This window comes from Streptomyces corallincola (assembly GCF_019104725.1).
GTDB lineage: Bacteria > Actinomycetota > Actinomycetes > Streptomycetales > Streptomycetaceae > Streptomyces > Streptomyces corallincola.
Map to the genome: position 1 here is coordinate 1 of NZ_JAHRXF010000007.1, position 57,671 is coordinate 57,671.

At 68.0% G+C, this 57,671-nt stretch carries 29 protein-coding genes and 1 pseudogene (1 of these 30 running past the window's edge); 17 read left to right on the forward strand and 13 right to left on the reverse strand.

Annotation, left to right across the window (positions count from 1 at the left end):
* Positions 1-45: 45 nt before the first annotated feature.
* The 6 genes from KUM39_RS07360 to KUM39_RS07385 all read left to right on the forward strand — a co-directional run bounded on the left by KUM39_RS07360 (position 46) and on the right by KUM39_RS07385 (position 20,204).
* Positions 46-1,134 (forward strand): TIGR02679 family protein, encoded by a 1,089-nt coding sequence (locus KUM39_RS07360; protein WP_281425654.1) that lies wholly within the window; start codon positions 46-48, stop codon positions 1,132-1,134.
* A gap of 183 nt (positions 1,135-1,317) precedes the next feature.
* Complete coding sequence (locus KUM39_RS07365; RefSeq protein ID WP_217784610.1) at positions 1,318-2,487, forward strand: serine/threonine-protein kinase; 1,170 nt, start codon at positions 1,318-1,320, stop codon at positions 2,485-2,487.
* A gap of 128 nt (positions 2,488-2,615) precedes the next feature.
* Positions 2,616-5,672 carry an SNF2-related protein gene (locus KUM39_RS07370; protein WP_308288071.1) on the forward strand — a complete coding sequence of 1,019 codons (3,057 nt, stop codon included), beginning with the start codon at positions 2,616-2,618 and terminating at the stop codon, positions 5,670-5,672.
* Positions 5,669-11,164, forward strand: coding sequence for a hypothetical protein (locus KUM39_RS07375; protein ID WP_217784611.1), 5,496 nt, complete (start codon positions 5,669-5,671; stop codon positions 11,162-11,164). Before KUM39_RS07370 ends, KUM39_RS07375 begins: the two co-directional genes overlap by 4 nt.
* A complete protein-coding gene (locus KUM39_RS07380) occupies positions 11,161-17,901 on the forward strand; it encodes a DEAD/DEAH box helicase family protein (RefSeq protein ID WP_217784612.1) in 6,741 nt (2,246 codons plus the stop codon). The genes KUM39_RS07375 and KUM39_RS07380 overlap by 4 nt, the downstream gene beginning before the upstream one ends.
* Complete coding sequence (locus tag KUM39_RS07385; RefSeq protein WP_217784613.1) at positions 17,898-20,204, forward strand: UvrD-helicase domain-containing protein; 2,307 nt, start codon at positions 17,898-17,900, stop codon at positions 20,202-20,204. The genes KUM39_RS07380 and KUM39_RS07385 overlap by 4 nt, the downstream gene beginning before the upstream one ends.
* A gap of 32 nt (positions 20,205-20,236) precedes the next feature.
* Here the strand turns inward: KUM39_RS07385 and KUM39_RS07390 are convergent, their stop codons facing one another.
* Complete coding sequence (locus tag KUM39_RS07390; protein ID WP_217784614.1) at positions 20,237-21,295, reverse strand: PDDEXK family nuclease; 1,059 nt, start codon at positions 21,293-21,295, stop codon at positions 20,237-20,239.
* A 738-nt stretch (positions 21,296-22,033) separates the two neighbouring features.
* On the opposite strand from KUM39_RS07390, the gene KUM39_RS28685 reads away from it, so the two are divergent.
* On the forward strand, positions 22,034-22,792 hold the full coding sequence (locus KUM39_RS28685; RefSeq protein WP_308288072.1) for a spore germination protein GerW family protein: 759 nt from the start codon (positions 22,034-22,036) through the stop codon (positions 22,790-22,792).
* Positions 22,793-22,969: 177 nt separating this feature from the next.
* Here KUM39_RS28685 and KUM39_RS28755 read toward each other — a convergent pair.
* The 11 genes and pseudogenes from KUM39_RS28755 to KUM39_RS07450 form a co-directional block, all read right to left on the reverse strand.
* Positions 22,970-23,182: pseudogene (locus tag KUM39_RS28755) on the reverse strand (hypothetical protein); the annotation flags it as partial.
* Complete coding sequence (locus KUM39_RS07405) at positions 23,089-26,262, reverse strand: DEAD/DEAH box helicase (protein ID WP_308288073.1); 3,174 nt, start codon at positions 26,260-26,262, stop codon at positions 23,089-23,091. The gene KUM39_RS07405 and the pseudogene KUM39_RS28755, both read right to left, overlap by 94 nt.
* A 235-nt stretch (positions 26,263-26,497) precedes the next feature.
* Positions 26,498-26,884 (reverse strand): ATP-binding protein, encoded by a 387-nt coding sequence (locus KUM39_RS28760; RefSeq protein WP_372455720.1) that lies wholly within the window; start codon positions 26,882-26,884, stop codon positions 26,498-26,500.
* A gap of 118 nt (positions 26,885-27,002) precedes the next feature.
* Positions 27,003-28,490, reverse strand: a complete 1,488-nt coding sequence (locus KUM39_RS07415; protein ID WP_308288074.1) for a CBS domain-containing anti-phage protein — start codon at positions 28,488-28,490, stop codon at positions 27,003-27,005.
* A complete protein-coding gene (locus KUM39_RS07420) occupies positions 28,487-30,556 on the reverse strand; it encodes an Hsp70 family protein (RefSeq protein ID WP_217784615.1) in 2,070 nt (689 codons plus the stop codon). The genes KUM39_RS07415 and KUM39_RS07420 overlap by 4 nt, the downstream gene beginning before the upstream one ends.
* Positions 30,553-30,975, reverse strand: coding sequence for a hypothetical protein (locus KUM39_RS07425; RefSeq protein WP_246619768.1), 423 nt, complete (start codon positions 30,973-30,975; stop codon positions 30,553-30,555). The genes KUM39_RS07420 and KUM39_RS07425 overlap by 4 nt, the downstream gene beginning before the upstream one ends.
* Before the next feature lie 263 nt (positions 30,976-31,238).
* Entirely contained in the window at positions 31,239-32,933 is a 1,695-nt protein-coding gene (locus KUM39_RS07430; RefSeq protein ID WP_246619779.1) for a hypothetical protein, read from the reverse strand.
* A 438-nt stretch (positions 32,934-33,371) separates the two neighbouring features.
* Entirely contained in the window at positions 33,372-33,824 is a 453-nt protein-coding gene (locus KUM39_RS07435) for a DUF3293 domain-containing protein (protein WP_217784616.1), read from the reverse strand.
* A 207-nt stretch (positions 33,825-34,031) separates the two neighbouring features.
* Complete coding sequence (locus tag KUM39_RS07440) at positions 34,032-35,561, reverse strand: helix-turn-helix domain-containing protein (protein ID WP_217784617.1); 1,530 nt, start codon at positions 35,559-35,561, stop codon at positions 34,032-34,034.
* A 65-nt stretch (positions 35,562-35,626) separates the two neighbouring features.
* On the reverse strand, positions 35,627-35,827 hold the full coding sequence (locus tag KUM39_RS07445; protein ID WP_217784618.1) for a DUF4236 domain-containing protein: 201 nt from the start codon (positions 35,825-35,827) through the stop codon (positions 35,627-35,629).
* Positions 35,828-35,972: 145 nt separating this feature from the next.
* Complete coding sequence (locus KUM39_RS07450) at positions 35,973-37,043, reverse strand: hypothetical protein (protein WP_217784619.1); 1,071 nt, start codon at positions 37,041-37,043, stop codon at positions 35,973-35,975.
* A 649-nt stretch (positions 37,044-37,692) separates the two neighbouring features.
* Between KUM39_RS07450 and acnA the strand changes: the two genes are divergently transcribed.
* Positions 37,693-40,407, forward strand: a complete 2,715-nt coding sequence (gene acnA / locus KUM39_RS07455) for an aconitate hydratase AcnA (protein WP_308288075.1) — start codon at positions 37,693-37,695, stop codon at positions 40,405-40,407.
* 441 nt (positions 40,408-40,848) lie between these two features.
* Positions 40,849-44,115 (forward strand): GH92 family glycosyl hydrolase, encoded by a 3,267-nt coding sequence (locus tag KUM39_RS07460; RefSeq protein WP_217784621.1) that lies wholly within the window; start codon positions 40,849-40,851, stop codon positions 44,113-44,115.
* An 84-nt stretch (positions 44,116-44,199) separates the two neighbouring features.
* On the opposite strand, the gene KUM39_RS07465 is transcribed toward KUM39_RS07460, so the two are convergent.
* Entirely contained in the window at positions 44,200-48,003 is a 3,804-nt protein-coding gene (locus KUM39_RS07465) for a GH92 family glycosyl hydrolase (RefSeq protein WP_217784622.1), read from the reverse strand.
* A 343-nt stretch (positions 48,004-48,346) separates the two neighbouring features.
* Between KUM39_RS07465 and ngcE the strand changes: the two genes are divergently transcribed.
* From ngcE to dxs, 8 genes are all read left to right on the forward strand, one after another.
* Positions 48,347-49,798, forward strand: coding sequence for an N-acetylglucosamine/diacetylchitobiose ABC transporter substrate-binding protein (gene ngcE, locus KUM39_RS07470; RefSeq protein WP_217784623.1), 1,452 nt, complete (start codon positions 48,347-48,349; stop codon positions 49,796-49,798).
* A 29-nt stretch (positions 49,799-49,827) separates the two neighbouring features.
* Positions 49,828-50,754 carry a carbohydrate ABC transporter permease gene (locus tag KUM39_RS07475; RefSeq protein WP_217784624.1) on the forward strand — a complete coding sequence of 309 codons (927 nt, stop codon included), beginning with the start codon at positions 49,828-49,830 and terminating at the stop codon, positions 50,752-50,754.
* 5 nt (positions 50,755-50,759) lie between these two features.
* Positions 50,760-51,683: a carbohydrate ABC transporter permease gene (locus KUM39_RS07480; RefSeq protein ID WP_217784625.1), complete on the forward strand. Its 924-nt coding sequence runs from the start codon at positions 50,760-50,762 to the stop codon at positions 51,681-51,683.
* Between the two features lie 422 nt (positions 51,684-52,105).
* Entirely contained in the window at positions 52,106-53,317 is a 1,212-nt protein-coding gene (locus tag KUM39_RS07485) for an ROK family transcriptional regulator (protein WP_217784626.1), read from the forward strand.
* 122 nt (positions 53,318-53,439) lie between these two features.
* On the forward strand, positions 53,440-54,564 hold the full coding sequence (locus KUM39_RS07490; protein ID WP_217784627.1) for a sugar ABC transporter substrate-binding protein: 1,125 nt from the start codon (positions 53,440-53,442) through the stop codon (positions 54,562-54,564).
* A 202-nt stretch (positions 54,565-54,766) separates the two neighbouring features.
* Positions 54,767-55,558 carry an ATP-binding cassette domain-containing protein gene (locus KUM39_RS07495; RefSeq protein WP_217784628.1) on the forward strand — a complete coding sequence of 264 codons (792 nt, stop codon included), beginning with the start codon at positions 54,767-54,769 and terminating at the stop codon, positions 55,556-55,558.
* Positions 55,555-56,847 (forward strand): sugar ABC transporter permease, encoded by a 1,293-nt coding sequence (locus KUM39_RS07500; protein ID WP_217784629.1) that lies wholly within the window; start codon positions 55,555-55,557, stop codon positions 56,845-56,847. Before KUM39_RS07495 ends, KUM39_RS07500 begins: the two co-directional genes overlap by 4 nt.
* Before the next feature lie 145 nt (positions 56,848-56,992).
* A protein-coding gene (gene dxs, locus KUM39_RS07505; RefSeq protein ID WP_217784630.1) for a 1-deoxy-D-xylulose-5-phosphate synthase crosses the window boundary here: on the forward strand, positions 56,993-57,671 show its 5' portion. Its footprint extends 1,241 nt past the window's final position; 679 of the gene's 1,920 nt are visible here — the first part of the coding sequence; the start codon lies at positions 56,993-56,995; the stop codon falls past the right edge of the window.

Below are 57,671 nucleotides of genomic sequence, written 5' to 3' on the forward strand. Positions count from 1 at the left end.
AACTCCTAGTTTTCAATGGGTCTTTGAGTCTATTTGTGGACTCTCTTGAATCAGGGGCATCGTCGACGGCGAGATCGTGTGCGGCTCGAGGCGCTGGACCAGAACGTCCGCAACGTCACCGGAGCCTCACTCCGCAACGTCTTGGAACGAATTGGTCCTCCGCTGCGGTTTCGAGTCGACGAACGCAGCGCCATCGATCAGGCCCGCCAGCAGTTGCTGGCCGAGGGGGAGGCCAGCGCGCTCCACGCCGAGAATCCCTGGTACAAGGAGTGGCTGAGCGGCCTAGCCTCTGACGGGACGATCACTGGGCTGATCAATAAGAAGGACGAACGCCTCCTCAGCCAGGCCATCCGCGTTCTGGAGTACCTCGATGCCCGTGCCAGCGGTTCGCCTCCAGTCATGCTGGCCGCCTTGGCCGACGCCACCACGGGAAACACCAAGGCCCTCAACCCTGGCCAAGGCTCGTTGCCGACCCTCGTACTCCGTGTGCTGGCAACAGCACGGGGAGTTCCGCTCGCGGCAGGAGCCGAGGCCCGGCGCGAGCTCTGGGACGCGTTCGACGTCATCGTCGACGACCTGGCCAGCCTCGTCCTCGTTCTCAATCTGTCGGCGGCTGGTCGAGGGCTGGGGGAGTGGCTCACCGACGCGGCTCGATACGGCACCCCCTTCCACGTCACACTTCACCAACTGGTCACCCTGCCTGTCACCGTTCACGTGCCGCGTGTGTACGTGTGTGAGAACCCAGTCGTCCTCCGCCGCGCCGCTGGAGAAATCGGCGCGAGCAGCCCGCCGTTGATCTGCGCCGAAGGCCGACCGTCAACGGCCTTCCACCGACTGGCCCGCTTGATCGTCAACGGAGGGTGTCGGCTCCTCTACCACGGGGACTTCGACTGGCCGGGAATCGACATGACCAATCAGCTCATCGGCCGCTACGGAGCCGAGCCCTGGAAGATGAGCGCTGAGGATTACATGGAGGGGCTCCGGACCGAAGACGACCACGTTGCCTTGTCCGGGAAGGCCCTTAGCACTTCATGGGACCCGCGTTTGAGCAATGCGATGCAGGAGCATCAGGCGGCTGTCTACGAGGAAGGCGTCGCTGACGCCCTCCTGGCGGATTGGGGTGACCAACTCTGATCATGGGCGGGTGATGACCTGCTGAGCGGGCAGCCGACAGCCGCTGGGGCGGGATACCCACGGTAGAGCGGCAGAGACGACAGAGCCCTGCATGCCCCGTACAACGAGCGACTAGGCTTGATCGGCGCCCACGAATCTGGACCGGATGGCGCAGGGGTGCGTGTAAGGAGTGCTGAGCAACAGATGACGGGGACGCCCGAGCGGATCGGCCGGTACACCGTGGCCAAGGAGCTGGGCTCGGGCGGCATGGGGGAGGTGTACCTCGCCTACACCCCGGGTGGTCAGCCGGTGGCGGTGAAGCTGATCCGGAGCGACAAGCTGGACCCCGTCACGCGGGCCCGCTTCGAAAAGGAAGCGCTGATAGCGCGCACCGTGATCGGTACCAACAGGGTGGCGCGGTTCCTGGAGGCCGACCCCTTCGCGGACCGCCCCTGGCTGGCGATGGAGTACGTGGCCGGACGCACCTTGCTGGCCTGCGTGGACCAGGACGGCGTTCTCCCCTTGCCGCTGGTCGCCAGTCTGGGCGCGTTGCTCGCCGAGGGGCTGAGCGCCGTGCACGCCGCGGAGCTGCTCCACCGGGATCTGAAGCCCCAGAACGTCATTATGGGCACAGAAGGTCCCATAATCATTGACTTCGGGCTCGGTGCGTTCATGGATGCCGCGAAGGAGTCCCTGTCCCACAGCGGGATGATCATTGGGACGGTGCGCTGCATGCCGCCGGAGCAGGCAAGCGGACATCCGAAGGTGACGCCAGCCGCGGACGTGTACGCGCTGGGCACGGTTCTGCTGTATGCGGCGGCCCGCCACTACCCGTACGACGGTGCGGTGTGGGAAGCCGTCGCCATGCAGGTGGCGAATCCTGACATCGGCCCGGATCTGAGCGGTGTGCCCGAGGGACTCAAGCAACTGATCGCCTGCATGCTCGCCCACGTTCCCGAGGACAGGCCGACGCTGGATGACGTTTCAAAGGCATGCTCGAAGCTTCTGAAGGCCGCTGGAAAGGCGCCGGCCGACGCACGACTTGCTCTGATCGCGCATACGGCCTCGGGCGGTACGCCGGATGCGGCCAAAGAGCCGTTGTCCCCATCGTTCGAGAAGCTGCTTGAGGACCAGGCCGAGATCACTGACGACGCGGGTCTCGACTCGCCGCTCGACAGTCCGCGAGGAGCTGCTGAGGCGGAAGAGCCGGAACCGGAGGAGGTGGCGCAGTACGAGCCGCACCCCGACGCCGCCGAGAAGGCCGTGAAGCCAAAGGCGGAGCCGAAGGCCAGGCCCAAGGCCGTAAGGCCGCCGGCATCGAAACGGGTCGCGGATGAGCTGAGGGCGGAGTACGCGGCGGATACCGCGCTTTGATGGCCAAGCTGTCAGTGCCTGGTGGGAAGCTAGGCGGACGGGCGTATAGGTCGGCTTGGACGCTGTCCATACGATTCGTGAATGGTGAGCGGTGCGAAACGCGCCGTGGGTGAGGAATCGGAGCGGACGTGAGCGTCGAGGCGGAAGCCGTGGGCGGGCAGAGCGATACGGCGAGGAACGCCCGGGAGCCGGACGAAGCCTCGTCGGCGAAGCGGCCGACTGACACTGGCGGATACGCGGCGGGCGCACAGGTCCTGATCCGAGACGAGCTGTGGCTGGTGCGCAACTGCAGGGACACCGACCGTGACGGATGGATGGTCGAGGTCACCGGCATCTCGTCGTTCGTCCGCGGGATCGACGCCACTTTCTACGACCGGCTGGATGTCGTCCAGGAGCTGGACCCGCGCGAGACCGAGCTGGTGGCAGACGACTCTCCGAACCACCGCAGGTCCCGTCTGTTCCTTGAGGCGATCATGCGGAAGACGTTCCTGCCGCAGACCGAGCACGGCCTGGCGCTGGCGGACAACTTCCTCATGGACCAGCAGGTCCACCAGCTGCGCCCGGCGGAGCTGGCGCTGTCGATGAAGAACCCGCAGCCGCGGATCCTGATCGCGGACGTCGTGGGTCTTGGTAAGACCCTGGAGATCGGGGTGCTGCTGGCGGAGCTGATCCGGCGGGGGCGCGGCGAGCGGATCCTGGTGGTGACGCCGCAGCACGTGCTGGAGCAGTTCCAGCGCGAGCTGTGGACCCGATTCGCGATCCCGCTGGTGCGGCTGGACTCGACCGGCATTCAGCGGGTGCAGCAGGACATCCCCGCGGGGCGGAACCCGTTCGCGTACTTCAAGCGCGCGATCATCTCCGTGGACACCCTGAAGAGCGACGTGTACGCCCACCACCTGGACAACACCGACTGGGACGCCGTCGTCATCGACGAGTCCCACAACCTCGTCAACCGCGGCACGAAGAACAACGCGCTCGCCCGTCTACTGGCACGCAAGACCGACGCGCTGGTGCTGGCCTCGGCCACCCCGCACAACGGCGACGCCACCTCCTTCGCCGAGCTTGTCAGGATGCTGGACGAGGCTGCGATCGCCAATCCGTCCCAGTACGAGGTGAAGGACCTCGCGCACCTCTACATCCGGCGCACCAAGACCGCGTCCGAAGTCCGCGAGTCCCTCAAGGGGACCTGGGCGGACCGCGGCCCGTCCCTGCCCCTCCACGCTCCGGCCACCGAGAAGGAACGCGCGGTCCTCCAGGAACTGGCCACACGCTGGATCCCGGCCGACCCGGCGACTCCGTCGGTGAGCCGGCATCAGCTCGTCCCGTACCGGTTGCTGAAGTCGTTCCTCTCCTCGCACAAGGCGCTGTTGGCGACCATCAAGACCCGCATCGGAAACCTCGACAACCCGCCGCCCGACAAGCCCGACAACGGTTCGAAGACGCGGAAGCGGCCGGAGGACCCGGCGGTACGCGAAGCGGCACGGAAGGTCGAGCGGGCGGCCCTGACCGACCTGCAGCACCTCGCCGAGCAGATCGAGGACCAGGACTCGGCGAAGCGGGCAGCGCTGCTGGACGCGCTGCGGGAGCTGGGCGTCGGCCCAGGCTCGGACACCCGAGTGGTCGTGTTCTCCGAGAGCATCCCCACCCTGAAGTGGCTGGCGGAGACCGTCCCGGCCGCACTCGGCTTCCGGCACACCACCAGCCCGGACGAGAAGAAGCCCTGGCTGGGATACGGCGGAGCCGTACAGGTCATGCACGGCGAGGCCAGCACGGATCAGGAACAGCAGGACATCGTCGAGAAGTTCGGGCTGCGCGACGACCCGGTGCGCATCCTGTTCACCGGCGACGTCGCTTCCGAGGGCGTCAACCTGCATCAGCAGTGCCATCTGCTGATCCACTACGACCTGCCGTGGTCCCTGATCCGCATCGAGCAGCGCAACGGCCGTATCGACCGGTACGGGCAGGAACACCGGCCCGAGTTCCGCGCGCTGATCCTCACCAGTGACATCCCGTGGCGCACGGACGAGACGACCGGACAGCCGCGAACCCTGGACGACCGGCTGGTGGGCGAGAAGCTCCTCAGGCGTGAGGAGGAGGCTCACAAGATCGAAGGCTCGGCCGAGGCGGTCACCGGCCTGTACCGGGCCAAGGAAGAAGAGAACCGCCTCACCCAGGACCTGATCGCGGGCCGCACCGTCGAGGAGTCCATCAAGCAGTCCCAGCAGGGCGGCGCCGCCTTCCTCACCGGGCTTCTCGGCCAGGTGGGCGCAGTACACGAACACCCCGAAGTGGCCCGTGCCGTGGTACCGAAACTCTTCCGGTCCACCGCCGACTACTTCGACGAGGCACTGCGGCAGATCTCCCGTCCCAACCCCGAGGACATGCTGTCGCTGCGGCGCGACGACGACGGCACCATTGCCTTCGAGCCACCGCGGGACTTGCTGTACCGGCTCAAGGCACTGCCCAAGTCGTACCTGGACGAGCAGCAGATCCTGCCGCGCAAGACCGAGCCGGGACGCATGCGCATCACCTTTTCCAAGGACCTCGCCGCGGCGCGCCTGAAGGCGGCCCGGGAGACCACCGCGTCCCAATGGCCGAACGTCTCGTACGTCACCGACGTCCACCCCGTCCTGGACTGGCTCACAGACAAGGTGCTCGTCGAGATCGGCCGCCACAAGGCCCCGGTGCTCGCCGCCACCGTGGACAGTCCGACTTTCCTGGTCCAGGGCATCTACTCCAACGCGTTGGGCAAGCCCACCATCGTCGAGTGGATGGCCGTCTCCGGCCTTCCCGACAGCCCGCACGTCACAGCGCTGACCGCCGACGTACTGGAGAGCTACGGCGTAGGCCCGAACATGCCCGGCCGCGCCACACCGCGCGACCTGCCGGGCCTCAGCGCGCTTGTGCCCGACGCCATCGACGCCGCACAGCGACAACTCGCCCTCCTTGAAGGCGCGTACCGCGAGCAGATCGAAGAGACCCTTGCTCCCTATCGCAAGAAGGTCACCGACTGGCGGCAGGACGCCCTCTTCGCCAGTGCACGCCCGAAGGAAGCGGAGCTCGACCGCACGGCCAAGCGACAGCTGAAGCTGGTCAAGTCCCTGGAGACGGCGGGCGAACCGATGCTGCGCCTGCTGGCCGTCCTCGAACCGCACACCGCCACTGAAGGAGGCACCGAACGATGAGCACCGACTTCGACTCCTTCGCCAACCGTGGCGAGTACCTGTCCGCGCACTACTTCGCCGACCAGCTCGGCACTGACCTCAAGAAGGGCCTGTTCGCCACCTGGGCGCAGCGCGAGGGTGACGAGAACGACCCGCGCAAGACCCCGCGCGAGCTGCTGCGCACCCTGCGCACCCCCTACCTTGTCGAGGAACTGCGCGGCTACTTCGTCAAGACCACCCAGGCCGACGCCGAGGACGAAGCCCGCCTGAACACACACAACAACCCCGAGTGGACCAAGCGCCTCGCGGAGTGGCACCAGATGGTCCTGCGGGCCCTCGGCTACGACACCTCCCCGGCCGAGCTCACTGTGCACCGCGCCGGCCGCGACCACACCCTGCCCGTCGCCTACCACGGCCATGGCATCGTCGCCCTGGACTGCGGCTGGACCGCGGCCAACGACGACGCCCTCGACCCCGACCGTGCCGGACGGCTCCTGTCGTCCGTGCGGGTCAGCGCGAGCGAGTCGTACGAGACGGGCGCGGCCCTGGCCTCTTGGCTCTTCCAGAGCGAACTCGGCGAAGTCGGTGGCCCGCACCCCCGCTTCGTCCTGCTGCTGTGCGGCGGCGTCATCCTGCTCGCCGATCGTCAGGCCTGGAACGAGGGCCGATACCTCGCGGTGAACCTCGACGCCGCCCTGGAACGCAATGACCGCGCCCAGCAGGGCGAACTCGCCACCATTGCCGCCCTGTTCAGCCTGGACATGCTCCGCCCCGGTGAGAATGACACCAGCCGCGGGATCGACGCTCTGCTCAAGTCCTCCGGTGACAATGCGGCCGGCGTCTCCGGCGAACTGCGCTACGGGTTGCAGCGCTCGGTCGAGATCATCGCCAACGAAGTGCTGCACCGGATGGCGGATCCGAAGAACAATGTCACCCCGGCCGACATCGAAAGCCCCAAGATCCCCTTCGCGCGCGAACTCACCCGCGAAGCGCTGCGCTACCTCTACCGCGTCCTGTTCCTGCTGTACGCGGAGGCCCGCCCCGAACTCGGCATCCTCCCTGCCGACGACGGGTCGTACGAGGCCGGCTACTCCATGGCCCGTCTGCGTGAACTCGTCGAGCGCGACGAGGAACTCGTCGAGGAGGAAGCCAAGAACGGCTTCCACCTCTTCCAGTCTCTCGACGTCCTGTTTAACAAGGTCAACTTCGGCCACCGTGCGTACGGCACCGAACCTGATGACGACCAGCCCGGCGACGATGAGGAGACCCGCAAGGCCAAGGAAGCCCGCCGCAGCGAGAACCGCGGCTTGCGCTTCGAGGCCCTGCGCAGCGAACTCTTCGAGCCGACCGCCATCCGCTTCATCGGCACAGGCGTCCTCGACCCGCGCAGCGACGAGGACAACGACCCCCGCTGGCTCGATCTGCGTCTGCGTAACGAAGCCCTCCACGAGGTGCTGCGGCTGCTGACGATGAAGAAGGGTAAGCGCGGCGAACGCGGTGGCTTCATCTCCTACCGCAACCTCGGCATCAACCAACTCGGCGCTGTCTACGAGGGGTTGATGTCCTACACCGGCATCATCGCCAAGGAGGAACTGTGCGAGGTGGCCCGAGGCGGTGACCCGGAGCAGGGTTCCTGGCTCATCCCCTCACACAAGCAGGACCAGTACCCCGACAAGACCCTCGTCCAGTACGGCGAGGACGACGCCCGTAAGGGCCTCCGCGGTCCGAAGAAGTACGAGAAGGGCTCGTTCGTCTACCGACTCGCTGGCCGTGACCGAGAGACTTCCGCCTCGTACTACACCCCTGAATCGCTGACCAAGGTCACCGTCGAGCTCACCCTCAAGAACCGCCTCGACCAGGAACGGGATGAGAATGGCGGCGTCATCAAGACGCGGGCGTCCGAGCTGCTGAAGTACAAGATCTGCGAGCCGGCGCTCGGCTCGGGCGCGTTCCTCAACGAGGCCATCAACCACGTCGCCGACGAATACCTGCGCCGCCGCCAGGACGAACTCGGCATCACCATCCCCGCGGCCGATGCGATCACCGAGAAGCAGAAGGTCAAGGCGTACATCGCCCTGCACAACGCCTACGGGGTCGACCTCAACGCCACCGGCGTCGAGCTGGCCGAGGTGTCGCTGTGGCTCAACACGATGCACCCAGGCATGCGCGCGCCGTGGTTCGGGTTGCACCTGCGTCGGGGCAACTCGCTCATCGGCGGTCGCCGCGCGGTGTACGCAGGCGATGACGTGGCGGGCAAGGACAGGGCCTGGCTGAAGGCGAAGGGTGCCTTGGCACCAACACCGCTGCCTTTCATCAAGGACGGTGAGCTGCAGCCACTGCCCGACGACGCGGTGCACCAGTTCCTGCTGCCGAGCCCGGGCTGGGCCGCGGTTGCTGGCTCGAAAGAAGCCAAGGAACTCGCCAAGGAAGGCGTCGAGAAACTCGCTGCCTGGAAGAAGGGGATCCTTCAGCGCCCCAAGCGCAGCACCGCGCACCTCAATACGGACGGGAGCCCGAAGCTCAACCCCAAGAGCAAGGTACCGAAGCCGGAAACATCCTCCCAGTTCACGAAGCTGCGGGACGCTGCACGTCGGGTCGAGTTCCTGTGGGCGGCCGTCGTCAAGCGCATGGAACTCTCCGAGAAGGAGATCGCGCGTCGGATCGACCTTTGGCAGGCCGATCCAACGGATCCCGAGTACGCCTTCCTCCAGCACCCCGATCAGGCGGTGCCGAAGGAGAAGGTCCTGGAGGACCTCTTCAATGCCGTCGACACTCCATACTGGCGGCTGAAGAAGGTCATGGACGCCTGGTGCGCCCTTTGGTTCTGGCCGGTTGACAAGGCTGGGCTGCTGGACGGCAGTGACGGTGAGTACGCGGCACGGACGGTCGTCAGTGACGCGGACGGCCTCAGTAAGGTGCTCGGAGGGGTGCCGCTGACCGGGGAGCGGCTTGAGCCCCAGGCCGCTCCCGAGCCGATGGCCCTTACTGCACCGACGCCCGCGCCGCGGTTCGTCGAGGCTACAGCTCTGTTCGCACTCGGCCCCGAGCAGACCTCCTTCGAGGACCTCGAACTGACCGCGGACGACGACGTGGTCGTGGAAGTGAGCCAGGTTGGACTGAAGGGGGCCAAGAAGGGGCCGGCCAAGCCGAAGGGGCCGGAACGGCGGTCCATCATCCCTCTCAAGGGACTCGACGATTGGCTGGAGTTCCTGGAAGCGATGCTGGGCACGGCCGATGTGCCTGAAGGCACCCTCATCGACAGTTTCAAGAGCCTTGACGAACTGAAGAGCTTCGAAGAGACACTTCCCGGCTTTATGGGAATGGACATCGACAACCCGGAAGACCGGTTCCCCTGGCTCCGGACGGTGCGCGATATCGCGGATGAACAGGGCTTCCTGCACTGGGAGTTGGAGTTCGCCCTAGTCTTTGCCCGTGGTGGCGGCTTCGACCTTCAGGTGGGTAACCCGCCGTGGGTACGGCCCCGTTGGAACGAATCGGCCGTTCTCGCGGAGCACGAGCCGTGGTTCGAGCTGGCGGACAAAGCGTCTGCGAGCGAAAGGGACCGTCGAAGCCGGGAGCTTTTGGAGTCCCCTGCGGCTCGCCGGTATGTGCTCGGCGAGCTGACGAACACGAGCGCGCAGGTCGCGGTGTTCGGTTCCCTGCAGATGTACCCGCTGCTGACGGGGACCCAGCCGGACCTATATCGGGCGTTCATGTCTCAAGTCTGGGCGCACACTTCGGCGTCCGGGACCGCTGGGATGGTTCACCCAGATACGCACTTCACGGGAGACAAGGAGGGTAGCCTCCGGGAGGCTGCGTATCGTCGGCTTCGTATTCACGGCGACTTCGTCAACTCCGGCCAGCGGTTCTTCCCGCGACCGGTGGGTGATACCGCGCACTTCGGGGTGCACGTTTACGGTCGGCCTACCGAGATCGGCTTCGACCATCTCTCCTGGTTGGTCTCTGTGGACGCGCTGCGGCACTCTACCCAGCACGACGGCTCGGGCGAGGTACCAGGCGTCCGGTACCGAAACGGTGAGTTCGACGAGCGTCCGCACCGGGCCCGTGTTATCCGGGTGGACAGATACCTGCTGTCTGTCTGGCAGCGTCTCTTGGGCGAAGCCGACCAGCCTGTCGAGCAGGGCCGCCTATTGTTCCCGGTCAGCACGGCGGAAGCCTCAGCGATCGAGGCTCTGGCGGACTATCCGCTGCGACTTGGCCCGCATCCGCGGATCTCGTCGGGATATCACGAGAGTGGGGCGAAAAAGGAAAATCTGATCGATTACAACCGTCCTGATCCCACCACGGGCCAGGAGTTCCAGCCGAACCATTGGCGCCGGGTGATTCTCAAGGGTACCCAACTGAGTGTCGCCACCCCGGTGTTCAAACGCCATGACGCCAACAGCAATGATCCGTATGGCGCGGATCTCGTCGCCCTCCCGCCGGACTTCGTACCCGATACGGCATACGTAAGAGCACACGGCAGAAGCCAGGCATACCTAGCCGAGCAGGAACGGTGGATCGACCACCGGGCTCTTGGGCGATTGAGGGCGTGTGATAAATCCGTTGCTCGTGCGCGGCAACAGATTGCACGCGTTGAACGTATCTCTGAGGACCTGGTCAATCCGACCAAGATCGATGACGTACTGGTGCAGAGAGCTCAACGACGGTACGTCACCTTCTACCGACTCGCGTGGCGATGCATGATCGCGCCGAATACTGAGAGGGCTCTTTATGCGGCCCTGGTTCCTCCGGGCACGGCATACGTCGACAACGTCCATAGCCTCGCAATGCCGAGCCGCCTCTCGACCGCTTTGGTCGGAGGTTTCTGGGCGTCGCTACCTCTGGATTACTTCTTGCGGGCCACAGGGCGAGGACACCTGCGGGGTACTGGCGTAAAAGCCATGCCCGCCCCTGCCCTCGAACACCCGCTCGCCTCTGCCCTCCTCCTCCGCACCCTCCGCTTGAATTGTCTGACCCAGGCCTATGTCGATCTCTGGGCCGATCTCTTCGACCCCGCCTGGCCCGATCGCGAGCGCTGGGCCCGCGACTGGCCCGGCCTCCAGCCCCTGGATGACGTGTCCCCGGACTGGCGCCCAGAAACGCCCCTCCGCAGTGAGCGCGCCCGCCGGTCCGCCCTGGTCGAGATCGACGCCCTAGTCGCGGTTTGGCTTGGAATGGACGCCGATGCCCTACTTGCCGCGTACCGGGGCCGTTTCCCCGTACTCCAGAAGTACGAGGCTGTGACCTGGTTCGATGCCGACGGTTGGAAGCTTGCGGGCAACGCGCGCACGATCGGGCAACGGCAGACGAAGGAGACGTGGGCGCAGTTCGAGGCGTATCGAGCCGCCCCGGACAGTGCCCCCGTCCCCGACGGTTACACGGTCCCCTTCTACAAGGCGGACCGCGAGGCGGAGATGCGTGAGGCGCACGCCGTCTTTCAGAAGCGGCTCGATGAAGCGATCGCGCGCGGTGAGTGGGACCCGGTCAAGCAGGAGGTGCCGAAGCCGTGAGGCCGACGCTGGAAGCGCGCGGGCTCAAGGAGAGCCTGCTGCAGTATCTGTCGACGACGTATGCGTTGACGGACGAGGGCGCGCGGGAGGCGCTGCATCGGTTCCTCGGGGATGAGACGACGGGGATGTTCCGCGGGCCGTACCTGCGGATCCGCACCCCGTTCACGGCGGCCAGCGAAGGGTGGCGTAAGCACCTGGAGTGGCAGCGTGAAGGATTCACCCCGTACGCGCATCAGGCGGTCGCGTTCGAGCGGCTGACGTCGGCGAACGGGCACACGCCGCAGCCGACCCTCGTGACCACGGGGACGGGTTCGGGCAAGACGGAATCGTTCCTCTACCCGGTTCTCGATCACTGCCGCCGGGAGCGGGAGGCGGGGAAGACCGGCGTCAAAGCAGTGTTCCTGTACCCGATGAATGCGCTCGCGACCGACCAGGCGCAGCGCATCAACGACCTGCTCACGCAGAACGACGAGGCTCTCGGCAAGCTCTGGGCGGGGCTGTACATCGGGGACCGGGCGGCGACCCAGTACGAGAAGGTGCGTACGCGGCGTTCGGACATGCAGCTATCACCGCCGGACATCCTGATCACCAACTACAAGATGCTGGATCTGCTGCTGCAGCGTGAGGACGACGCCTCCCTGTGGCGGGACGCGGACATCCGGTACGTGGTGGTGGACGAGTTCCACACGTACGACGGCGCGCAGGGCACCGACGTGGCAATGCTGCTGCGACGGCTCGCGTCCGCGGTCGGCATGTCCGAGAAGGGACGCCCGCTGGGACGCATCTGTCCGGTTGCGACCTCCGCGACGCTCGCATCTGGAACAGACGAAGACGGGGTGACGCGCCTGCTGGAGGTGGCGAGCGACGTCTTCGGTACGGAGTTCACGGCGGAATCCATCGTCGGAGAGAACCGGCTGTCGGTCGAGGAGTTCATCCCGCTGACCGACGTGAAGATGCAGGGACTGCCGACGCCCGACGAGCTGCTGGCTCTGCCCGATCCCGCTTCCGGCGAGGAGGCGATGCTCGACCTCATCAAAGCGGTGACCACGGTCCGGGATCCGGACCCGTTCCTGCTGGGTGAGAACCTGAAACGGCATCTGTTCACCCGCGCGGTGATGCAGGCGCTGGACGGCGAAGTGAAGACCAGCTCGGAAGTGCTGGACGTTATGTGGCGGGCCGGCGCTGCTGGTTGGGCGGAGGCGGTGGCCCGTCAGCCGGAGAAGGCGGCCGAGGCGCTTGCCCGGTTCGTGGCGCTGATGTCGTACGCGCGTGACCCCAAGTCACCTCCGGGGGAGCCGCGTCCGTTCGTACACGTCGAGGTGCACCAGTGGGCCCGGTCCGTGTCCCGGCTGCTGCGTGGCGTACTGCCGTGGCCGAAGGCCGAGTTCCGCTGGGACGCGGCCGGCATGGCGGACGCCAGTGCGACCGACGGCGGCCGAACGGCGCCGGTGACGACCGCGACGTCGGGGCAGAGCGCCAACCTTTTCCTGCCGGCCATCTACTGCCGGGACTGCGGGCGGTCGGGCTGGGCGGTGTTCTCGCCGGAGAGCGATGACCACGACGTCCAGTTCGACACTTTCAAGATCCGTCGCGCCTCGCTCGGCCAGGACAAGGCCCGGGTACGGAACCTGATCGCAGCGACCGAGCGGGAGGCGCGAGAGGGCTCCGGAGCGGCGCCGATGGCGGCTGGCGGCAGGGGTACGAGCGCTGCATCGCAGGGCTCGGGCGGTTTGCTGATGGTGCTGGACGGCGCGCGCAAGCGGCTGCGGTTGCCCGATCCGCTCAACGACTACGACAAGGACACCAAGGAGCCGCGGCTGACCGCCCGCGACTCGGCGTTCGTGCTGGTCAACTTCGGTGGCACGGTGGCGAACACCGCGGCCAGGGAAGACTGGTGTGCAGCGTGTGGCGAGCGCAACGCCATCCGCTACCTGGGCACCGGTTCGGCCGCGATGGCCGCGGCGTCGATCACGCAGCTGTTCACGGGTGGGGAGCTCGACAAGAAGCTGCACGAGGACAAGACGCTGATGTTCAACGACTCGGTGCAGGATGCCGCGCACCGGGCCGGGTTCGTCTCGAACCGTTCGTACACTTTCTCGCTGCGCGCCCTGCTGGCCAAGCACCTAAGGCACGACCAGCCGACGCCGCTCAACGACCTGATCGCAGGCGTGGTCGAGGCCACTACGGACAAGGACACGCTGGCTGCGGTGGTGCCGCCGGATCTGCACGGCTACAAGGGAGTTGATCGGCTGCTGTCCGGTGAGGGGCGCGGCGGAAGTCTGCCGACGTGGCGTCTCATCGGGCAGCGTCTCGCGTTCGAGGCGTTGATGGAGTTCGGCTTCCGCTCGCGCAACGGCCGCACCCTGGAGCTGACCAGGACCGCTTCCGCGCAGGTTCGTATCGACGATGCGGTGGCCGTCGTAGCCCTCGTCAAACGGATCCACGAGGAGTGTGTGCGCGACGGTGTCCCGCTGATCGCTCAGGACGACGCACGCTATCTGGCGTTCGTACGGATCTTCTTGGAACGGCTGCGCACCCGGGGTGCGGTGGCGCACAAGTGGTTGAGCAAGTACGTGGACGAGGCGGGTACCAGCCGGTACTTCATCTGGGGCAAGCGGGCGCCTGGCATGCGGGCTTTCCCGAAACGCGTCGCGGCCCCGGTGTTCCTGCTCAGCCAGCCCAAGAACGGCAGCGAGTTCGACTTCGCGACCGGGCGGTTGTCCTGGTACGAGCGGTGGGCAGGGCGCTGCCTCGGTCTCCCGCGCGAGATGGCGCCGGAGTTCTGGAGTGGACTGCTACCAGAGCTGGCCTCGCTCGGCCTGCTGTCGGTCCGTACCCCGGCTGACACCTCGGTGCGGGTGTACGGGCTGAAGCCGGGCAACATCGAGGCCCAGCTGCTGGACGACGAGCAGGTACGTCACGCCTACGTGCGCTGCCCGGTGTGTTTCTGGGAGCAGACGGTCCACCCGTCCCTGCTTGACCAGTGGCACGAGCAGCCGTGCCCCTCTTACCGCTGCCGCAACGGCCGCCTGGTGGCCGGCGACCGGCCCGAGGGCCTGGGCGCGCACCACCGCGACCGCGACTACACCGACGACTACTACCGTCGTCTGTACCGCAAGGCGGGCACCTATCAGGTGGTCACCGCTGAGCACACCGGGATGCTCTCCCGTCCGGAGCGGGAGAATGTGGAGAAGGCCTTCAAGCGCCGCGAGGGCTTCAAGGACCCCAACGTCCTGTCGTGCACCCCGACACTGGAGATGGGCATCGACATCGGTGACCTCTCGGCGGTCGTGCTTGCCGCTCTGCCGCGTCGCCCTGCCAGCTACGCCCAACAGGTTGGGCGAGCGGGACGCCGTACGGGCAATGCGTTCTTGCTGACCATCCCCGACCGACGGCGCCGCGACCTGTACTTCCTGGAGCGGCCAAAGGATCTGATCGCGGGCACGATCGTGCCCCCGGGCTGCCATCTGTCAGCCATCGAGATCCTGCGCCGCCAATATCTGGCGCACTTGCTGGACCTCGCGGCCGCCGGACGGCTGGTGCGTGCGGACGGCATCGTGCTGCGTGCGCTGCCGCACAAGGCGCCTCGTCTGTTCGGGCCTTCGGGCTACCTGGTTGACCTGGTGGAGCTGGCCATCGCCCAGGGCGAGGAACTGGCGAAGGGGTTCTTGGAGTTGTTCCCCTCCGGTGTCAACGACCAGGCCAAGGCCGACCTGCGTACTTACGCCACCCACGACCTGCGCGCCAAGGTCGAGGAGGCCGAACGGGAGTGGTTCCGCGGCCAGCGAGCACTGCGGTCTCGGCTGCGTGAGATCGATGATGCCCACGAGGAACTGCACGACTCCGATCCGGACCAGGCGCGGCAGAAGGCCGAACTGGACGCCGAACGACGTGGAGTTGGCCGCCGCCTGATGAACCTGGGCGAGACGTCGGCCCAGAGCGCTCTGTGCGACCTGGGGCTGCTGCCCAACTACGCGCTGATCGATTCCACGACCGTTCTGTCGGCGACGCTGTACGGCGAGGACGGGGTGGACGCCAAGACGGGGCAGGTGAAGTACACCTCCACCACCGATTCCTACGAGAGGCCGCGGCGTATCGCGCTGGAAGAGATGGCCCCGGGCAACACCTTCTACGTCAACGGCCACAAGCATCAGATCACCGGTCTGGAGATTGCAACCGGCGGCCGGCAGGAGTGGCGCACTTGGCGCGTATGCCCGGGCTGCGGATACGTGCGTACCGAGGACGCCGCCGAGGACCGGTCGCCATGCCCGCGCTGCAAGACCAGTCACATCGCAGACGACGGCTCCTGCCTGTTCCAGATCGTCGAACCGGCGACCGTGACCTCGCGGGACAAACGGGAAGACGCCCAGATCCGCGATGACAAGGACGACCGGGACCGCCGTTTCTACACGGTCGTGGACGCGGTCGACATCCCGGTGGAGGCCATTGAGCCGGGCTCGTGGCGGCACGACAGCCAGACGTTCGGCGTCGACTACTGCCGTAAGGCGATGATTCGCCGGATCAACGTCGGACCGGTCCGTTACGACGCTCCGAACCGCGACGACTTCGCCGGCCACCGGGTGCGCCTGAACCCGTTCCACGTGTGCACGGCCTGCGGCGCGGCCACCGCGGACGGCCAGCCGGTCTTCGACCACGACACTGACGCGCTCGACTCCCTCGCCGCTCGCAGCGGAGCACTCAAGCACCACCGTCCATGGTGCCCGTTGCGGCGCGGAAAGAAGGACGGCGTACGTCAAGAACCCGTCTTGCTCGCCCACAAGTTGGAGACCGAAGCCCTGCGGGTCCTCATCCCCGCCGCCACCGCAGACGTCGATTCCAAGGTGCACTCGTTCAGGGCCGCACTTCGCCTCGGCGTGGACCTTCACTTCGGCGGCGACCCTCAGCACCTGGCCACCACCGTCGCCTCCATGCCGGACAACGAGAGCGGCGAGCGCCGCTGGTTCCTCGTGCTCTTCGACTCGCTGCCCGGTGGCACCGGCTACCTGGACCGGCTCACCGATCCGATCGCGTTCCGCGACACCCTGGCCAAGGCGTACGAGATGCTCAAGGAGTGCCCGTGCGCCGAGGAGCAGCGCCGGGCCTGCCACCGCTGCCTGCATCGCTACACCCCTGAGCCGTTCCAGGACATCGTCTCGCGCCAAGCCGCGCTGACGATGCTGGAATCCCTGCTGTTCAAGCAGGACGGCTCGGACGGCTGGGAGTGGAGCGAGGTCGACCACACCGGACTGGTCGGCTTGGACGCCCAGGTCGAATCCGACCTTGAGGCGCGCTTCCTGGCGGCCCTGCGCGACTGGGTGAAGGTCACCGACGACGCCTCCCTCGACGAAGACGGCCATGCGAGCGGGCATCTGCGCTTCACCGACGGTCCCGGCGTCATGCACTGGCGCCTGACCGCGCAGCAGCAACTCCGGGGCACCGTCACCGACTTCACCTTCACGCGCATCGACGGGCCGACCCAGAGCGTCAAGGTCTACCTCGAAGGCTTTCGCTTCCACGCCAGCCGCGAGCACAACCAGATCGCCACCGACGCGGCGAAGCGCACCCTCCTGCGCGCCGAAGGAGAGACCGTCTTCCAGATCACCTGGGCGGACATCGATCTCTTCGAGAAGCGGCCCACCCGTACGCAGCCCGTATGGCCGCCGTACCGGGGCACGGCTCAGGAACAGGCCAAGACCGCGTACGAGCAGTACGGCGGCCAGCGCGCCCACTTCGCCGATGCTGTCTTCGCCAACCCCATCGACACCTTGATCGCCTACCTGCGTGATCCGGATGCCGACCGCTGGGCCCGCCGGGCCCGCGCTCTGGTCACCGGGCTGACGGCCCAGCCAGGCACGGCCCCGGTTGCCGCGGCCGGACGCCGCAGCGAACTGGTGGCAGCCCTGCGCGGCCAACTGGCCACCTTCTCCGCCACCGAGCGCCACGACAAGCCGGTCGTAGCGGATGCCGCCGGCATCGGACCCGTCCATGTCTTCCGCACGCAGGACGAGACCGGGCTGCCGATCGTGTTCGCCCTGGACGCCGCCGACCCCGAGGCCCTGAAATGGACCGCCCTCGCCGTGCTCGACGACTCCGAAGCCGTGCTGGACACGGACGAGCACAAGGAACGCTGGCGGTCCTGGCTGTACTGGACCAACCTCACCCAGTTCCTGTCTCTGGCCGGCGGTGACGGCGTCCAGCTCGCCACCAGCAAGGCCGCGGACTTCGAGGTCGAGGTTCTCGCGGTCTGCGGCGGGCTCGGCGAACTCGACTCGCTGATCGGCGCCCTCGCACCCGTCGTGCCCGAGGCGCCTGTGACCGTGGTCAAGCCCGTCGACCCAGACCCCGGGCACGACTCGGCCGCCGAGGCCGCCGTTGTCCAGGCGCTTCGCGACGCCGTCTGGGACGAGGACATCCTGGAGATCCTGCGCGAAGACGTGGATGAGGCACCGGACTTGCTCCGTCTCGCCGAGACACTTGCCGACCGCGGCAAGCAGGCACCCGTCTTTGGCTACGAATTGGGCACCAGCCGCTGGCAGGCCGACTTCGCCTGGCACACCTCCGCTCTCAAGATCGCCGTTGTCTCCGCCCACCAGGGCGACGACGACCCCGAGGCCCAGCGACGCGACGCCGCGTACGCCGAGGACGGCTGGACTGTGCGTACTGCCGCCGAATGGCTCGACCATCTCGACGAACTGCTCGACCAGCTCCCCGACACGGAAGAAGGCACGCTCCGATGACCGCCCGGCTCAGCCTGTACCGCAAAGCCGAACAGGAGCTGTACAAGCTCGACCGCTCGGTCAAGGCCCAGTTCTACGACTTCTGCCACAACTTCCGGAACAACCCTGATCTCCCGGGTCTCAGGAAGAAGAAGCTCAAGGGCGATTCCCGCATCTGGTCGGCTCGAGTCAACCAGGACTATCGGGCCCTGCTCACCCCCACCGGTGTCAACGCGGACGGTGCCGAGAGCTGGCTGGTCATCGCCGTCCGGCACCGCAAGGACGTCTACGAAGAGCTTCAGGTCGCCGTCAACCGCGTCACCGGCGAGATCGAGTTCGTCGACCTCGCCGTCGTCGGCGACAGCGCTCTGCGCAGGGTCGGCATCACGCTCACTCCGGCCGAGCCGGAGGAGCAGGCGCCCAAGCCCGAGGCTGTCCCTGAACCCGAGCCTGCGGCGCCGGCGCTGCTCTCCGCGTACGACGCAGGACAACTGCGGTGGCTCGGCGTCGCCGAGCAGCTGATCGACCTGGCGCTTACGGTGACCACCAGCGCCGAACTCGACCAACTTGTCGAGAGCGCCCCGCTGCTGTCGAAGGACATCCTGTACGGTCTCGCCGCCGGGATGGACATCGACGATGTCCGTAATGAGATCACCGCACCGGTCAAACTCGACCAGCAGCCCGACCCCGACGACTTCGCTACAGCGTTCTCCCGCACCAAGGTCACCACAGTTGACGACGCAGTACGCGCAGTCATCGAGGAAGGCGACTTCCGTGCCTGGAAGGTCTTCCTGCACCCCACGCAAGAGCGCATCGTCCACCGCCACTACAAGGGCCCCGCCCGCGTCTCCGGCGGCCCCGGCACCGGCAAGACGATCGTCGCCCTACACCGGGTCAAGCAGCTCGCTGAACAGCTGCCCCCTGGGCACAACAAGCCGATCCTGCTGACCACCTTCACCAAGAACCTCACCACTGACCTGCGCCTGCGGCTCGCCTCCCTCGTCGAACCGGAGTTGCTGGCCCGCGTCGACATCGCCCACATCGACCAGCTCGCCGCTCGCGTCCTAGGCGAAAACACTGCCCCCGGACGTGGCAAGCAGCGCGTCTACGACCACGTGGCCCTGAACGAGATGCGCCAACTGCTGGCCGAACTCGACGACCGACGCTGGGAGCCGGAGTTCCTCCTTGAGGAGTGGGAGCAGGTCATCCTCGGCCAGTCGGTCCCCACCCGCTCCGACTACTTCAAGGCCCGCCGCGCTGGCCGGGGGCGCGCGCTCACTCGCCCCGAGCGCAACCACATCTGGAAACTCATCGAGCAGTTCACCGCCCGCCTCGACAAGCTCGGCGTCGAAACCTGGGGCCAGGCCGCCGAACGCGCCGCCCGCTTCGAGATCGAGCGCGCCGCGAAGATCAGGGCCCGCCGCGAGTACAAGGAAAAGATCGGTGGCAAGGACCTCATCCACCGCGATGACAGCTCCGGCATGCGCTACATCGGATACCGCTACCGGCACATTGTCGTCGACGAGGCCCAGGACCTGCGCCCCGCGCATTGGAAGATGCTGCGGGCCATGGCCGACCCCGACCAGCCCAACGACATGTTCGTCGCGGGCGACACCCACCAGCGCATCTACGACCACCAGGTCGCTCTCGGCGCCCTCGGCGTCAACATCCGAGGCCGTGCCTCACGGCTGACCCTGAGCTACCGCACGACGAAGGAGATCCTCGCCGAGGCCCTCCGCGTCGTTGACCCCAAGAGCAAGAACGAGAAGGTCACGTACGACGACCTCGACGACGGCACCGACACGCTCGCCGGATACCGTTCCGTCCTCCACGGTCCCAAGCCCGACTTCAACCGGTACGACACCTGGGACGACGAACTCGCAGGACTCGCCACGACGTTGAGCACGTGGCGCGAGGAACTCTCCACCGACGAAAAGGGCGCCTCCCTCGACCCCAGCGGCCGCATCGCCGTGTGCGTGGCCGACCGCGACATGGTCAGCCAGACCATGTATTACCTGGCTACCAAGGCGGGCATCACCTGCGCCGAACTAACGAAGGACGGCCCCAAGGGCGACGGCGAAGTCCACGTCGGCACGATGCACCGCTTCAAGGGACTCGAATATCAACGGCTTGCCATCGTCGGCGCCAGCGATGGCATCATCCCGCGCACCAGCGTCATCGAGCGCTACCGCACCGAAGACCCGCCCCGCTACGAACGCGAGCAGCGTAAGGCTCGCTCCTTGCTTTTCGTCGCCACGACCCGGGCCCGCGATGCCCTGAACATCAGCTGGCACGGCAAGCCCAGTCCCTACCTGCCGATCTGATGTGCCGTACGGCACTCCCGGGCCGGAATTGCCTACGGGGCCCCAGCCCGGGACAGGGAACTCGCCTCATAGCGCAGCTGGTAGGCGCGTACGCCGGTGCCGTTCATGCGGTAGAGCGTGATCGCTGACAGGAACTGCTCTTTGACCTCTGCGGTGCGGTAGCGCTCCTTCTCTCCGATGCCGCTGATCCACTCCTCGATGTGCTCTGGGAGCTTGAAGGTGAGTTCGTAGGCGCCGACCGCGTCTGCCGGTGAGAGCGTCCATTCCGCCGCGGCTCCTACGCCCCGTCGTTTGATCCGCACTGCATGGTCGGGCTTCGCCTCGGCGTACTCCAGGAACCCTCGGTGGTCATCGGCGGCGAGCGGCAGGATGAATGGCGCGGCAGGGAAACCGAGGAGCAGCTCTGCGTCGCTGTGCTGCCGGAGCACCGTGGCGAAGTCCTCAATCACGGTGCCGCCGGCCTGTTTGAACTTTCCCTCGGGGATGGAAACGGGTGGCAGCTCCAGCGGGGATGTCCCCAGCGCCTTCCGCAGCTCGGAGCGCATCCAATTCAGCGGAAACGGGGCCGACTTCGGCAGATGCTGCTGCGCCGTGCACAGACTCGTCGCCGTAGCTCCGATGTGGCCAAGCAGCCAGGCGAAGGAGGCACCCGACAGATCCACGAGAGAGATCTGGTGGGCAAGCGCGTACTTCTGGGCGTCGGCGGTGAACCCACTCGCGGAGAACAACGCGTACGAGTATTTGTACCGCTGCCGGGGCCGCGTCCCGGTGCCCGTCATGAAGTTCTGGTTCACGTCGTGCACAACACCGTGGGCGTTCCGGACGACCTCCAACTCGCAGCGTGTCTGGTAGTACTTGGCTTCCAGAAACAGCCGCACCGGCATGGAGAACGCCGGGGTGAAGGCGAACTCTCCGAGAACGTCCACCTGGTGGAGCGCGCCCCGCCCTCGGACCCGTAGAGTCTGGCCCTCCGTCACCAATTCGACCGGATCTTGATTTTCGTGGACGAGAAGCCGGTAGCCGCTGAAGCGCAGCAGCCAGGCCAGCGACTCTTCCAGTAAGTACCCCCGCAACGATGAGTCCTTGAGCACCCTTGCACTCCCTCCCTCTGAGTCGATCAGGCGTAGACAAACGTGATCATCTCATCTGGTCGGCGGCAGGAGACGGTCGCGTTATGAGGGGCCTGGTCGGATATACCCCATCGCCCGGCTCCAACGGCCGATGGTGGATCTGCTGGGCCGGCCGAGTCTCCCTGCACGGCGATGACGCGGCTTGCCGAACCCGTACGGCCATCTTGGTGGGCCGAAGTGCTGCTCGTCGGCCTGGCAGATTGCCTGGGCCTGTACGGGATCCCTGCTTCTCTGAGCGTCCGGAGTTCCTCAAGTGGTTCGAGGCGATGCGCGGGGGCAGCCGCTTGGCCTTGCCCAGGTAGAGCAGCCGCTGTCCGCCATCGCTGGAGTTGGCGGGCCCTTGGAAGGCGGTCAGTACCTTCGGTGGTGCCCACCAGGCGTACAGACCGCCGTGACGGGCAGGACGGCGACTGCAGTGGCCAGGACGTGCGGCGCGGAGAACAGGTCCGCAGTGGCTTGCTGGACGGTCACGTCATCGGGCACGTGCGCACGCTAGGCCAAGTGGACTGGATCTGTCAGGACTTCAGCTGTTGGCGGCGGCTGCCGGTCGAATGGCGATCATCGAGCCGTCTGCGGCGCACTGGAGGCCCTGGAACGGGCCTGGTTCAGTCGTCCGACTTTCCTCCCTTCCCCTTGCCGTGCTTGCCCTCTCCTTCGCGGCCCTCCTCGTTTCCATGGTCCTGTGGCGACGGTGGCGCTGTGGACCGAGCCGCAGCCGACGGCGTGGCGTCGGTGGGAGCGGAGATGATGGCCGTCGGCGAACTCCACCGCGTTCTGTGGGCGGGCGGCCAACTGCGGTTCTTTGAGCACGTCCAGGCCGACTCACTGATGATGCGGCGCGTCCAGCGTGTGCTCGACGCCACCGTCTGGCCCCGGCTGATGGGCGGCTGTTACGCCGGGCGCGACACCCAGAAAGCCATTCCGGCCGCAGGCTTCACCGCCACCACCGTCGACCGGTTCCCCTTCCCTGCCACCCGCGTCCCCTCGCCGGCCGCCACTCACATCCTCGGCACTGCCGAACGCCTCGATATGGGAGGCCAAATGAGCACGGGTGAAGACGCACCTCAACTCGTCCCACTGGCGGACATGACGACCGCCCATGCCTCGGTCAGCCTCCTGGAACGCCTAGCCGACAAGCTCGGCAACCGGGCCTCGGTGACCGCCGTCTACGGCGAGCCCGTGGTCGCCGAAGGCATCACCGTCATCCCGGTCGCCGAGGTCGGCTTCGGCTTCGGCGGCGGGGCGGGTCGCGAAGTCGGCAAGGACAAGACCGGCGAGGGCGGAGGCGGTGGTGGGGGAGCCGGCGCCCGGCGCGTGGGCTTAATCGAGATCCAGGACGGCACGGCCACCTACAAGCCCCTCCGTGACCCCTGGGTGGACGGCATCGTCCCGCTGGCCGTCGCTCTCGGGGGCCGGCATTCCCACGCCTCGCCTGCTGCCTCGCCAAGCGCCGCATGAGCTGACCAGGCAGGTCGGCCCTGTGATGCGTCGCCGAGCTGGTGGGTGCGGCCGTGCAGGTGCATAGGGAGCCACATGTCGAGGTAGATGCGCGGCCGAGTCGTACTTGTTTAAGTAGCGCGCGACCTGGTGGTTTTTGACGGGGAAGGTGTCGGTGTGGGTGATGGTCAGCTGATGGCCGCCGAGCTCTATGCGGTAGGCGGTGTCGCCGCCGACGTTGATGATGTGCAGGCGTACGGGCCGGTCCCAGTCACGCTCGTGCGGATGCGGCACGGGTGTCGGCTCGTCGAATGCGTTCAGGTGCTGCAGTACACGGTGAACGTGCCCCGGGTGAGGGCGTGGACGTACGTCTCGGCGCCGGCCAGTAGCCGCAGGTGTTCCTCGGTGCACGCAGATGCGGACAGCCCGGGCTGGGCGAGCACGGTGTGGAGGCGAGGACGCAACTGCGGGGCGAGTTCACGGATCCGGTAGAGCTCCTCGATACTGCCGACCTCGAAGGGCGAGACGCCGGTGCGGGCCCGGAAGCTTCTGGCGCGTCGGTCCAGATGGTTCAGGAGCGGAACCAGGTGGTTCTGCCGCCACTTCGCGCCACGGACGGCCTGGCCGCACAGTTCATACAGGTCGGCCACCCGGCCGCCAGGGGTTGGTTCTGAGGAGTACTTGCAGTGGACCAGGGTGATGACGAGTTCGTCACCGTCGATCTTCATTCCGACCAGGTCGGCTGCCTCGCGAGCGCGGTCGTCGTCGATAAGGACGTCGAACTCCTGCGACTGCTGCAGGTGGGCGGATATGTAGGCCTGGATGGAGTCAGGTTCACGCGTGGCGGTCTGAGACTCTTTCTGGATGTCCACCCCGGCCCAGCTCAGGACGGTCAATCGTCTGCGGTCGAAGGGATCGAGATCTTTGCGAGGGGCGAGCAGCCTGTCCTCGGCGGTGATCATCTTGTCGCCCGCCAGGAACAGGATGGGCTTGTTCCGATTGATCCATTCCTCAAGCGAATACTCGTGGATTCCGGAGCGGACACGCCCGTCCAACTCGTCGGGGGCGTAGGTCAGACCGGCGTCGGTGAAGGTGGCGCCGTAGGCGATCTGCCAGGCAGGAGTGGTTAGGCGGATCCGGAAGGGGCCGGTAGGGGAGTGGTCTGCCACTTCCAGGGCGACGTCGACGGCGGGGTAGGCGGTGCCGGCGTGGGAGATCTGTGGGCCGGGTCCGTTGCCGGTGAACAGCGGCCAGGGCCATTCGGCCGCGATGAGTACGCCCTCCGGGCGTTCGGTGAGGTCTTCGGGGAAGATGAACCCGTCCATGACGGTGGCCAGGTCGATGGTGGCGTCGGTGAGCTTGGCTCCCTGCTCGTCACACCAGTCGGTCCAGGCCTTGAGGCTGGGGGCGGTCTGCATCGACCAGAACCGTCCCGACAAGGCGGCGCTGATGGTGGTCTTCTCTCCGTTGCGGAATCCGGAGGCGGCGATGTGGGTCTGGCTCTTGCCCTGCCGGTCGGCGATGGTCAGCGCCTCGTAGACGTCGCTTCCCACATGCATGGAGAACCGGTTGAAGTGGTCCCGTGAATCCAGCAGGCCCACGTTGGTGGGGATCAGGCGCTCCATGTGGCCCAGCACCCTGAAGGTCGGCATACCGGTGACCGGCCGGGAGTTCACGCCCAGGACGGCCTGGGCGAGTTCGCGGTAGTCACCGGTGTTGTTCGAGCCATGGATGTAGAGCAGGCCTCGGTCACGACTGAAGTACATGACGATCAGCTCGTAGGTGACCTGCTCCAGGGCCTGGGGGGCTCCCCAGCGGACTTCGCTGCGGTTCTCCACCACGAACCAGGCAACGCTGGAAGCCGTGTTGACCGCGATGGTGCTGTCCAGGACCCGTCCTTCGCCGTAGACGTCCAAGGCCCGTTCAGGAGTCCAGTTGTGACCAAGAACTCGGTGAGCGATGGCGCTCATTTTGGGTTCCAGCACCGCGACCGACACCTCTTCCGGGGTATCGGTGAAGGAGGCCTCGAAGTCGCTGATCTCCTCTACGCTGGCTGTGGCCCGTTCGGTGATGTCATGCAGGATCGTGTCCCAGTCAGCATCCTCGCGCAGCAGTTCACGCAGGGGCGACAGCGCCACCGACGGATCACGGGCCACGAACACGGAGGCCGTTCCGATCGCAGAGTCCGCGGAAGTGGACCGGGTGAACCGTCCGATGAACTGGATCATCGGGCTGAGGCTCTTCTTCACGTCGTGCAGTGCGGCGATTTTCAGGGCCGGCAGGTCGAAGCCCTCACCGAGCATGTCGACGCAGACCACGATCCGGCATGACCGATCTTCCAGGGCGGCCAACGCTGCACGACGCGCCTTGGCCGCCACCCTCTCGTGCAGAACGGTCGCATTCAGGTCCGGCGCGAGCGCCTGATAGAGCTCGCCGAGCTGTTTGGCCCGAGTGATGCTTCTCGCTCGCGCCATCACGATGTGATCCAGCCCTGCAGCCCGGTCCTCGCGCAGCTGTCTTACCGCCAGGTTCGCGAGCTCTCGGTCAGTGTCCTCCAGACTGAGCACGGCCCGGTAGTTGATGGGGGTGAAGTATCCATCCCGTTGGGCCTCCCGTAGCGGGAACCGAAAGATCGTCCGGCCGGGCACGGGCCGCCCGTCCTCTCTGAACGGGGTGGCGGTGAACAGCAGGACACGCCGGTCGGCGAAGGCGTCGACAATGCGTGACCAGCTGGGCGCCGGTGCGTGATGGGCCTCATCGACCACCAGGTGACTGAACGCGGCCAGTAGGGCGTTGCGAGCCCCCGGCTCGCAGGCCTGAAGTGCGTGCGGGGTTGCGACCACCACGTTGCAGGCAGAGGCGAACGCTGCAGCGTCGGCGGCGTCGTGGAGGCCGTGCTGGAGTTTTCCCACCACGGGGCGCATCACGCTCGGAGTGACAATCTGGTGCGTGTGCAAGATGCCGAGCGACTCGAACTTCGCCGCAATTTGATCACGCAGCGCCGCGGTCGGCACCAGCACCAGCAGACGCTCAGGACGGGCGGCCACAAGCAGCGCGAGCATCGTCTCAGTTTTGCCCGTTCCGGTCGGCATCACCACGATTCCCGGAGCCGTCACCCCAGAGGCCCAGTAGCCGATCACCGAGTGCAGGGCACCGATCTGGGGACGTCGCAGTGCGTGCGGTTCGGCGTGGTCGCGGAATCCGATGCCGTCAACGAACGAGGCCAGCACCATCTGCGGCGAGCGAAGTACCGTGTCGCCGACCCAGCCCACGCGTCCGCCCGTTCTGACGGTGGGTATCACAGCCGTCAGTTCCTCGGGCTCCCCGCCTCCGGCGCCTATCGCCGGCCATCTGCCCTGGACGCTGGTCACCGCCAGCCCGGTGGGTGCCTCCACCACGCCCAGGGTGCCCGACGGCACCAGTAGCTGGCGCACCGCATTGCGACCGAACACGATCTGCTGAGCCCACACCTTGCTGGTCGTGACGTGCACACGTGCTCCTGTTCTCACCAGTCGGGACTGGCAGCACAGTCGCCCCAGGCCCCCACCCAACCACCGCGCCCCTCACAACACGCCAGTAGGGATTCAACCGATATACCCCAAGAGTCGGCCACTGCACCCCAATATGGCGAGTGACCTGCTCCGGCCCATGCGCGGCTCGGCCCTCGCCGGGGGGTGTCGCGGACACCGCCGAGTCCGCGCAGACGATAGAAGGCGCCCTTGCTGGCTACACGTAGTAGGCGTAGCGGGTGGCGATTCGTGCCTCAGGCGGGACGTGTTTGAGGATGGAGCCGACTCGGTAGGCGGTGCGCAGGGTGAGCGGGTCGCGTTCGTCGAGCGTGAGCCGCACCTCGAGGTCCCGTCCGGGCACACGGCCGTGACGTACGGGATTGGCAGCCAGCTCGGCGGTGAGGAGGGTCAGTGTCTCGTTTGCGGTGGACATGTAGGGGTGCCCCCACGCGTCGAGCCGGTCCGAGACCAGGCGGCGAGCGAGGTGGGCATCCCGGGGAGTCGAGCTGAAGCGCATGGTGAACTCATCTGTCAGGGTGTCCGCTTCTGCCGCGCCACGCGTTGCGGTCGCGCCAGTGGAGGTGGGTGAGTGCTCGCTGTTCATGGCGCTTACGCTGCCGGGTACAACCTGATGTGCCCAGGGTCGGCGCGCACACAGCGAGCCGCCGTGGGCGACGGCGCGTGGCGTGTAAGCGCCGGTGTGCGGGCGGGCGTTCCCCGATTTACTCCCCGTATTCCCTCAGCAGCTTGTTGAGGTTGCGGATCTTGTCCACGTCGCCCTTCGGCAGGGGATCGCTGCTGTTGAAGTGCATGACGTTGTTGCGGATTCGGCGGATCTCCTCAAGCCGCTCGATGAACACCTTGCGGTCGAGTGGCCATCCGAGTTGCTGCCACAGTTCGGGATGCTCCAGTACACGTTTGTAGTCGCCGATGCTCATGTCGCCGAAGGAAGTGATGCGTTCGCCCTTCGGGTCGCAGAGCTTCGTGACCTCGGGCAGGGTGAAGGCGCCCGCGATGACCTGCCGCAGCCTGCGGTCCATCTCCCCGATCAGGAGAAAGTGTCCGGCCAGATCACCGTAGGCCTGGGCCACGTCGGCGGCGGTGACGATGCCGGCGATGGCGTTCCGCTGGTCCCTGACGAGGACGAAGTCATGCTCGGCCAGTGTGGGCAGGACGTCGATCAGGTCGTGGTCGTAGCGGACGTCCCGAGCGTCCACGATGGCCTGGGAGAGGCGGGCGCCGGGATCGGCGTGCCGGGCACGGGCTATCGACTTCCACGAGACGGACCCCCGCAGGTTGTGCGGACCGGCAAGGACCGGCAGCTGGGAGAAGTCGTGGAGCACCATCAACGTGATGACCTCCTCGAACGTGGCCGTCGGTTTGACGCTGATGACGCCGCCGAGCGCGGACGGCAGGGTGCCCACGGTCAGCCCGGTCTCGCGGGATTCCTGTTCCTCGGACGTGCCGGCCGGAACTGTGACGGCCGACGGCAACCCGGCGAGAGGAATGTTCTCGGCGTCTTCTTCCGCGGCCTTGACCAGGTGGACCGTCGCGGTCAGAGGGACCTTGTCGAATTCGGGCGACGTGATGAGGCTGTGGTTGGCGAGCTCGGCTTCGATCTGCTCGTTGACAAGTCCTCGGCCTGTCGCACCCCACCAGCCCAGCAACTCGTGCACGGACAGGGCGAACGGGCTTCCTGCCGCGGCCGACTCGCGGGCCTTCTTCAGCCGGGCGTGCCGCTCGCTGGGCGAGAGCGACGTCTGTTGTTGTTCCTCCGGTTCCGGGGGGTCGGCTTCCTCGGCGGCCCGGTCCAGCAGTTCCTGGCGCAACTGCGTCAGGAATCGGCCGTCGTCCACCTGCCACGCCTCCCACCCGTCGAATGTCCCATACCCGACAGCGACCATGGCCGCTTTGGATGGTGAACGGAACTCCTCCCCGTCCGCCAGCCGGATCCATCCCCGGGACGTGACCGTGGCCTCGTGCGTCTCGCCCATCCGGGGCCGTACGAACGTCAGATGTTCGCCCTCCGCGAGCAGCCCGGCGCTGAGCAGGTCGGTGGGTGTCACCCGCCGCCCGTCCAGGAGATAGCGGGCTCGGGACTGCGTCTCTGCGGGGCTGGCGGTGGAATCACTCATGTCAGCTGTGCCTTTGTCGGTGGAGAGGGTGCCGAGAAGTGTCTGCTTCAGGATGGTGCCCGATGTGGGCGTCACCTTCGCTGGACAGGCGTCGCCGGATTGGGTACGCGCCGGTTGAAGACCCACACCCCCTGCGAGTGAGTGGCCCCCATGACCCTTCCCGCGTCCCGCAGCCACGGATTCGCCCGCTGGAACGGTGCGAAGTTGTCGTTGGAGACGATGACTCCGCCGACCTCGTGGGCGATGCTGATCACGAGTGCGTCGCCACGGCCCTCGGTTCCGGCCGGGGGCTGGACGACGGTGCCGTCGGCGATGGCCGCCTCCACGCGGGGCCGTTCCTCGGCGGACACGTCGTGGCGAAGGGTGGCGTCGACCACCACGTGGATGTCGCGATCGGCGTGCTTGAACCGCAGCGACCGTACGGCGGCTTCCAGCGCCGCGAAGCTCGGCTTGCCGCCCGCCGTACGCGGTGGCCGCCCGTTCCACGCGAGGTTGGATCCGTCGATGACGAGCGGCGGCGCGGCCGTGGGCGGGCCGGCCGTCGGTGGCGCGGAACGGGGAGGAGCGGGCTTGGCCACGCCGTTGCTCCGGGAGTTGGCGTTCGCCTGCTGGGGATGGGTCGGCGTGGTCGCGGCCCGGGCGGCCGGGGTGAGGGAGAGCAGCCGGTCGAGTTCCTTCTTCACCTCCGGCAGCACGTTCCCGTCCCCGAACACCTTCACCTCGCCGTCGAGAACCACCTCGCCGGTCTTCTGCAGGGTGGCCCTGACGGTCAGCAGGCCTTCCTTGCTGTATGTGTACTCCAGGTCGAAGACACCGTCCTCGGCTGTGCAGCGCCGCGGGTAGGTCAGGACGAGGTCGGTCAGTTTGACGTTGTCCGGGTGGTCGACCTCGCGGTCCGGGTCTCCCTCCCAGACCTCGACGGTCAGCTGGGAGACGTTGTCCTTCGTCGGCTCGTACGACTTCACGCGCTGCTGCGGCAGGCGCTGGTTCCGGTCGATGAGGGCGCTGAAGCTCCGTCTGCCCTCGCGGTCTTTGGTGATCGTGCCCAGGGCATGCGTGTTGACCACCCGGATGATGCTTTTCAGCTCGCCGTCCATGGCCGCGGCACTGATGGCCGCCCCCTCGGCGACCGCGGTCATCGGGTCGCACAGCGAGGTGTCCACGAGCTCGCAGTCGAGCGCCTCCGAGACCGCGACGCGCACGGCCGGGATCTGGCTGCTGCCACCGATCATCAGCACCGCGGTGAGGTCCTGCGGGGCGATCCGAGCCTGCTCCAAGCATTCCTCCACCGGGTCGAGGGCCTGGTTGATGAGGTCCTGGATGGCCTCGGAGAACTCGTCCTGCCCGATCTCGACGGTGACATCATCGGGAGTTCGGACGCGGACCGATTCCTGATGGGAGAGGAGGATCTTGGCCCGCTCGATCTCCAGGCTGAACATCCGCTTCTCGGAATCGCTCCACCGCCCACGCGCGGGCGCCCGGTCGAGAACCATACGGCGCAGCCGGGCGTCGATCTCCAGGCCGCCGAGGCGGTTGACGCCCCGGCTCGCCTTCTCGTCGAAGAACCCGTCGTCGTGCAGGAGGAGGGTGGCGTCCATCGTGCCGCCACCCCAGTCGAAGACCAGGAACTCGCCGTCGACCTCCATCTCGTGCGCGTACGCGATCGCCGCGGCCGTCGGCTCGTTCAGCAGAGTGCGGACCGTGAGGCCCGCGGCACGGGCGGCCTCGCGGGTTCGGAAGCGGGCCGCGCCGGTCGCGTTGGCGGGCACGGTGATGACGGCCTCGCGGATCTCGGTGGCGGCCTCCTCCTCAGCCGCGCCTGCGATGGCGTGGAAGACGCCGGCGGCGGCCGTGGTCGTGGCGAACCGCTGACCGCCGAGCGTGACGAAGGGCTCCTCGCGCAGCATCCGCTTGCACGCCTCGACGGCCTGCTCGGAACGGAGTTTCGCCTCCCAGCCGAACAGGGTGCCCGGCCGCAGGGAACTCGTGCCGACGACCGAGGGGTAGAGCAGCTCGAACCCCCGGCGCCCCCAGTTCGCGTCCAGGCCCTGCCCGCCGATCTCCAGGACCTCGACGTACTCGCCGTTCCACTGGGCCGCGACCGAATTGGTGGTCCCGAAGTCGATTCCCGCTGCCGTCATGCTTCCTTCCCCGCCTTCACATCCGCCGGCCGGGCGATACGCCGCAGTTGGCCCGCGAGGATGACCTTTCCTGTCAACTCGTCCACATACGCCGGACTCAGCAGTTCGAAGGCGTCTCCCTCGCCCTCCGTCACCACGAACCGGTCGCTCTCCTCGGGCTCCGTCACCCGCAGCAGCCGCAGTTCCCGCAGGTGCGCCCTCATCGCGCCCTCGACGGTTTCGCGGCTGTCTCCCGCCCGGGACCAGAGCAGCGCGTCGATCTCGGCGAGACGACCGGCGAACTGGGCGCGCGTGCGGAACTCGTCCAGGACCGCCCTGCGCACCGCTGCGGTGAGCGCGCCGGCCGGGGGCACCTCGTCGGCTCCGGCGGCCTGCAGTGCCTCCGGTACGCGGGCCGCCACCCCTTTGATGACCGTCATCGCGTCGATCGGATCAGGACGAGGAGGAGCTTCGGCGACACCAGTCTCCGTGGGATTGTCCCCGGCATCCGTGTGCCGTCCCCGGCGGCGCTTGAGGCCTCCGGGTTTGTGCGGTGGCGGTGCGCCCTGCGCTCCGGGTTGCGTCTGGCCGCACGCGGGGCACGGGCGGTGTGCTCGCACCCTCTTGGGAGTCTTCTTCTTCGGAGGCATCAGGGCTGCTCTACTTCATTCGGCTCGGACGGTTGGTCAGGACTACGACGCGGTCATCCCGTGGAACTGTGGCGGTCCAGGCGCGGCGAGGTGGTCCGGAAATCATCGAGCAGTTCGACGGCGGCACGGGCACGGACAGCCTCCAGCTCGCCGCCACTGGTGACCGGAGTCCGGCGGGGCAGGGCCGCCACCGGGGGCACCAGATGCTCGGGCACCTGGGAGGGCATGACGTATCGCGACCGGTCGAGCGGCAGCTGGTAGAAGACGTCCCAGCCCGCCTCGCCGCGCAGCGCGCCACGGATGCGTTCCTCGGCCATGTTCAGTTCCGACTGGGCCCTGGCGTCGCCCTCGCGCTCCCGGAATATCTCCCGGCAGCGCTCCTCCCACCCGCCGCCCCCGTGATCGAAGCCGATGTCGAGGAACGGATTGTTGAACGGACCGCGGTCGTTTTTTCTCGTCCCCCTCCAGGCGCGAAGGAGCCGGAGGTTGCGTTCGGCGACGTCCCCTCCCTGCGCGGCGGCCTTACCGGCCTGCTCCTCAGCGGAGTCGAGAAGCCTGTCCCGCCCCCCGGGCGAATCGAGCCGTTCGCTCTGGACCACGGCCACGTACGCCCCAAGGGCGTGGGCCTCCTGCACCAGGTCCGCCGGAACCTTGCGGTTGCCAGTGCTGTCCCGGGTGAGGGAGCGAGCCTGCTCGGCCGCCGCCTCCAGGTCACCGGCCTTCACGAGGTCGTAGGCGCGGTTCAGGGCGACGAGGGCGTAGAACGGACTGCGTCCGGCGTCGACAAGGTCCCTTGGGTGCCACAGGGTGGCCATCAGCAGCCAGAGTCCTCGGTCCTCGGTCATGCTCAGCGGCCACTGCCCGGACAGCGCACCCGACTTGAGGTCGCGAAGCTCGATCTGCTGGGGCCGGGGCAGTGCCGCGTCGAGTGCGCTGATGGCTGTTACGTCGCCGTCCATGACGACGTCGTACAGCAGGTCCCACACGTCGTCCGGTTCCTGCCGTACGAGGGTCTCACCGAAGAGGAAGGACTGCCGGCGCAGGTACGCCTGCCATGCGAGGCGCTCGGCCTGCTCGCCGGTGACCCCCGCTGGTGCGAGACGCGCGCGCAGGTAGAGGCCTTCCTCGGCGTCCCGTCTCGTCCAGGGGGCGTCCTCGGGCATGAGGCCACCGTGGTCGATCAGATCGTCGATGACGGACAGGGGCGCCCACGGGAGAAGCTCGTCGAGAAACCGGTTCGGCACGGGTATCGCCCCGCGAGTGGCCGCGGTCGCGAAGAGACTGAAGGCGGGTCCGCCCGAGACGGCGTGGGAACGCTTGCTGACCAGGTCCAGGCTGGGCGCCGTCGAACACAACACCCTGCACCGCTCCAGGCCTGCCTCGTTGAGCCATCGCACGCCGTTGGCCCAGAGGTTCCGCAGATGGCCGAGAATCGACTCCGCCGACAGGAGACTCAGCCCCGCGTGCACAGCGGGCAACAGGCTCTCGCGGTCCGGATCGCCTTCGAGGGCCTGCGTGAGGACAGCCCGTTCCGCCTCGGGTATTCCGGCGGCGGCCGCTGTCTCCGTGAGCATGGCCAGCACGGTTTCGACCGCCTCGCCGCCCCCGACCCCGAGCCAACGCCACTTGCGCTGAACGAAACCGCTCACGCCCGAGGAACCCTGGCTCTCCCTGCGTTCACGCGCACGTCTCAGGCGCTCTTGTTCAGCGGCTTTCGCCGCCTGGCGAGCGACTACCGGGTCCGTCATGTCGTACACGTCGTCAGGTTATCTGCGCGGTCTGACAATCCATACGGCCTCGTACATATCGTGACCTTGGGCGATGGGTGTTTCAGTGTCACCGGTCGAGTTCCGGCGATCCAGTATCCGCTGGTGGTGGCGGGCTTCATTCCCGCCGCGGCCGGTGTTGCCGTCGGCGCCGCCCGCGGAGCATCGCGACGTCAGTCCGTGCCATCCACACAGGGGCGAGCCAGGCGGCGCAGCGGAGACGTCTTGTCCCACACGTGCCAGCGTGCACCGCACAGGGGGTCGGTCTCGTACGTCACCTCCGCCGGGAAGCCGTCGACCCTGACCCGCTCGGCCGGTGGGCCGGTGAGGGGCCTGCCGCAGCGGGGACAGCGGTCCGGGGTCCGCATGGGGTGCATGCCCATCGTCATCGCTCCTGCCGTACGCCGGCGCTCATGTACATCAGCGGTCGTCGAAGCGGCGGTCTGACGGGGCGCTCCAAAGGCCGTCGCCGGTGCCGTCGGCCGGAGGAAGCCGTGACGTTCGGCCGCTCCTGGCGAACACCGCCCATCCACTCACGGCGGAGGTGTCGCTGTCGCACGCCGATACACGCCATGCGTCGGGAGTCCAGACGAAAATCGCATCCTGACCGAAGCGCCGCCCCAGTTCGCGCGCCGCGCCGTCGCTAATGCCGACGACGGCGACGCTCTCCTCGACGTGCGTGCCGTACGCGTCGCCTCCTGCTGCGGGCCACCAGGTGAGCGGCCGTCGGTCAAGCTCATCGAGCAACAAGCCCTGGGCACGGGCGTTGAACTCGGCGGAGGCGGTACGGCCGCGAGGATTCCAGGCCGTGATCACATGAAGGGTGGCGCTGCCGGCCAGTTCCGGGAAGGATCCCTCGGCCGTGCTGGCCACTTAGGGGGCACCCCTCCGTGAAGGCTGACGGATACTCAGGTTCCCTGACGTGTCGTCAACCATTCAAGATCATCTTGCACGTGCGTTGCACAAGGTACTGAAAAACAACAGTGATCAATGGAGAGCTGTGAAGGTGAGTACTCGCAGGTCAGCTGGCATGTTGAAGTGTCGTGCCCCTTGCCTCCAAGGGGCACGACACCCCACCCCTCAAATGTCCCGGAAGATCTCGATCTGCGCCCCGATCGAGTTCAACCGCTCCGCCAGATCCTCGTACCCCCGGTTGATGACGTAGACGTTGCGGAGGACGGAGGTGCCCTCGGCGGCCATCATGGCGAGGAGGACGACGACGGCGGGGCGGAGGGCCGGGGGGCACATCATCTCGGCGGCGCGCCAGCGGGTGGGGCCCTCGACCAGGACGCGGTGGGGGTCGAGGAGTTGGAGGCGGGCGCCGAGGCGGTTGAGGTCCGTGAGGTAGATGGCGCGGTTGTCGTAGACCCAGTCGTGGATGAGGGTCTGGCCCTGGGCGACGGCCGCGATGGCGGCGAAGAAGGGCACGTTGTCAATGTTGAGGCCGGGGAACGGCATCGGGTGGATCTTGTCGATCGGCGCCTCCAGCTTGGAGGGGCGGACCGTCAGGTCAACCAGCCGGGTACGGCCGTTGTCGGCGTAGTACTCGGGGCCGCGGTCGTGGTCGAGGCCCATCTCCTCCAGCACGGCCAGCTCGATCTCCAGGAACTCGATGGGCACCCGGCGGACCGTCAGCTCGGACTCGGTGACCACGGCCGCCGCGACCAGGCTCATCGCCTCGACCGGGTCCTCCGAGGGGGAGTAGTCCACGTCCACGTCGATGTCCGGCACGCCGTGCACGGTGAGCGTGGTGGTGCCGATGCCCTCGACCCGGACGCCCAGCGCCTCCAGGAAGAAACACAGGTCCTGGACCATGTAGTTGGAGGAGGCGTTGCGGATGACGGTGACTCCGTCGTGCCGTGCGGCGGCCAGCAGCGCGTTCTCGGTCACGGTGTCGCCGCGCTCGGTCAGCACGATCGGGCGGTCCGGGCGAACGGTGCGGTCCACGCGGGCGTGGTACTGGTTCTCGGTCGCCGCGATGTCCAGGCCGAACCGGCGCAGCGCGATCATGTGCGGCTCGATGGTGCGGGTGCCCAGGTCGCAGCCGCCCGCGTACGGCAGCTTGAACTGGTCCATGCGGTGCAGCAGCGGGCCGAGGAACATGATGATGGAGCGGGTGCGGACGGCCGCCTCCGCGTCGATGGCCGTCATGTCCAGCTCGGCCGGGGGGACCAGCTCCAGGTCCACCCCGCCGTTGATCCAACGGCTGCGCACACCGATGGAGTTGAGGACCTCCAGCAGACGGTAGACCTCCTCGATGCGCGCCACCCGGCGCAGCACCGTACGGCCCTTGTTCAGCAGCGAGCCGCACAGCAGCGCGACGCAGGCGTTCTTGCTGGTCTTGACGTCGATGGCGCCGGAGAGCCGACGCCCGCCGACGACACGCAGGTGCATCGGACCCGCGTAGCCCAGCGACACGATCTCGCTGTCCAGGGCTTCCCCGATGCGGGCGATCATCTCAAGGCTGATGTTCTGGTTGCCGCGCTCGATACGGTTCACCGCGCTCTGGCTGGTGCCGAGCGCCTCCGCGAGCTGCGTCTGGGTCCAGCCCCGGTGCTGCCGGGCGTCGCGGATGAGCTTGCCGATGCGTACGAGGTAGTCGTCTGCCATGAGGCTGAGGTTATCTCAGATATGAGATGTCGCCGCGCAGGGGGGTCCGTTCGGGTGACGCCTCGTCAATGGTGCTTACGGGTACGGGTGCGCCGCCACCCGAAAGGCCCCGGCAAATCTACCGATGTCGTACTACGGCCCGTGCTGCTGTGGGTCTGACGCGGGCCGTGCTTGCCGCCCCCGGTCGTGATGGACCAGGAATGCCGGTTGATGTTCAGCCGCACTCCGGGCAATATCCGGAAGCTCTTGCGAAATGTCAGCGGCATGATTCCCCTCCTCCATTCGGTGCCGGGCGGCCCGGTCGGACCTCCGGCTCTCCTTCGCTCCGGTCGGATACCCCGAACTCGGCCGGGAATCCGCGGCAGGAAAAGAACGGGTGCCGGGAGAAACGGGGCAACCGGGAAGAACGGGTCAGTTGGTGCTCGCGTTGGTCAGGTGTTCGCCGAAGAACCCGATGACGACCAGACCGCTCCGATCGGTGTCGTCCAGATAGTGCAGGCGTGGGGCGGGTGGGGCGCCGTCGCCGATACGGATGTGTTCCACCATCACCGCGTATCCCGAGGGAATGATCTCCACGGGGACCCGGAATTTCCTGTCCGCCTTGCCCCGCGGGCTGCTGCTGGCGAACTTTCCCTCGCTCAGGATCACCTTGGCCGGGGAGAGCGTCGGGAAGGAACGGCTGTCGCAATACGCCTTGAGATTGGCGAGACCGGGGCCCGCTCCACGGCCGTGCGCCCTGGCCAGGCTCTTGGCCTCGGCGTAGGCGTGCAGGGTCGCCAGAGCTGCCGCCAGGCGCCTCCTCCAGTGCGGTGCCTTCCGGTGGTGCTCAAGCCGCTCGGCCGCGTCCGGGTCGGCGGTGACGACCAGCAGGGAGCAGTGCCGTCCGGCCCGTTCCAGAACGCCGCGGAGCGTCGGTGCCTCCAACTCCCCTTGCAGAGAACCGGATTCGCCCGGCGGAGTGCCGTCGCTCCGGCGCGGTCGCAGCCGGGCCATCGTGGAGTCGCGGGCGCGCAGAGCGGCGTCCCGGGCGCGCAGGGCGGCGTCGCGCTCCTCCTCGGCGGTCCTCAGCAGCTCGGCGATCCCGTCCCGCTCCCTCTCCGCCGCGTCCAGCCGGGCCCTCAGTTCGTCGGTCTCCGCCGGGTCCGGCCGGGGTGCCGGTTCGCCCCTCTCCGGGTCCGCGGCCGGGTGTCCCATTTCCCGCGCCGGGCCGGGGGCCGTATGCCGATCGGCCGATTCGGCACAGGACTTCGCCCGCGCCTCGGCCGCACGGCGCGCGGTCCGTTCCCTTTCCGCGAGGTCCCGATTTCTCGCGGCCTCCTTGCGGTACCTCGCGGCCTCCTCCTTGTACTTCTCCGCGAGTCTGTCCTTCTCCGCGAGCGTCTTCGACAGTTCCGCGCCCCGCCTGCCGAGCGGCATCAGCTCCGCGTGGGCGGTGACGTCGCAGCGCTGCTCCGCGGCAGGACCGAACGGGCTTCGCGGCATCCTGTGCATTCCGTCCCCCCTGGATCGGGTGCGTTCGATCGTAGGGGCCGGGGTGACGCCGGGCGACGGCCTGACAGAAGCTGAGGAATTACCGACGCATACGAGCTCCTGCCCGACGAATACGGGCCCCTGTCTGCTCATTGGTGTCCGAGCCGGGAATCCGGACCGACCTCTGCCAGGAATCCGGACCGACCCCTGCCGCGAATCCGGACCGACCCCGACCTGGGAAATCTCGACCGACCCCGAGCCGCGAATCCGGACCGCCCCCGAACCGGAATCCGGAACGCGCGGACCTGAACGTCACCCCGCCCCCCTACGTGCGACGGGAGGTCCCCGCCCCGCCCCGCCGCCCGCTTCGGGCCGGAGGACTGCCACGGCGCCGGCCGGACGCCGACCCGGCGCGGACGCCGATCCGGCGCGTCGAAACGGCCCCCGGAGCCGCCGCCCCGCGCGGGACACCCCCGTCCGGGCATGACCAGCCGCGCCCCATGTACTAGAGTTATCTCGACATCGAGATATCTGCCGAGGCGCACCGCAGCCGTCACTCCGGTAAGGCAAGCCTAACTTAGCCTGACCTCACTGGACGGGCCAAGACCCGGTGACGGCAGGATCGTGGTGAGGTACGCGCACATCAATGAAGGAGACTGTCGTGTCGGCGAACAGCTTCGACGCCCGCAGCACGCTGCAGGTGGGCGACGAGTCGTACGAGATCTTCCGGCTGGACAAGGTCGAGGGCTCGGCCAGGCTGCCGTACAGCCTGAAGGTGCTGCTGGAGAACCTGCTCCGCACGGAGGACGGCGCGAACATCACCGCCGACCACATCCGCGCCCTCGGCACCTGGGACTCCCAGGCCCAGCCGAGCCAGGAGATCCAGTTCACGCCGGCCCGCGTGATCATGCAGGACTTCACCGGCGTCCCCTGCGTGGTGGACCTCGCCACCATGCGTGAGGCCGTGAAGGAGCTGGGCGGCGACCCGGCGAAGATCAACCCGCTGGCCCCGGCCGAGCTGGTCATCGACCACTCCGTCATCGCCGACAAGTTCGGCACCCACGACGCGTTCAAGCAGAACGTGGAGCTGGAGTACGGCCGCAACAAGGAGCGTTACCAGTTCCTGCGCTGGGGCCAGACCGCGTTCGACGAGTTCAAGGTCGTCCCGCCGGGCACCGGCATCGTCCACCAGGTGAACATCGAGCACCTGGCCCGTGTCGTCATGGTCCGCGACGGCAAGGCGTACCCCGACACCCTGGTCGGCACCGACTCGCACACCACGATGGTCAACGGCCTGGGCGTCCTCGGCTGGGGCGTCGGCGGCATCGAGGCCGAGGCCGCGATGCTCGGCCAGCCGGTCTCCATGCTGATCCCGCGCGTCGTCGGCTTCAAGCTGACCGGCGAGCTGAAGCCCGGCACCACCGCCACCGACCTCGTGCTCACCATCACCGAGATGCTGCGCAAGCACGGCGTCGTCGGCAAGTTCGTCGAGTTCTACGGCGAGGGCGTCGCCGCGACCAGCCTCGCCAACCGCGCCACCATCGGCAACATGTCCCCGGAGTTCGGCTCCACGGCGGCCATCTTCCCGATCGACGACGAGACGCTGAACTACCTGCGCCTCACCGGCCGCAGCGAGCAGCAGGTCGCGCTGGTCGAGTCGTACGCGAAGACCCAGGGCCTGTGGCTGGACCCGAAGGCCGAGCCGGACTTCTCCGAGAAGCTGGAACTGGACCTCGCCACGGTCGTCCCCTCCATCGCCGGTCCGAAGCGCCCGCAGGACCGCATCGTCCTCGCCAACGCCGCCGAGCAGTTCAAGACGGACGTCCTGAACTACGTGGACACCGCCGACGAGGCGGGCAAGGAGTCCTTCCCGGCCTCCGACGCCCCCGCCGCCACCAACGGCGTCCCGTCGAACCCGGTCACCGTGACCGCCCCCGACGGCACCACCTACGAGCTGGACCACGGTGCGGTGACGGTCGCGGCCATCACCTCCTGCACCAACACCTCCAACCCGTACGTCATGATCGGCGCCGCGCTGGTCGCCAAGAAGGCCGTCGAGAAGGGCCTGACCCGCAAGCCGTGGGTCAAGTCCACCCTCGCCCCCGGCTCCAAGGTCGTCACCGACTACTTCGAGCGCGCCGGTCTCACGCCGTACCTCGACAAGCTCGGCTTCAACCTCGTCGGCTACGGCTGCACCACCTGCATCGGCAACTCCGGCCCGCTGCCGGACGAGGTCTCCCAGGCCGTCAACGAACACGACCTCGCGGTCACCTCGGTGCTCTCCGGCAACCGCAACTTCGAGGGCCGGATCAACCCCGACGTCAAGATGAACTACCTGGCGTCCCCGCCGCTGGTCGTCGCGTACGCCATCGCCGGTTCCATGAAGGTGGACATCACCACCGAGGCGCTCGGCACCGACACGGACGGCAACCCGGTCTTCCTCAAGGACATCTGGCCCTCCGAGGCCGAGGTGAACGAGGTCGTCGCCGCCGCCATCGGCGAGGACATGTTCTCCAAGTCCTACAGCGACGTCTTCGCCGGTGACGCCCAGTGGCAGTCCCTGCCCGTCCCCACCGGCAACACCTTCGAGTGGGACAGCGAGTCCACCTACGTCCGCAAGCCCCCGTACTTCGAGGGCATGGGCATGGACCCGGCCCCGGTCGAGAACATCGCCGGTGCGCGTGTGCTGGCCAAGCTGGGCGACTCGGTCACCACCGACCACATCTCCCCGGCCGGTGCCATCAAGGCCGACACCCCGGCGGGCAAGTACCTCACGGAGCACGGCGTCGAGCGCCGCGACTTCAACTCCTACGGCTCGCGCCGTGGCAACCACGAGGTCATGATCCGGGGCACGTTCGCCAACATCCGGCTGCGCAACCAGATCGCGCCGGGCACCGAGGGCGGCTACACCCGCGACTTCACCCAGGACGGCGCCCCGGTCGCCTTCATCTACGACGCCTCGCAGAACTACCAGGCCGCCGGTACCCCGCTGGTCGTCCTGGCGGGCAAGGAGTACGGCTCCGGCTCGTCCCGCGACTGGGCGGCCAAGGGCACCGCGCTCCTCGGCGTCAAGGCCGTCATCGCCGAGTCGTACGAGCGCATCCACCGCTCGAACCTCATCGGCATGGGCGTCCTGCCGCTCCAGTTCCCGGAGGGCGCGACCGCGTCCTCCCTCGGCCTCACCGGCGAGGAGACCTTCTCCTTCACCGGCGTCACCGAGCTGAACGACGGCACCACCCCCCGCACGGTCAAGGTCACCACCGACACCGGTGTGGAGTTCGACGCGGTCGTCCGCATCGACACCCCCGGCGAGGCCGACTACTACCGCAACGGCGGCATCATGCAGTACGTGCTGCGCAACCTGATCCGCAAGTAGCACGCGAGCGGGCGCGCTGCCCGCGAGCACGCGGAGACGAGGGCCGTATCCCCGGTGGACGGGGGTGCGGCCCTTCGCCGTGCGCGCGCGACGGAGTGCGTACGACCGCACACGACGGACCGCACACGACGGACCGTAAAGGACGGACCGCACACGACGGACCGCACGCGACGACCGCGTACGACTGACAGGGTCGGCTTGTGCCCCCGTGGTACGCGACAACGTTGTCCGGTCATCGCGTCTACGATGACCTGTGCATGACTTTATTGCCCCAACGGACAACGATGTCAACCCAGTTCGTCCGACCCGTCCGGGTGAATCCGCTCCCGCCTGCGGGAACCCGAGGCGCCCTTTCGCCCGGCCGGTGGGACACGTTACTGTCCCTGCGGCTTGTGCGACCTGTGGTGCGCGACCCGTCCCCATCCGAGGAAGGGCCGCGTCATGCGTTTCCGTCCCCTGTCCCTGCTGCTGGCCGCCGCGCTCGCGGCCGGTGGCGCCACCCCCGCCCTCGCGGCGACGGCGGCACCCCCCGAGCTGGTCAAGGACCCCACCGGATACGTCGATCCGCTCATCGGCACCAGCAACGGCGGCGACACCTTCCCCGGTGCCGTGACCCCCTTCGGCATGTTCTCCTTCAGCCCGGAGAACACCCGGGGCGACGCCACCCGCACCGCCGCACCCGGCGGCTACCGGTACGACGCCACCCGCATCAGAGGCTTCAGCCTCACCCACATGTCAGGCACCGGGTGTGCGGGCGGCAGCGGCGACATCCCGCTGTTCCCCTACGCGGGCAAGGTCACCACCTCCCCGGCGAGCGACACCAAGGACGCGGTCTACGCCTCGGACTTCGCACACACCGACGAGACCGCCGAGCCCGGCCACTACAAGGTCGGCCTCGCCTCCGGCGTCACCGCCGACCTCACCTCCACCGCCCGCACCGGCTCGGCCCGCTTCACCTACCCGGCCGGAAAACCCGCCTCGCTGCTGATCCGCACCGCCAACTCCGAGGTGGGATCGGAGGATTCGACGGTCACGATCGACCCGAAGACCCGTACCGTCGCCGGGTCCGTCACCTCCGGCAACTTCTGCGGCTACCTCGACCCCGAGGGCCGCCGCGCCTACTACACGCTCCACTTCACCGCCCGGTTCGACCGGGACTTCACCGCCTCCGGCACCTGGCAGGACGACAAGGTCACCCCCGGCTCCACCACCGCCTCCGGCGGCACCGGCGGCTTCGCCAAGACCGGCTGGCCCACCGCGGGCAAGGGCGCGGGCGGCTACGTCGAGTTCGCGCCCGGCACCGGCCCGGTCGGCGTCAAGGTCGGCATCTCCTACGTCAGCCGGGCGGGCGCCGAGGCCAACCTCAAGGCCGAGAACCCGCCCGGCCGTTCCTTCGACGCGGTCCGGGACGCGGCCCGCAGGGCATGGCGGGACCGGCTCGCCCAGATCCGGGTCGGCGGCGGCACCGACGCCGAGCGCACCACCTTCTACACCGCGCTCTACCACGCCCTGCTGCACCCCAACGTCATCAGCGACACCGACGGCCGCTACAGCGGCAGCGACGGCAGAACGCACCGGGTCGCACGCGGCCACCGCGCCCAGTACGGCACCGTCTCCGGCTGGGACATCTACCGCGACCAGTTGCAGCTACTCACCCTGCTCGACCCGCGCACCGGCTCCGACATCGCCCAGTCGCTGTACGAACTCGCCGGGCAGAACGGCGGGATCTGGGACCGCTGGCTGCACGGCTCGGGCGGCACCCACGTCATGAACGGCGACCCCGCGCCCACCGCGCTCGCCGCCATCCACGCCTTCGGCGGCCGGGACTTCGACCTGAAGGGGGCCCTCGACTCGCTGCTCAAGGCGGCCACCGTGCCCACCGCCAAGGACCTGTCACCCGCGGGCAAGCCGGTGCTGTCGGCCGGTCAGCGGCCCTCGCTCGACAAGTACCTCAAGCTGCACTACATGCCGAGCGTCTCCAACGCCTGGGGCGGCGCCGCCGAGACCCTGGAGATGTCCACCGCCGACTTCTCCCTCTCCCAGCTCGCCGCGCTGACCGGGCGCAAGGACACCGCCGCCGAGTTCGCCGGACGCGCCCAGTGGTGGCAGAACAACTTCAACATCGCGGCCGACCCGACCGGCGGCTACATCGCCAACCGCAAGGCGGACGGCAGCTGGGTCACCGGTTTCACCCCGGACACCGGCAACGGCTTCGTGGAGGGCACCTCCGCGCAGTACACCTGGATGGTCCAGCACAACCCGGCCGGACTCTTCGCCGCGATGGGCGGCACCGGCAAGGCGCTCGCCCGGCTGGACGACTTCTTCCACACCGCCGACGGCCAGTGGGCCTTCACCGGCCAGGGCGGGACCAAGTCGGAGCTGGACAACGAGCCCTCGCTGAACGTCCCCTACCTCTACGACTACGCGGGCGCCCCCTACAAGGCGCAGGAGACCGTGCGCGCCGCGATGCGGCAGCTGTGGACCACCGAGCCCGGCGGCATCCCCGGCAACGACGACCTCGGCGCGATGTCCGCCTGGTACGTCTTCTCCGCGATGGGCATGTACCCGCAGGTCCCCTCGCGGGCCGAACTGGTGCTGTCCTCCCCGCTGTTCGAGCGCGTGGAGATCAGCCGCCCGCACGGCAACGACATCTCGATCCGGGCGAAGGGCGCGGCCGGCGACGCCCCGTACGTACGGTCCCTGAAGGTGGACGGCCGCTCCAGTGACCGCCCCTGGCTGCCCGCCTCGTTCGTCCGGGACGGCGGACGGCTCGACTACACCCTGTCCGCCACCCCGGACCGCACCTGGGGCGCGGGCAGCCCGCCGCCGTCCTTCCGGGCGGGCGAACAGCCGTACCAGATCGGTGTCGGCCCGACCGCGGCCACCCTCGCGCCCGGCGAGAGCGCCAAGGTCACCATCCAGGCCCGCGCGCTGTCCGGCGGCACCGGACCCGACGTCCACTTCACCGTCCGCACCCCCGACGGCGTGACCGCCACTCCGGCCGAGGGCACCGTCACCGGCGGCAGCCGGGAGATCACCCTCACGGCCGCCGACGACGTGAAGCAGGGCTTCTTCACCGTCCAGGTCGGCGTCACCTCCGGCTCCACCTCCTACGAGCAGCCGGTCGCCCTGACCGTCGCCGCCCCCGGCACCCTGCTCGCCGCCTACGACAACACCGGCGTCTCCGACGACCAGGGCGAGCACGACGAGGCCGACTACGACGGCGGTGGCTGGAGCTACTCCCGGCAGGCCCTCGCGGCGGCCGGTCTCACCGCCGGAGCCCACGGCACGGCCGCCGGACTCGGCTTCACCTGGCCCGACTCGCCCGCCGGGCGCCCCGACAACGCCTCCGGCGCCGGACAGACCGTCAAGCTCCCCGCGGGCACCCGCACCCTCTCCTTCGTGGGCAGCGCGGTCAACGGCAACCAGCAGGCCGGGGCCACCGTCACCTACGACGACGGCAGCACCGGCACCGCCGACCTCTCCTTCACCGACTGGACCGTCGGCGGCGGGGGCGGCACCGTCCAGTTCGGCAACGAGATCGTCGCCAAGACCGCGTACCGCAATGTCGCGGGCGCCGACAAGGACCCGGTCTCCGCGTACGTCTTCGCCACCAAGCCGTTCACCGCGCCGGACGGACGGACCGCGGTCGGGGTGAAGCTGCCGCAGAACAGCAACGTGCACGTGTTCACCGTCGCCACCGGCTGACGGCCGCACGGCACGCACGACGAAGGGGCGGGTCCGCTGCGGACCCGCCCCTTCGGCGTTACCTGTCGTGCCGGGTGCCGGGCGTCAGCCCAGCAGCTCCAGCTCCGCCAGCGTGGACTCGCCGTCCAGCACCAGCCGGTACTTCGTGTACGACCCCGGCGAGGCGATCGTGAACGCCCGGGTCTGCTTGTCCCAGGCGAAGGACTCGCCCGAGCGCCGGTCCAGCGTCTGCCACGTGGTGCCGTCCGAGGAGCCCTGGAGGGTCCAGCCGGTCGGCGCCTTGGTGTGGTCGGCCCCGGAGGTCAGCGTGTACTGCGCCGCACGCGTCGCCGCCGCCACCGGCAGGTCCACCGAGGTCACGGTGGCGCTGGTCGCCGAGGTGTTGTCGAACAGCGGCCCGTCGCCCTTGAGGACGTCGGCGCGCGGGGTGGGCACCTTGTCGTCCTGGGTGACCGAGACGGGCGCCGCGTCCTTGCCCGAGCCCCACGCCGACGGCTTGGAGCCCATCGTGAACTGGAGCACCCCGCCCTTCTCCAGCATGGAGTGCGGCAGCGCGGTGGACTTCCAGGGGCGGCCGTTGAAGGTCACGCCCTGGACGTACACGTTCTTCGCGCTGTTGTTGGGGGCCTTGACGACGAGGTCGCGGCCGTTCTCCAGGTGCACGGTGGCCTTCTTGAACAGCGGGGAGCCGATCGCGTACTCGCCGCCGCCCATGACCAGCGGGTAGAAGCCGAGCGAGGAGAACAGGTACCAGGCCGACTGCTCGCCGTTGTCCTCGTCGCCGTGGTAGCCCTGCCCGATCTCGCTGCCGACGTACAGCCGGGACAGCGCCTCACGCACCTTGGCCTGCGCCTTCCAGGGCTCGCTCGCCGCGTCGTACATGTAGATGACGTGGTGCGCGACCTGGTTGGAGTGGCCGTAGTTGCCCATCCGCACGTCCCGGGCCTCGGTCATCTCGTGGATGACACCGCCGTAGGAGCCGACGAAGTCGGTGGACGCGGTCTCCGGGGTGGAGAAGTAGGTGTCCAGCTTGTCACCGAGTCCGGCGCGGCCCCCGTACAGGTTGGCCAGGCCCCGGCTGTCCTGCGGCGCGGTGAACGCGTAGCCCCAGCCGTTGGTCTCGGTGTAGTCGTAGCCCCACACCCGCGGGTCGTACTTCGAGGAGTCCAGCCGCCAGTTGCCCTTGGCGTCCTTGCCCTGGAAGAAGCCGGCCTTCGGGTCGAAGAGGTTGACGTAGTCGCGGGCCCGGTTGAGGAAGTACTCGGACTCCTCCTTGTACCGCTTCTCGCCGGTCTTCTTGTAGAGGGCCTCGCCCATCTTGGCGATGCCGTAGTCGTTGACGTAGCCCTCCATCGCCCAGGACAGGCCCTCACCGGTGGCGGTGGAGGTGTAGCCCAGGAACGGGGAGGTGGCCATGCCCTTGCGGCCGACCCCGGAGGCGGGCGGGACGACGGTGGCGTTCTTCACCGCCGCGTCGTAGGCCGCCTTGGCGTCGAACTTCACGCCCTTGACGTAGGCGTCGGCGAACGCCACGTCCGAGGAGGTGCCGGTCATCAGGTCGGCGTAGCCGGGGGAGGACCAGCGCGAGGTCCAGCCGCCGTCCTTGTACTGCTGGACGAACCCGTCCACCATCTCGCCCGCCTGGGACGGCGTCAGGAACGAGTACGCGGGCCAGGTGGTCCGGTAGGTGTCCCAGAAGCCGTTGTTGACGTACACCTTGCCGTCCACGATCTTCGCACCGGTGTGCGTCGGCGTGTCCTGGCCGGTCATCGCGGAGAACGGGGAGGCGTACTGGTCCTTGCCCGCGACCTTCTCGAAGCCGGAGTTCGGGTAGAGGTACAGCCGGTACATGCTGGAGTACAGCGTGGTCAGCTGGTCGGGCGTGGCGCCCTCCACCTCGACCTTGCCGAGCAGCTTGTCCCAGGCGTGCCGGGCCCCCGCCTTGACGGCGTCGAAGGAGGTGCCCGTCGGGATCTCCTGGCGCAGGTTGTCCTTCGCCTGGTCCACGCTGATCAGCGAGGTCGCCAGGCGCAGCGTGACCCGGTGGTCCGAGCCGGTCCTGAACTTCAGGTAGCCCTTGACGCCGCTGGAGGAGCCGTCGGTGACCCGCTGGTCGAAGACGCCGTACACGAACAGCCGGGTGGCGCCCGTGGACAGGCCCGACTTCACGTCGGAGTAGCCGGTGACGATCCCGTTGTCCTTGTCCAGGGTCAGCCCGGCCTGCTCGGTCACGTTGTCGAACACGACGCTCGCGTCGTCACCCGGATAGGTGAACCGCATCGAGGCCGCGTGGTCGGTCGGGGCTATCTCCGCCTTCAGCCCGTTCTCGAACGTGACGCCGTAGTAGTACGGACGCGCCGTCTCGTTCTCGTGCCGGAAGGCGAGCTGGCGGGCCTCCCGGCCGGTGTCCGGGGTGCCGGACGCGGCGGACGGCATCAGCTGGAAGGTCTGCCGGTCGCCCATCCACGGGCTCGGCTCGTGGCTCGCGCTGAACGCCTGGACGGTCGGCAGATTGGCGTCGTTGTTCGCACGTGCGTACTCGTAGAGCCAGCTGAGCGACGACGCGTTGGTGACCGGCGTCCAGAAGTTGAAGCCGTGCGGCATCGCGGTCGCGGGGAAGTTGTTGCCGCGCGAGAAGCTGCCGCTGGAGTTGGTGCCGCGCGTGGTCTGCGCGTAGTCCGCGAGATGCGCCTTGGGCTTCTCGGGGGCGACCCGCCGGATGTCGATGTCGTCCACCCAGCCCCGGAACTTCGCCGGGCCCTTGGGGGAGTCGTAGGCGAGCAGCACCCGGTCGATGGTCTTCCCCGCCGCGACCGAGCCGATCCGGGACGCCACGCTGTTCCACTGGTTGACGTACAGCGCCTTCGCGTCGCCCTGACCGCGCGGGGTGAGCGGGAACCCGTGCTGGTCGAGCGCGCCCAGTCCGCTCAGGTACGTGCCGTCGGTGAACGCCAGGTCCACGGACACGTTGGTCGCGTCGTAGTCCAGGTCGCCGTCCGCCATCGACGGGAACAGCTTGTACGACAGCTGGGTGTCCCGGCCGACCTTGACGTTGACGTCGAAGACCTTGTTGTACGAGTAACCGCGCCCCTCGGCCGTGTGGCGCCCCGCGTAGCGCAACGCCCGCGTGCCGGTGAAGCCCGCGCGGGCCTTCGCGGTGGGCGAGCCGTTCGGGCCGCCGTCCACCAGGGTCACCATGTCCGGCGGCACCGAGGTGTCGCCGGAGCCGGTGGAGAGCTGGAGGTCGGCGAGCTGGAGGAGGTCCGGAGCGCCCGCGTTCTTCGTCACGTTCAGCCGGAAGTGCTGGTACTCGGCCGGTTCCGACACCTCGTAGGACTTCGTCTGGAACCGGTTGGCGAACGTCTCGCCCGACCGGGTGTCCAGCGTCTTCCAGTCCTTGCCGTCGGTGGAGCCCTGGAGGTTCCAGTCCTTCGGGTCGCGCTCGGCGTGGTCGTTGGCCGAGGTGAGCGCGTAGGCGGCCACCCGGACGGCCTTGTCGAGGTCGAACTCGACCCAGCCGGTGGGCTGGAAGGTGAGCCACTTGCTGCCCGGCTCGCCGTCGGTGAGGTTCTCCTTCACCTCGCCCGCGCTCGCGTTCTCGCCGCTCGCCCGCACATCGGTGACCCGGTCGTTGACGTTGCCCGGAATGCCGGTGCTGTAGCCGCCGTCCACGCCCGAGGCCCGCTTGCTGCCGTCCCGCGCGGTGTCCACGGTGCTCAGCCAGTCCGGTGCCGGGTCGCCCGACTCGAACGAGGACGCGAAGTCGCGGTCCGGTGCCGGGTGCTTCGCGGGCAGAGCCACCGCGGCCCCCTGGGTTCCGACAGCCAGCGCAAAGCCGACTGAAAGGACCAGCACCGGCCCATATCGGTGCCGAGTTCTCCGGTACATCTGGGGAATCCCCTCCTGCGCCCTGTGAGACAACGTTGTCAATTTCCTGCGCAGCAACCAGTAGGTCGTCAAGTGACCCCTGATGTCAAGGGTGTTGGCTGTGGCATTCAGGCGCCTGTGCTGCGGATTTCCCCGGAACGGCCTTCGCGGGCCGCGCACATTTCCGGGAGGTCTCAACTCGGAAAAGACCGGGGCTCCGAGGTGCATTCGATCTTGCTCCGTCCGAGGGAAGTGGACTATACCTGTCGGCGTTTCCCCGCACGATTCGCACGACCCCGCACTACCCGACAGCGGTGCCGGGAGGATCCGGTTCACCGCCTGAGTCCTGGAAGAGGGCGAGGACTTGAGCAAGGGATCCACTGCGCACCACGACGGCGAGGGCGTCGGCCGCCGTGACCTCATCAAGCGCTCCGCGGCGATAGCCCTGGTGGCCGCCCCCGGAAGCGGCCTGCTCTCCGCCTGCGCGAGCAGCGGCGGCAGCGGGCAGAACAAGGCGAAGGGCGGCGAGAAGACCGCGAAGAACCCGCTGGGCGTGGGCGCGGACGCGGGGATGGAGTTCGTCCTCTTCGACGGCGGCTTCGGCAAGGAGTACGCCGAGGACGCGGTGAAGGTGTATCAGAAGGGCTTCCCCAAGGCGAAGGTGAAGTTCGCCGCCACCCAGAAGATCCAGTCCACGCTCCAGCCCCGCTTCAACCAGGGCAACCCGCCGGACCTCATCGACAACTCCGGTGCCGAGCAGATGGACATGGGCGTCCTGGTCGGCAAGAACCAGCTCGCCGACCTCACCCCGCTGCTCGACGCCGCCTCCTACGACGACCCGTCGAAGAAGGTCCGCGACACGCTGCGCCCCGGCATCGTGGAGATGGGCCAGTTCGACGGCCAGCCGGTGTGGATTCTGTACTACGCCTACACGGTCTACGGCGCCTGGTACTCGCGGAAGGCGCTGGACTCGCTCGACGCGGAGTACCCCGAGACCTGGGACCAGATGCTCGCGGTCTGCGCCAAGGCCAAGAAGAAGGGCATGGCGGGCTGGACGTACGCGGGCAAGTACCCGTACTACATCCCGTTCTCGCTGTACCCGATGATCGGCAAGGTCGGCGGGCGCGAGGTGCTGGACGCCATCGACAACCTGGAGCCGAACGCCTGGAAGCACCCGGCGGTCAAGGCGTGCTTCGAGGCGTACTACGAGCTGTACAAGAAGGGCTACGTCCTCAAGGGCACCCCCGGTCTCGACCACATCCAGTCGCAGACCGCGTGGGCCAAGGGCGAGGCGCTGTTCATCCCGAACGGCTCCTGGGTGGAGAACGAGTCGGCCAACGTCATCCCGGCCGACTTCGACCTCGCCGTCTCCGCGCCGACCGGGATCGACTCTTCGGACAAGATGCCGTTCGGCACCATCTGGGCGTCCGGCGGCGAGCCGTTCATCGTCCCGGCCAAGGCGGCGAACGCGCGGGGCGGCATGGAGCAGCTGCGCATCATGCTCTCCGAGGCGTCGTCGAGGAACTTCACGTCCAAGGTGAAGTCGCTGACCGCCTTCAACGGCGGCACCGACGGGATCAGCCTGACACCCGGTCTGAAGTCCGGTGTGGCGGCCCTCGACAAGGCCGGGGACAACGTGGTGAACCCCCGGCTCCAGGACTGGTACGTCCAGCTCCAGAAGGAGAAGATCGGCGTCGGCGGGCTGGGCGAGATGATGGCCGGCCGCCTCACTCCGGCCGAGGCGATCAAGAAGATCCAGGGCTTCGCCGACGAGGCCGCCAAGGACTCCTCGATCAAGCACTACAAGCACCAGTGATCCACACCCCCTGACGCACCGGAGTGGCGATGCAGCACGGCAAGTACCGGTTCATTGTGGGATTTCTGGCCATTCCACTCGGACTGTACGCGCTCTTCGTGATATGGCCGTTCATCCAGTCCATCTACTACTCGTTCACGGACTGGACCGGCCTGAGCCCCGAATTCGAGATGGTCGGATTCGACAACTACACGAGGATGTTCCAGGACGAGATCTTCTGGAAGTCGCTGGAGCACAGCCTGCTGTTCGCCCTGGTGCTGCCGGTGGTGACGATCGGTCTGGCGCTGTTCTTCGCCTTCATGATCAACGTGGGCGGACGGCGCCGGAGGGGTGGCCCCGTCATTACCGGGGTGCGGGGCTCCGCCTTCTACAAGATCGTCTACTTCTTCCCGCAGGTGCTCTCCATCGCCATCGTCGCGCTGCTGTTCGCCTTCGCGTACAACCCGGACAGCGGCGCGATCAACTCGCTGCTGCGCGGGGTCGGCCTGGACGGCCTCCAGCCGCTCTGGCTGGGCGACCCGGACCTCGCGCTGTGGTGCGTGATGGCGGTGCTGGTGTGGTCCACGGTCGGCTTCTTCGTGGTGCTGTTCTCGGCGGGCATGGCCTCCATACCGGCCGAGCTGTACGAGGCGGCGCTGCTGGACGGCGCCGACCGGGTCACCACGTTCTTCCGCCTCACGCTGCCGCTGCTGTGGGACACCGTGCAGTCCGGCTGGGTGTACATGGGCATCCTGGCGCTCGGTGCGGAGTCCTTCGCGGTCGTGCAGATCATGACGACCGGCCCCGGCGGGCCCGACTACTCGACGACCGTGATGGTCCTGTACGTGTACCAGAAGGCGTTCCGGGACGGTCAGGCCGCCTACGCCACCACCATCGGCGTCGCCCTGCTCGTCGTCACGCTCGCGTTCGCCGCGATCGTGATGCGGCTGGGCCGCCGCGAGCGGTTGGAGTTCTGAAAGCGATGACGACGACCGAGAGCCCCGCACCGCTGCCCGCCGGGCCGGGCACACCCGTCGCCAAGACCGACGCGTCCGGGCCCCGCCCCCGCACCGCGAAGAAGGAGGGCGGTGTCCTCAACGTCTTCTCGCACGGCGTGCTGATCATCTGGGCGGTCATGGTCGTGCTGCCGCTGCTGTGGGCGGTGATGACCTCGTTCAAGGACGACAGCTCGATCTTCGGCTCGCCCTGGTCGCTCCCCGACCGGCTGCACTTCGACAACTGGTCGCGGGCCTGGACCCAGGCCAGCATGGGCGACTACTTCCTCAACACGATCCTGGTGGTCGCCGGTTCCCTGACCGGCACCCTGGTGCTCGGCTCGATGGCGGCCTATGTGCTGGCCCGCTTCGACTTCCCCGGCAACCGGTTCATCTACTTCCTGTTCGTCGGCGGGATGAGCTTCCCGATCATGCTGGCGCTGGTCCCGCTGTTCTACGTGGTGAACAACATGGGGCTGCTCAACACCATCCACGGGCTGATCCTGGTCTACATCGCGTACTCGCTGCCGTTCACGGTGTTCTTCCTGACCGCCTTCTTCCGCACGCTGCCGACCTCGGTGGCGGAGGCGGCCTTCGTGGACGGCGCCTCGCACTCCCGGACCTTCTTCCAGATCATGCTGCCGATGGCGAAGCCGGGCCTGATCAGCGTGGGGATCTTCAACTTCCTCGGCCAGTGGAACCAGTACATGCTGCCGACGGTGCTGAACACCGACCCCGACAAGAAGGTGCTCACCCAGGGGCTGGTGCAGCTCGCCGTCAGCCAGGGGTACAAGGGGGACTGGTCCGGGCTGTTCGCGGGGCTGGTGATGGCGATGCTGCCGGTGCTGGCCGCGTACATCGTCTTCCAGCGCCAGGTGGTGGCGGGGCTGACGGCGGGGGCGCTGAAGTAGCGCGGGCCGGGACGGAGGTGCCCCCGGAGTCTTCGCGTCCGCTATTTGCTCGCCGGGTGCCCATCGGCCGGTCACGGCCCGGCAAAGGTCCGGCCGCCCGGATTCCGCATCCGAACGGTCGGCGCCCCGCCGGCGCGGCTCTCCCGGTGCCCCCGGCGACCCGACCCGGGCCCCTCCCGGCCCTGCTCCCGGCACCCTCCGGAGGTGCTCCCGCCCTGCTCGGGAGTGGCGTCACCGTGGCCGGAGCGTGTCCGGCGGGCGACCCGGAGTGTGAGAACGATTTCCCTCAAGGACTTGACTGCGGCAACCCGTACAGCGGAGCTTGGAGTTCATAACTTGTAAGTGGCCCCGGTTCCGCAGATGTGACCCGGGCCACGGGTGGCACAGGGGCCGCCCGGCCGATGGCGGGAGTGGATGGGTCGATGGAGACTCCGGGGTCGCAGTCGTCGCTGCACCGAGCCAACCTGGAGCGGGTCGTACGGGCCGTACGGCTTGCCGGGTCGCTCACGCAGGCGGAGATCGCGCGGACTACCGGCCTGTCCGCCGCCACGGTCTCGAACATCGTGCGGGAGCTGAAGGACGGCGGCACGGTCGAGGTGACGCCCACCTCGGCGGGCGGGCGGCGGGCCCGCAGCGTCTCGCTGAGCGGGGACGCGGGCATCGTCGTCGGCATCGACTTCGGCCACACCCATCTGCGGGTCGCCATCGGCAACCTCGCCCATCAGGTGCTGGCGGAGGAGTCCGAGCCGCTGGACGTGGACGCGTCCTCCGCCCAGGGCTTCGACCGCGCCGAGGAACTCGTCTCCCGGCTGATCGTGGCGACCGGGGTGGACCGGACCAAGGTGGCCGGGGTCGGCCTCGGCGTGCCCGGCCCGATCGACGTGGAGTCCGGCACCCTCGGCTCCACCTCGATCCTGCCCGGCTGGACCGGCACCCGGCCCGCGCAGGAGTTGCGCGAGCGGCTCGGGGTGCCGGTGCACGTGGACAACGACGCCAACCTCGGCGCCCTCGGGGAACTGGTCTGGGGCGCGGGCAAGGGGGTGCGCGACCTCGCCTACATCAAGGTCGCCAGCGGGGTCGGCGCAGGTCTGGTGATCAACGGCAAGATCTACCGGGGTCCGGGGGGCACCGCGGGGGAGATCGGGCACATCACGATCGACGAGTCGGGACCGGTCTGCCGCTGCGGCAACCGGGGCTGCCTGGAGACGTTCACCGCCGCGCGGTACGTCCTTCCGCTGCTCCGGCCGAGTCACGGCGGCGACCTCAGCATGGAGGGCGTCGTCCGCCTCGCCCGGGAGGGGGACCCCGGCTGCCGCCGGGTCATCGCGGACGTGGGGCGGCACGTCGGCAGCGGCGTCGCCAACCTCTGCAACGTGCTGAACCCGAGCCGGGTCGTGCTCGGCGGCGACCTCGCGGAGGCCGGGGAGCTGGTCCTGGCGCCCATCAGGGAGTCCGTGGGCCGCTACGCGATCCCCAGTGCCGCCCGCCAACTCTCCGTCCTTCCGGGGGCCTTGGGGGGCCGCGCCGAGGTGCTCGGCGCGCTCGCCCTCGCGCTGAGCGAAATGGGCGATTCGACCCTGCTTGACGGGTCCGCGATGGGCACCCTCTCGGTGGCCACGCCCGCCTTCACTTAGATAACGAATGGCACCGTTGCCATCTCGTTAAGGATTTACTTCTTGACGCCGTGTGGTGCGGCCGAGTTGACTTCCAGCCACCTCGGCCGCAACGACGCGGCCTCGTCAGGGAGGTTTCTGAAGTGAACACGCGTATGCGTCGTGCCGCCTTTGCTTTCTCCGCCACCGCGATGGCCGTCTCGCTCGCCGCCTGCGGCAGCGCGAAGGAGTCCGGCGACAACCCCGACAGCGGCAAGAAGACCGCCGCCGCCAAGGGCGACGCCATCACCGTCGGCCTGCTGCTGCCGGAGAACCAGACCGCTCGGTACGAGAAGTTCGACAAGCCCATCATCGAGAAGCAGATCTCGGAGCTGACCAACGGCAAGGGCAAGGTTGACTACCTCAACGCCAAGCAGGACGCGACCCAGCAGTCGCAGCAGATCGACACCATGATCACCAAGAAGGTCGATGTCCTGATCCTGGACGCGGTGGACTTCAAGGCGGTCGCGCAGGGCGTCAAGAAGGCCAAGGACGCCGGTATCCCGGTCGTGGCGTACGACCGACTGGCCGAGGGCCCCATCTCCGCGTACACCTCGTTCGACAACACCGAGGTCGGCAAGACGCAGGGCGAGGCCCTGCTGAAGGCTCTGGGTGGCAAGGCCAAGAGCGGCGAGATCGTCATGATGAACGGTGCCGTCACCGACCCGAACGCCAAGCAGTTCAAGGACGGCGCGCACTCCGTCCTGGACGGCAAGGTGAAGATCGGCAAGGAGTACGACACCAAGGAGTGGAAGCCGGAGAACGCCAACGCCAACATGGAGGCCGCCATCTCCGCCCTTGGCAAGGACAAGATCGTCGGCGTCTACTCCGCCAACGACGGCATGGCGGGCGGCATCATCACCGCGCTCAAGGGCGCGGGCCTGAAGAAGCTTCCCCCGGTCACCGGCCAGGACGCCGAACTCGCGGGCGTGCAGCGCATCGTGACCGGTGAGCAGTACATGTCGATCTTCAAGTCCTACCCGCAGGAGGCCGAGACCGTCGCCAAGATGGCCGTCTCGATCGCCAAGACCGGCAAGGTGGACAGCTCGCTGCAGACCTCCACGGTGGACAGCGGCACCGAGAAGGGCATCCCGTCCGTGATCGTGCCCGTCGTCTCGCTGACGAAGGACAACATCAAGGACACGGTCGTGAAGGAGGGTTACTACACCCTCGACGAGATCTGCACGCCGAAGTACAAGTCGGCCTGTGACGCGATCGGCCTGAAGTAACACCGCCGGGGCCGCCCGCACGGCGGCCCCGTCACACCTGCACGGAGGCACCGCGTCCCGTACGCGCGTGCCCCGTGTCAGCGCGTCCGGCGCCCCGCCGCCGACAGCCCCGCAGCAGAACGGCGGGGCGCCGGACGGAACGCACCCCCCTCATTCTTCTTGTTCAACCTCCCGCCGGGGTCAGGCTCGGGCGGCGAAGGAGATGGTTCACGTGTCCGCTACGCCCGTGCTGGCGTTGCGCGGGGTCTCCAAGCGATTCGGTGCCGTCCAGGCGCTCACCGACGTAGAGCTTGAGGTCCACGCCGGAGAGGTGGTCGCCCTCGTCGGCGACAACGGCGCCGGCAAGTCCACCCTTGTGAAGACGATCGCCGGTGTGCATCCCATCGATGACGGTGTCATCGAGTGGGACGGCCGGGCCGTCACGGTCAACCGGCCGCACGACGCCCAGAACCTGGGCATCGCGACGGTCTACCAGGACCTCGCCCTGTGCGACAACATCGACGTGGTCGGCAACCTCTACCTGGGCCGCGAGCTGAAGCGCCGCGGTGTCCTGGACGAGGTCGAGATGGAGCGCCGCTCGCGCGAACTGCTCCAGACGCTGTCGATCCGCATCCCGAGCGTGCGCATCCCGATCGCCTCGCTCTCCGGCGGTCAGCGCCAGGTCGTGGCCATCGCCCGCTCCATGCTCGGCGAGCCCAAGCTGGTCATCCTGGACGAGCCGACGGCCGCCCTCGGCGTCGAGCAGACCGCGCAGGTCCTCGACCTGGTCGAGCGGCTGCGCGAGCGCGGTCTCGCGGTCATCCTCATCAGCCACAACATGGCCGATGTGAAGGCCGTCGCGGACAAGGTCGCCGTACTGCGGCTCGGCCGCAACAACGGGGTGTTCGAGGTCAAGACCACCTCGCAGGAAGAGATCATCTCCGCCATCACCGGTGCCACGGACAACGCCGTGACCCGCCGTGCGGCGCGCAGCAACGCGGAGGCTCAGAAGTGAGCATCGACAAGTCCCAGGCCGCACCCGGCGACACCGTCGCCGAGGAGCCGGCCGTCGCGGCCGACGCGGCCCCCGCCGTGGACCCCCGCCTGCTCGTGCGCGAGCAGGGATTCGGCGGCTACATCACCGAGTTCAAGCGGAAGATGCGCGCCGGTGACCTCGGCGCCGTGCCGGTCGTCATCGGTCTGATCCTGATCTGCGCGATCTTCCAGAGCTTCAACTCGGCCTTCCTCGGCGCGGAGAACCTGAACAACATCTTCGTCGCGATGGTGGCCACCGGCATGATGTCGGTCGGCATCATCTTCGTGCTGCTGCTCGGCGAGATCGACCTGTCCGTCGGCTCCGTCTCCGGTGTCTCCTCGGCGATCACCGCCGTGCTGAGCGTCACCCACGGCGTCAACGAGTGGCTCGCCGTCCTGGTCGCCCTCGCCGCCGGTGCGGCCATCGGCGCCCTGCACGGCTTCTTCTTCGCCCGCATCGGCGCCCCGGCGTTCGCGGTCACCCTGGCCGGTCTGCTGTTCTGGAACGGCTTCATGCTCCAGATCCTGGGCTCCAACGGCACCATCAACATCGACGACGACGGCGTGGTCGGCAAGCTCACCACGTACTACTTCTCCGACGTCGCCGCCGCCTACCTGCTCGCGGTCGTCGCGGTCGTGGGCTACTTCGCGTCGGCCTTCCTCGGCAACCGCCGCCGGGCCGCCGCGGGCATCCCGTCCCGCCCGCTCGGCGACATCGTGCTGCGCACGGTGCTGCTCGCGGTCGCCGCGTTCGCCGTGGCGGTCATGTTCAACCAGTACAAGGGCCTGCCGCTCGCGGTGCTGCTCTTCGCGATCGTCCTGGTCGGCAGCGACTTCGTGCTGCGCCGCACCGCCTACGGCCGCAAGGTGTTCGCGCTCGGCGGCAGCGTCGAGGCGTCCCGCCGCGCCGGTATCAACGTGACCCTGGTCCGCGTCTCGGTGTTCGCCATCGCGGGTCTGTTCGCCGCGGTCGGCGGTCTGTTCTGGGCCTCCAAGATCGCCGCCGCCAACCAGAGCGCCGGTTCCGGCGACCTGCTGATGAACGTCATCGCCGCGGCCGTCATCGGTGGCACCAGCCTCTTCGGCGGCCGGGGCCGCACCTGGAACGCGCTGCTCGGTGTGCTCGTCATCACGTCGATCCAGTACGGCCTCGCCCTCCAGGGCATCGCCACCCCGATCCAGTACATGATCACCGGTGGCGTGCTGCTCGCCACCGTGATCATCGACTCGATCACCCGCAAGACCCAGAAGTCGGCCGGCCGCGCCTAGGCACGGCATCCGGGGGCTTCACCACCCCCGCGACAGTGCCCGGCACCCGAAAGGTGCCGGGCACTGTCGTGTCCCGCGAACGCGGAACATTAGACTCGACAGGCCCGGCAACAAGCTCGATCAGCTCTACTGCAAGGAGGCACGGGTGCCGCTGCTGACCCGCATCTCGGGACCCCGCGATCTGGACCGGCTCAGCCTGGAGGAGCTGGACCAGCTTGCAGAGGAGATCCGGACCTTCCTGGTCGATGCCGTCTCCAAGACCGGCGGCCACCTCGGTCCCAACCTGGGCGTGGTGGAACTGACCATCGCGCTGCACCGCGTCTTCCACTCGCCCGAGGACAAGGTCCTCTTCGACACGGGCCACCAGTCCTATGTGCACAAGCTGCTCACCGGCCGCCAGGACTTCTCCCGGCTGAAGATGAAGGGCGGCCTGTCCGGCTACCCCTCGCAGGCCGAGTCCGAGCACGACGTCATCGAGAACAGCCACGCCTCCACGGTGCTCGGCTGGGCCGACGGCATCGCCAAGGCCAACGAACTCAAGAAGAACGACCGCCACGTCGTCGCGGTCATCGGGGACGGCGCGCTCACCGGCGGCATGGCCTGGGAGGCGCTGAACAACATCGCCGCCGCCAAGGACCGCCCGCTCGTCATCGTCGTCAACGACAACGAGCGCTCCTACGCGCCCACCATCGGCGGCCTCGCCAACCACCTGGCCACCCTGCGCACCACCGACGGCTACGAGCGCTTCCTCGCCCGCACCAAGGAGGTCTTGGAGCGCACCCCGGTCGTCGGCCGCCCGCTCTACGAGACCCTGCACGGCGCGA

What these genes read in the sequence shown, in the direction of transcription:
- KUM39_RS07365 (WP_217784610.1), top strand. Translation starts at nt 1,318, where the DNA reads ATGACGGGGACGCCCGAGCGGATCGGCCGGTACACCGTGGCCAAGGAG.
- KUM39_RS07375 (WP_217784611.1), top strand. Translation starts at nt 5,669, where the DNA reads ATGAGCACCGACTTCGACTCCTTCGCCAACCGTGGCGAGTACCTGTCC.
- KUM39_RS07385 (WP_217784613.1), top strand. Translation starts at nt 17,898, where the DNA reads ATGACCGCCCGGCTCAGCCTGTACCGCAAAGCCGAACAGGAGCTGTAC.
- KUM39_RS28760 (WP_372455720.1), bottom strand. Translation starts at nt 26,884, where the DNA reads ATGAACAGCGAGCACTCACCCACCTCCACTGGCGCGACCGCAACGCGT.
- KUM39_RS07420 (WP_217784615.1), bottom strand. Translation starts at nt 30,556, where the DNA reads ATGACGGCAGCGGGAATCGACTTCGGGACCACCAATTCGGTCGCGGCC.
- KUM39_RS07425 (WP_246619768.1), bottom strand. Translation starts at nt 30,975, where the DNA reads ATGACGGTCATCAAAGGGGTGGCGGCCCGCGTACCGGAGGCACTGCAG.
- KUM39_RS07430 (WP_246619779.1), bottom strand. Translation starts at nt 32,933, where the DNA reads ATGACGGACCCGGTAGTCGCTCGCCAGGCGGCGAAAGCCGCTGAACAA.
- KUM39_RS07440 (WP_217784617.1), bottom strand. Translation starts at nt 35,561, where the DNA reads ATGGCAGACGACTACCTCGTACGCATCGGCAAGCTCATCCGCGACGCC.
- KUM39_RS07445 (WP_217784618.1), bottom strand. Translation starts at nt 35,827, where the DNA reads ATGCCGCTGACATTTCGCAAGAGCTTCCGGATATTGCCCGGAGTGCGG.
- KUM39_RS07450 (WP_217784619.1), bottom strand. Translation starts at nt 37,043, where the DNA reads ATGCCGCGAAGCCCGTTCGGTCCTGCCGCGGAGCAGCGCTGCGACGTC.
- KUM39_RS07460 (WP_217784621.1), top strand. Translation starts at nt 40,849, where the DNA reads ATGCGTTTCCGTCCCCTGTCCCTGCTGCTGGCCGCCGCGCTCGCGGCC.
- KUM39_RS07465 (WP_217784622.1), bottom strand. Translation starts at nt 48,003, where the DNA reads ATGTACCGGAGAACTCGGCACCGATATGGGCCGGTGCTGGTCCTTTCA.
- KUM39_RS07475 (WP_217784624.1), top strand. Translation starts at nt 49,828, where the DNA reads ATGCAGCACGGCAAGTACCGGTTCATTGTGGGATTTCTGGCCATTCCA.
- KUM39_RS07480 (WP_217784625.1), top strand. Translation starts at nt 50,760, where the DNA reads ATGACGACGACCGAGAGCCCCGCACCGCTGCCCGCCGGGCCGGGCACA.
- KUM39_RS07485 (WP_217784626.1), top strand. Translation starts at nt 52,106, where the DNA reads ATGGAGACTCCGGGGTCGCAGTCGTCGCTGCACCGAGCCAACCTGGAG.
- KUM39_RS07495 (WP_217784628.1), top strand. Translation starts at nt 54,767, where the DNA reads ATGGTTCACGTGTCCGCTACGCCCGTGCTGGCGTTGCGCGGGGTCTCC.